This window comes from Pseudosporangium ferrugineum (assembly GCF_003002065.1).
GTDB lineage: Bacteria > Actinomycetota > Actinomycetes > Mycobacteriales > Micromonosporaceae > Actinoplanes > Actinoplanes ferrugineus_A.
In genome coordinates this window covers 1-57,671 of record NZ_PVZG01000028.1, presented here as the reverse complement: position 1 = coordinate 57,671, position 57,671 = coordinate 1, and the positions used below count along the sequence as shown (strand labels likewise).

General features: G+C 73.1%; 47 protein-coding genes and 1 tRNA gene (1 of these 48 running past the window's edge). 26 read left to right on the top strand and 22 right to left on the bottom strand.

The window, feature by feature from the left end; all coding sequences use genetic code 11:
• Positions 1-518, top strand: partial view of an SDR family oxidoreductase gene (locus CLV70_RS34955; protein WP_106130900.1) — the 3' portion only. 193 nt of this gene lie to the left of the window's left edge; 518 of the gene's 711 nt are visible here — the last part of the coding sequence; its start codon lies off the left edge, out of view; its stop codon occupies positions 516-518.
• A 76-nt stretch (positions 519-594) separates the two neighbouring features.
• On the opposite strand, the gene CLV70_RS34950 is transcribed toward CLV70_RS34955, so the two are convergent.
• Positions 595-2,154: a GGDEF domain-containing protein gene (locus CLV70_RS34950; protein ID WP_106130907.1), complete on the bottom strand. Its 1,560-nt coding sequence runs from the start codon at positions 2,152-2,154 to the stop codon at positions 595-597.
• 372 nt (positions 2,155-2,526) lie between these two features.
• On the opposite strand from CLV70_RS34950, the gene CLV70_RS34945 reads away from it, so the two are divergent.
• On the top strand, positions 2,527-3,564 hold the full coding sequence (locus CLV70_RS34945) for a polysaccharide deacetylase family protein (protein ID WP_106130899.1): 1,038 nt from the start codon (positions 2,527-2,529) through the stop codon (positions 3,562-3,564).
• Between the two features lie 106 nt (positions 3,565-3,670).
• Here the strand turns inward: CLV70_RS34945 and CLV70_RS34940 are convergent, their stop codons facing one another.
• Positions 3,671-4,144, bottom strand: coding sequence for an Hsp20/alpha crystallin family protein (locus tag CLV70_RS34940; protein WP_106130906.1), 474 nt, complete (start codon positions 4,142-4,144; stop codon positions 3,671-3,673).
• 183 nt (positions 4,145-4,327) lie between these two features.
• Positions 4,328-5,758: an alpha/beta hydrolase gene (locus CLV70_RS34935; RefSeq protein WP_158277904.1), complete on the bottom strand. Its 1,431-nt coding sequence runs from the start codon at positions 5,756-5,758 to the stop codon at positions 4,328-4,330.
• Between the two features lie 125 nt (positions 5,759-5,883).
• On the opposite strand from CLV70_RS34935, the gene ctaD reads away from it, so the two are divergent.
• Positions 5,884-7,632 carry an aa3-type cytochrome oxidase subunit I gene (gene ctaD / locus CLV70_RS34930; RefSeq protein ID WP_106130897.1) on the top strand — a complete coding sequence of 583 codons (1,749 nt, stop codon included), beginning with the start codon at positions 5,884-5,886 and terminating at the stop codon, positions 7,630-7,632.
• A 19-nt stretch (positions 7,633-7,651) separates the two neighbouring features.
• Here the strand turns inward: ctaD and CLV70_RS34925 are convergent, their stop codons facing one another.
• Entirely contained in the window at positions 7,652-8,206 is a 555-nt protein-coding gene (locus tag CLV70_RS34925; RefSeq protein ID WP_106130896.1) for a hemerythrin domain-containing protein, read from the bottom strand.
• A 70-nt stretch (positions 8,207-8,276) separates the two neighbouring features.
• On the opposite strand from CLV70_RS34925, the gene CLV70_RS34920 reads away from it, so the two are divergent.
• Positions 8,277-9,389 carry a M24 family metallopeptidase gene (locus CLV70_RS34920; protein WP_106130895.1) on the top strand — a complete coding sequence of 371 codons (1,113 nt, stop codon included), beginning with the start codon at positions 8,277-8,279 and terminating at the stop codon, positions 9,387-9,389.
• 15 nt (positions 9,390-9,404) lie between these two features.
• On the opposite strand, the gene CLV70_RS34915 is transcribed toward CLV70_RS34920, so the two are convergent.
• Positions 9,405-9,911, bottom strand: coding sequence for a MarR family winged helix-turn-helix transcriptional regulator (locus tag CLV70_RS34915; protein WP_106130894.1), 507 nt, complete (start codon positions 9,909-9,911; stop codon positions 9,405-9,407).
• Between the two features lie 95 nt (positions 9,912-10,006).
• Between CLV70_RS34915 and CLV70_RS34910 the strand changes: the two genes are divergently transcribed.
• The gene (locus CLV70_RS34910; protein ID WP_106130893.1) at positions 10,007-10,357 is read left to right on the top strand and encodes a DoxX family protein; all 351 of its coding nucleotides are present in this window, start codon (positions 10,007-10,009) and stop codon (positions 10,355-10,357) included.
• Positions 10,358-10,701: 344 nt separating this feature from the next.
• On the opposite strand, the gene CLV70_RS34905 is transcribed toward CLV70_RS34910, so the two are convergent.
• Positions 10,702-11,583, bottom strand: coding sequence for a universal stress protein (locus CLV70_RS34905; RefSeq protein ID WP_106130892.1), 882 nt, complete (start codon positions 11,581-11,583; stop codon positions 10,702-10,704).
• 279 nt (positions 11,584-11,862) lie between these two features.
• Here CLV70_RS34905 and CLV70_RS34900 point away from each other — a divergent pair, with 279 nt between their 5' ends.
• The 3 genes from CLV70_RS34900 (at position 11,863) to CLV70_RS34890 (ending at position 12,999) form a co-directional block, all read left to right on the top strand.
• Positions 11,863-12,132, top strand: a complete 270-nt coding sequence (locus CLV70_RS34900; protein WP_106130891.1) for a DUF1876 domain-containing protein — start codon at positions 11,863-11,865, stop codon at positions 12,130-12,132.
• A 190-nt stretch (positions 12,133-12,322) separates the two neighbouring features.
• Complete coding sequence (locus CLV70_RS34895; protein ID WP_106130890.1) at positions 12,323-12,847, top strand: phosphoribosyltransferase family protein; 525 nt, start codon at positions 12,323-12,325, stop codon at positions 12,845-12,847.
• Positions 12,841-12,999 (top strand): hypothetical protein, encoded by a 159-nt coding sequence (locus CLV70_RS34890; protein WP_158277903.1) that lies wholly within the window; start codon positions 12,841-12,843, stop codon positions 12,997-12,999. The genes CLV70_RS34895 and CLV70_RS34890 overlap by 7 nt, the downstream gene beginning before the upstream one ends.
• Before the next feature lie 44 nt (positions 13,000-13,043).
• On the opposite strand, the gene CLV70_RS34885 is transcribed toward CLV70_RS34890, so the two are convergent.
• From CLV70_RS34885 to glgX, 4 genes are read right to left on the bottom strand one after another with little or no spacing between them, the layout of a single operon-like run.
• Entirely contained in the window at positions 13,044-13,646 is a 603-nt protein-coding gene (locus CLV70_RS34885) for a DJ-1/PfpI family protein (protein ID WP_106130888.1), read from the bottom strand.
• Between the two features lie 10 nt (positions 13,647-13,656).
• Positions 13,657-15,159 carry a GMC family oxidoreductase gene (locus CLV70_RS34880; protein ID WP_106130887.1) on the bottom strand — a complete coding sequence of 501 codons (1,503 nt, stop codon included), beginning with the start codon at positions 15,157-15,159 and terminating at the stop codon, positions 13,657-13,659.
• Entirely contained in the window at positions 15,156-17,327 is a 2,172-nt protein-coding gene (locus tag CLV70_RS34875; protein WP_211304009.1) for an AGE family epimerase/isomerase, read from the bottom strand. Before CLV70_RS34875 ends, CLV70_RS34880 begins: the two co-directional genes overlap by 4 nt.
• A gap of 24 nt (positions 17,328-17,351) precedes the next feature.
• A complete protein-coding gene (gene glgX / locus CLV70_RS34870; RefSeq protein ID WP_106130886.1) occupies positions 17,352-19,424 on the bottom strand; it encodes a glycogen debranching protein GlgX in 2,073 nt (690 codons plus the stop codon).
• Positions 19,425-19,530: 106 nt separating this feature from the next.
• On the opposite strand from glgX, the gene CLV70_RS34865 reads away from it, so the two are divergent.
• Positions 19,531-20,319, top strand: coding sequence for a bestrophin-like domain (locus CLV70_RS34865; RefSeq protein ID WP_106130885.1), 789 nt, complete (start codon positions 19,531-19,533; stop codon positions 20,317-20,319).
• Between the two features lie 24 nt (positions 20,320-20,343).
• On the opposite strand, the gene CLV70_RS34860 is transcribed toward CLV70_RS34865, so the two are convergent.
• Entirely contained in the window at positions 20,344-20,907 is a 564-nt protein-coding gene (locus tag CLV70_RS34860; protein ID WP_106130884.1) for a TetR/AcrR family transcriptional regulator, read from the bottom strand.
• 108 nt (positions 20,908-21,015) lie between these two features.
• On the opposite strand from CLV70_RS34860, the gene CLV70_RS34855 reads away from it, so the two are divergent.
• The 8 genes from CLV70_RS34855 to CLV70_RS41515 all read left to right on the top strand — a co-directional run bounded on the left by CLV70_RS34855 (position 21,016) and on the right by CLV70_RS41515 (position 28,687).
• The gene (locus tag CLV70_RS34855; RefSeq protein ID WP_106130883.1) at positions 21,016-21,975 is read left to right on the top strand and encodes an alpha/beta hydrolase; all 960 of its coding nucleotides are present in this window, start codon (positions 21,016-21,018) and stop codon (positions 21,973-21,975) included.
• Complete coding sequence (locus CLV70_RS34850) at positions 21,972-22,757, top strand: LLM class F420-dependent oxidoreductase (protein ID WP_106130882.1); 786 nt, start codon at positions 21,972-21,974, stop codon at positions 22,755-22,757. Before CLV70_RS34855 ends, CLV70_RS34850 begins: the two co-directional genes overlap by 4 nt.
• A 40-nt stretch (positions 22,758-22,797) precedes the next feature.
• Positions 22,798-23,331: a 2Fe-2S iron-sulfur cluster-binding protein gene (locus tag CLV70_RS34845; protein WP_106130881.1), complete on the top strand. Its 534-nt coding sequence runs from the start codon at positions 22,798-22,800 to the stop codon at positions 23,329-23,331.
• A gap of 112 nt (positions 23,332-23,443) precedes the next feature.
• Positions 23,444-23,941, top strand: a complete 498-nt coding sequence (locus CLV70_RS34840; protein WP_106130880.1) for an FAD binding domain-containing protein — start codon at positions 23,444-23,446, stop codon at positions 23,939-23,941.
• Entirely contained in the window at positions 23,938-26,172 is a 2,235-nt protein-coding gene (locus CLV70_RS34835) for a xanthine dehydrogenase family protein molybdopterin-binding subunit (protein ID WP_106130879.1), read from the top strand. Before CLV70_RS34840 ends, CLV70_RS34835 begins: the two co-directional genes overlap by 4 nt.
• Positions 26,169-26,600 carry an XdhC family protein gene (locus tag CLV70_RS34830; protein WP_106130878.1) on the top strand — a complete coding sequence of 144 codons (432 nt, stop codon included), beginning with the start codon at positions 26,169-26,171 and terminating at the stop codon, positions 26,598-26,600. Before CLV70_RS34835 ends, CLV70_RS34830 begins: the two co-directional genes overlap by 4 nt.
• 17 nt (positions 26,601-26,617) lie before the next feature.
• Positions 26,618-26,770 (top strand): XdhC family protein, encoded by a 153-nt coding sequence (locus tag CLV70_RS39980; protein ID WP_158277902.1) that lies wholly within the window; start codon positions 26,618-26,620, stop codon positions 26,768-26,770.
• A gap of 93 nt (positions 26,771-26,863) precedes the next feature.
• On the top strand, positions 26,864-28,687 hold the full coding sequence (locus CLV70_RS41515; protein ID WP_106130877.1) for a glycoside hydrolase family 5 protein: 1,824 nt from the start codon (positions 26,864-26,866) through the stop codon (positions 28,685-28,687).
• A 117-nt stretch (positions 28,688-28,804) separates the two neighbouring features.
• Here the strand turns inward: CLV70_RS41515 and CLV70_RS34815 are convergent, their stop codons facing one another.
• Positions 28,805-29,404, bottom strand: coding sequence for an XRE family transcriptional regulator (locus CLV70_RS34815; protein WP_211304008.1), 600 nt, complete (start codon positions 29,402-29,404; stop codon positions 28,805-28,807).
• 47 nt (positions 29,405-29,451) lie between these two features.
• Here CLV70_RS34815 and CLV70_RS34810 point away from each other — a divergent pair, with 47 nt between their 5' ends.
• The 4 genes from CLV70_RS34810 to CLV70_RS34795 all read left to right on the top strand — a co-directional run bounded on the left by CLV70_RS34810 (position 29,452) and on the right by CLV70_RS34795 (position 33,350).
• Positions 29,452-30,453 carry an NAD(P)/FAD-dependent oxidoreductase gene (locus CLV70_RS34810; RefSeq protein WP_106130876.1) on the top strand — a complete coding sequence of 334 codons (1,002 nt, stop codon included), beginning with the start codon at positions 29,452-29,454 and terminating at the stop codon, positions 30,451-30,453.
• Between the two features lie 86 nt (positions 30,454-30,539).
• Positions 30,540-32,117, top strand: a complete 1,578-nt coding sequence (locus CLV70_RS34805; protein WP_106130875.1) for an MFS transporter — start codon at positions 30,540-30,542, stop codon at positions 32,115-32,117.
• 31 nt (positions 32,118-32,148) lie between these two features.
• The gene (locus tag CLV70_RS34800; protein WP_106130874.1) at positions 32,149-32,982 is read left to right on the top strand and encodes a DUF1684 domain-containing protein; all 834 of its coding nucleotides are present in this window, start codon (positions 32,149-32,151) and stop codon (positions 32,980-32,982) included.
• On the top strand, positions 32,979-33,350 hold the full coding sequence (locus CLV70_RS34795) for a nuclear transport factor 2 family protein (RefSeq protein WP_106130873.1): 372 nt from the start codon (positions 32,979-32,981) through the stop codon (positions 33,348-33,350). Before CLV70_RS34800 ends, CLV70_RS34795 begins: the two co-directional genes overlap by 4 nt.
• A gap of 41 nt (positions 33,351-33,391) precedes the next feature.
• Here CLV70_RS34795 and CLV70_RS34790 read toward each other — a convergent pair whose 3' ends face one another.
• From CLV70_RS34790 to CLV70_RS34770, 5 genes are all read right to left on the bottom strand, one after another.
• Entirely contained in the window at positions 33,392-37,660 is a 4,269-nt protein-coding gene (locus tag CLV70_RS34790) for a multicopper oxidase domain-containing protein (RefSeq protein WP_106130872.1), read from the bottom strand.
• Positions 37,661-38,040: 380 nt separating this feature from the next.
• A complete protein-coding gene (locus tag CLV70_RS34785) occupies positions 38,041-39,057 on the bottom strand; it encodes an amidohydrolase family protein (RefSeq protein WP_106130871.1) in 1,017 nt (338 codons plus the stop codon).
• A complete protein-coding gene (locus CLV70_RS34780; RefSeq protein ID WP_106130870.1) occupies positions 39,054-39,839 on the bottom strand; it encodes an NAD(P)-dependent oxidoreductase in 786 nt (261 codons plus the stop codon). Before CLV70_RS34780 ends, CLV70_RS34785 begins: the two co-directional genes overlap by 4 nt.
• Positions 39,836-40,549, bottom strand: a complete 714-nt coding sequence (locus CLV70_RS34775; RefSeq protein ID WP_106130869.1) for a 4-carboxy-4-hydroxy-2-oxoadipate aldolase/oxaloacetate decarboxylase — start codon at positions 40,547-40,549, stop codon at positions 39,836-39,838. Before CLV70_RS34775 ends, CLV70_RS34780 begins: the two co-directional genes overlap by 4 nt.
• A gap of 97 nt (positions 40,550-40,646) precedes the next feature.
• Positions 40,647-41,444, bottom strand: coding sequence for a class I SAM-dependent methyltransferase (locus CLV70_RS34770; protein ID WP_106130868.1), 798 nt, complete (start codon positions 41,442-41,444; stop codon positions 40,647-40,649).
• Positions 41,445-41,477: 33 nt separating this feature from the next.
• On the opposite strand from CLV70_RS34770, the gene CLV70_RS34765 reads away from it, so the two are divergent.
• Positions 41,478-42,056, top strand: coding sequence for a TetR/AcrR family transcriptional regulator (locus CLV70_RS34765; RefSeq protein WP_106130902.1), 579 nt, complete (start codon positions 41,478-41,480; stop codon positions 42,054-42,056).
• Between the two features lie 7 nt (positions 42,057-42,063).
• Here the strand turns inward: CLV70_RS34765 and CLV70_RS34760 are convergent, their stop codons facing one another.
• From CLV70_RS34760 to CLV70_RS34750, 3 genes are read right to left on the bottom strand one after another with little or no spacing between them, the layout of a single operon-like run.
• Positions 42,064-43,623 carry a class I SAM-dependent methyltransferase gene (locus CLV70_RS34760; protein ID WP_245908685.1) on the bottom strand — a complete coding sequence of 520 codons (1,560 nt, stop codon included), beginning with the start codon at positions 43,621-43,623 and terminating at the stop codon, positions 42,064-42,066.
• A gap of 46 nt (positions 43,624-43,669) precedes the next feature.
• The gene (locus tag CLV70_RS34755; RefSeq protein WP_106130867.1) at positions 43,670-46,444 is read right to left on the bottom strand and encodes an ATP-binding protein; all 2,775 of its coding nucleotides are present in this window, start codon (positions 46,442-46,444) and stop codon (positions 43,670-43,672) included.
• 31 nt (positions 46,445-46,475) lie between these two features.
• On the bottom strand, positions 46,476-47,810 hold the full coding sequence (locus CLV70_RS34750; protein WP_245908683.1) for an alpha/beta hydrolase family protein: 1,335 nt from the start codon (positions 47,808-47,810) through the stop codon (positions 46,476-46,478).
• A gap of 296 nt (positions 47,811-48,106) precedes the next feature.
• Between CLV70_RS34750 and CLV70_RS34745 the strand changes: the two genes are divergently transcribed.
• Complete coding sequence (locus CLV70_RS34745; protein ID WP_158277901.1) at positions 48,107-51,028, top strand: AfsR/SARP family transcriptional regulator; 2,922 nt, start codon at positions 48,107-48,109, stop codon at positions 51,026-51,028.
• 4 nt (positions 51,029-51,032) lie between these two features.
• Here CLV70_RS34745 and CLV70_RS34740 read toward each other — a convergent pair whose 3' ends face one another.
• A complete protein-coding gene (locus CLV70_RS34740) occupies positions 51,033-51,695 on the bottom strand; it encodes a GntR family transcriptional regulator (RefSeq protein WP_106130864.1) in 663 nt (220 codons plus the stop codon).
• Positions 51,696-51,711: 16 nt separating this feature from the next.
• On the opposite strand from CLV70_RS34740, the gene CLV70_RS34735 reads away from it, so the two are divergent.
• The 3 genes from CLV70_RS34735 (at position 51,712) to CLV70_RS34725 (ending at position 57,454) form a co-directional block, all read left to right on the top strand.
• On the top strand, positions 51,712-54,495 hold the full coding sequence (locus tag CLV70_RS34735; RefSeq protein ID WP_245908681.1) for an FAD-binding and (Fe-S)-binding domain-containing protein: 2,784 nt from the start codon (positions 51,712-51,714) through the stop codon (positions 54,493-54,495).
• A gap of 74 nt (positions 54,496-54,569) precedes the next feature.
• On the top strand, positions 54,570-55,622 hold the full coding sequence (locus CLV70_RS34730; protein WP_106130862.1) for a hypothetical protein: 1,053 nt from the start codon (positions 54,570-54,572) through the stop codon (positions 55,620-55,622).
• An 83-nt stretch (positions 55,623-55,705) separates the two neighbouring features.
• Positions 55,706-57,454: a helix-turn-helix domain-containing protein gene (locus tag CLV70_RS34725; RefSeq protein ID WP_158277900.1), complete on the top strand. Its 1,749-nt coding sequence runs from the start codon at positions 55,706-55,708 to the stop codon at positions 57,452-57,454.
• A 26-nt stretch (positions 57,455-57,480) separates the two neighbouring features.
• On the opposite strand, the gene CLV70_RS34720 is transcribed toward CLV70_RS34725, so the two are convergent.
• A tRNA-Gly gene (locus tag CLV70_RS34720) sits at positions 57,481-57,556 on the bottom strand.
• Positions 57,557-57,671: the final 115 nt, after the last annotated feature.

Genomic DNA, 57,671 nt, shown 5'->3' with positions numbered 1-57,671 from the left:
CAGAGGCCACCGGCGACGTCAACCTGCTCGTGAACAATGCCGGGGTGGCCACGGGCTCCGGCCTCGTCACCGGTGACCTCGACGGTCTCCACCGGGAGATGGACATCAATTTCTGGGGCACCCTCTCCGTCATCCGGGCGTTCGCGCCGCAACTGGCCGGCGGCGGCATTCTCAACGTGCTCTCGACACTGTCCTGGATCGGATTCGACGGTTCCGGCGGGTACGCGGCCTCGAAATCAGCCCAGTGGAGCCTCACCAACGGCGTGCGTCTCGAACTGGCCGGGCAGGGGACACACGTCACCGGTCTGCACCTCGGTGCTGCCGACACCGATATGACAGCCGGCTACGACGTCCCGAAGGCGCACGCCTCCGTGATCGTGAAGGCGGGGCTCGACGGCCTCGAAGCCGGCGCCTGGGAGGTGCTCGCCGACGAGTGGACCCGCGTCGCGAAGGCCTCTCTCGCCGGAGACCCCAAGGCCTACTACAGCAACCCGTACGACATCTTCGCGCAGAAGTGAGGTGAGGCGGCGGACGGGAGCGAGCACCACCCGTCCGCCGTACTCGATCGAGTGCAAGGCCCGGCGGGCGGGGTTGCTACGCGGCGGCGAGTCTGTTGCGGCCGGCGCGCTTGGCCGCGTACAGGCGGGAATCCGCCCGGTCGTAGAGGTCCCGGCCCGTTTCGCCCGGCCGGCAGGCCGCCAGGCCCATGCTGAGGGTGACCCGCAGGCCGGGGGCGATCGCGTTCCAGTCGCGGGCCAGGACGACCTGGCGGATGCGTTCCGCGACCTGGCGGGCCTCGTGCTCGCTGGTCTCCAGGAAGACCGCGAACTCGTCGCCGCCGAAGCGGACCGCGGCCTCGCCGTGCCGGGTGTGGGCGTGCAGAACCGCGGCGATCTCCACCAGGACGCGGTCGCCGACGCCGTGGGAGAAGGCGTCGTTGATGTCCTTGAAGCGGTCGACGTCGATGAGCAGCAGGGTGCTGCCCGCATCGCCGGCCGAGACCATGCGGCGGTCGAAGAGGCGGCGGTTGCCGAGGCCGGTGAGCGCGTCGGAGGTGGCCGCGAGGTCGGCCGTGGTGCGGGCCGCCTCGAGCTCGACCCGGCGGTACGCCTGCTGCAGCATCGTGCGCCGGTCCAGCCGCAGCTGCCAGAGCATCCGGATGTGGCTGTGCAGCGCGGCGAGCACCGTACGGGTGGCCTCTCCGGGTTGGTCCCGGGTCGCGGTCACGGCCAGCTCGTACTGGAAGATCAGCCGCTGGGACGGCCGGACGCACAGTTCGTCGGCGGCGAGGAACTCGCGCCGGGCGGCCCGCAGCTCCCCCGCCGCGCGAAGGTTGAGGCCGTGCGCCAGGTGCAGCAGGCGGGCCTCGTGGTCCTGGCCCTCCCCGCGCATGCGCAGCAGCAGCTCGTCCACGATCGTCTGGGACTCGGCGTGCAGGCCGGTCTTGGCGTAGCAGACGGCGAGCAGGGCCATGCCCAGCGGCGAGTCGACGGCGCGTTCCATCCAGTACCGCAGCATGGCCATGCTCTTGTCGACCAGGACGGCGGCTTCCTCGTCGCGCTGCACCTGCTCGAGGCGCAGGGCCCATTCGATCAGGAGTTCGGCGTACTGCAGCTCGGCCGAGGAGCGGTAGAGGTCGTCGGGGGTGTCGAAGGCGTCGAGCGCGTTGAGCATGGCGACCTCGGCCAGCTCGAACAGCTCCGCCGACTTGGCCGACTCGCACAGCGACGCCATCGCCGAGAAGTAGCGCAGGCTCTTGCGGGGGGCGACGTCGAGCATGGCCATCGCGTACGCCAGCCGGTGCAGGCCGTCGTCCATCCGCCCGGCCTGGATGAGCATGCGGGCGGTGTCGGCGAGGATCTTGGCGTCGGTGCTGCGCGGGCCGGTGAGCGCGGCCCCGTCGGCGGCGAGTTCCTCACCGACGCGCAGGGCCTCGTCGACGCGGCCGAGGGCGCTGAGCGCGTACATCCGGCCGAGGCGGCTGACCCGGCGGGTGCGGTCGTCGCCGAGGATGCGCAGGATCGCCTCGGCACGTTCGGCGGCGACGAGCGTCTCGGAGTGATGCCCGCGGATGGTCAGGTCGTGCACGTGCAGAGCCATGCCCGCATACGGACCGTACGGCGACACCACGGCGGGCAGGCGCTCGGACGCCACGGTGTCACCTCCGTTCGTGCCTGCGGTGCTCTGTCGGACCATAACGTCGGTCGTCGTCGCGCGTACGTGAGGGTTCCCGTGCGCAGGGCCATCATGCCCGACCGCGCCTACCGGTAGATAACCGAGATTTTCGGTCTTGAGCCGCCTCACACGAACGTGCATATCAGGAATACACACCGAGTGGGAGGCCGTAACAGCTCTGAAAACTTCCGGAAATCAGGTGTTGACGATGCCGATTCCGTGCTCCAACAATGGGGCAGCGACGAACGTCGATCAGCCCCCATCGTCCCCGCCCCGTCCGCCGTCCGGCCGGGCCGCCGATGGCGCGCGCCCGCCCCCGATCGGCGATCCCCCACGAGAAGGTGAGCACCCATGACCAGACATGCTCGTGACGAAGCCGGCCGGCCCCGGACCAGGCACCGCTGGGCCGCGATCATCGCCGCGGCGGTCGGCGTCCTCGTCGCCGGCGCCGGCGCCGCCGACGCCGCCGGGCAGCAGGACTCCGCGGCGGCCGCGGACTGCAGCAACGGCTACGTGGCGCTGACCTTCGACGACGGGCCCAACCCCAACAACACCAACAACCTGCTCAACGCGCTGCGTCAGGCGGGCGTGCGGGCCACGCTGTTCAACGTCGGCCAGAACGCCGCCGCGAACCCCTCGCTGGTCGCCGCCCAGCGCTCCGCCGGCATGTGGGTCGCCAACCACAGCTACACCCACCCGCACATGCTCAACCTGAGCTCCGCCCAGATGTCCTCGGAGCTGTCGCGCACCCAGTCGGCCATCCAGAACGCCGGCGGCGGCACGCCGGTGCTGTTCCGCCCGCCGTACGGCGAGACGAACTCCACGCTGCAATCGGCCGCGTCCGCGCTGGGCCTGCGCACCGTGACCTGGGACGTCGACTCGCAGGACTGGAACGGCGCCAGCACCGCGCAGATCGTGCAGGCGGCGAGCCGGCTCACCAACGGCCAGAGCATCCTCATGCACGACCAGTACGCCACCACCATCGCCGCGATCCCGCAGATCGTCTCCGGCCTCACCAGCCGCGGCCTGTGCGCCGGCATGATCTCCGCGAGCACCGGGCGGGCCGTGGCCCCCGACGGCGGCTCCGGCGGCGGCCCGACCACTCCGGCACCCGGCGGCGGCTCCTGCACGGCCACCTTCAGCGAGGGGCAGAAGTGGAACGACCGCTTCAACGGCCAGGTCGCGGTGTCCGGCACCAACAACTGGACCGTGACCGTCACCGTACGGTCGCCCCAGAAGATCATCGCCACCTGGAACGCGTCGGTGTCCTGGGATTCCAGCGGCCTCGTGATGACGGCGCGGCCGAACGGCAGCGGCAACACGTTCGGCTTCACGATCCAGCACGGCGGCGACTGGACCTGGCCGGCGCTGGCCTGCCGGGCGGGCTGAGACCTTCCGCGAGAGGGAGAAGGGGCCGGGCGGGAGCATCTCCCGCCCGGCCCTTGCGGTGCACGGGGCTCAGAATCCGTTGCGCGGGCTCAGGATCGGCGCGCGGTCAGGATCGGGACGCCGCGGCCGGCTCGGAGGCCGACGACTCGATGACCGGGCGCCCGCCGCCCGCGGTGGCGATCTCGATGCGGCGCGGCTTCGCCGCCTCGGCCACCGGGATGGTCAGCGTCAGCACGCCGTCCTGCCAGGTGGCGGCGATCTTGTCGAGGTCGAGCCCGTCGCCGAGGGTCAGGCGTCGTTCGAAGGTGCCGGTCACCCGCTCCCGGCGCAGCCACTGCACGGCCTCATCCGTACGCGGGGAACGCTCGGCCCGGATCGTCAGCACCCGCCCGTCGACGTCCACCTGCACGGAGCCGGGGTCGATCCCGGCGAGGTCGCAGTGCAGCACGAAGTGGTCACCGGACCGGTACAGGTCCATCGGCATCGCCAGGGTGGCGGCGCCGCCGACAGCGGAACCGGTGCCGAACATCTGCCCGGCCAGGCGGTCGAGCTCGCGGAAAGGATCGAAAGTCAGCACCACGGACACCTCCTCGAGACCGTCCGCCGGCCTCTCCGGCGGACTCGTGGCGCTCGGCTAAAGATCAGTTCTGCCGAGGGCGCTGGCTGCCTCCGTGGTGGTCCATCACCGCGGTGGAGCAGCAGCGACATCTCATTATTTAGCACTCCCCCGCCGGGAGTGCCAAGGGTTTCGGGCAAAAAAAATTCAGGCGATCGGCAGGGCGGTCGCCACCGGCCAGGCGACCGTCAGCGCGCCCGCCGCGACCGTGCGCCACCAGGGGATTCCGCCCAGCCACGCGCAGCCCGCCACCAGCAGGTGCAGTGCCAGCAGGCCGGCTATCAGCGGGGTCACCAGGGCGAGGAAGCCCGGCGCCGCCCCGATCACCGCCGCGAGCGGCAGCGGGGTGCACACCAGGGCGAGCACGACCGCGCTCCACGGTGGGCCGGCCAGGGCGTGGGCCGCGGCGAGCAGGAGGGCGGTCGCGGCGGCCAGGAGGATCAGCAGGGTCCGGTGGGCGCCGTACGGCACGGCCGAGGTGAGGCCGAGGTGGATGGGGATCACCACCGCCGCGGGGCCGGCGAGGGTGAGGGCCGCCGCGGAGGCCGCCGACCGCCACGACGGGAGGCGCAGTCGCGGGCCGGTGCCCCGGCGGATCACCATGGCCGCGACCGACAGGGCCGTGCCGGCGCCGGCGAAGTAGCCGATCACGTAACCGCAGACCGTTGCCTGCATCGTCGCCCACAGCACCGTTCCGCCGGCGAGTCCGGCCGGTGCGGCGGCTGCCGTTCCCAGGGCGATCGCCGGCCAGGTCCCGCGGGCGGGCAGGGCGGGGCGTAGCCGGCGGGCGCGGCGGCCGGTGGCGGCGAGGACGAGCAGGAGCATGCCCGTCAGCAGCAGGGCGCCCGCGGCGAGGCGCCGCTTCGCCGCGATCACCGGTCGCTCCGGGCGGTTCCCGACGGCCTGGTCGAGCCACCGGGCCGTCTCGTGATGGGTACGGTCGGCGTACAGCACCCCGATGTGTTCGACGAGCGGGACGCGTACCAGGCGGTCGCCGTCCGCCGCTTCCGAGGTGGCCCCGATGCCGGCCGGTTCGAGGGCGCCCAGGAGCAGCAGGAGCCGCCGCGGGCCCGGTCGTGCCGCCGCGGCGGCGTCGTCGCCGAGGGAGATCGCCACCGTCGCGGCGATGCGCCGGTCGCGGGTGCCGGCGCGGACGACGGCGGCGGCGCCCATCGAGTGGCCGACGAGGACCACGCGCGCCGGGTCGACGCCGGGCAGGGCCCGCACGGAGCGGATGGCGGCGTCCAGGTCGCGGTCGACGTCGCCCTCTCCGGTGAGCGGGCGCGGGCTCGCGGCGTGCCCCGCGAGGTCGGGCAGGGCGACCACGTAGCCGCGGCGGGCCAGGGTGTCGGCGAACGGCCGCATCAGCCGCCCGGACCCGGCGAAGCCGTGCGCGACGACCACGGCGGGCCGGTCCGGGCCGTCGGTGTCCGGCCGGACGATCTCCATCGGTACGCCCTCGGCCCGCACGGAGCCGGTGCGCAGCCCGTCGCCGGCCCGCCCGAGGACGAGCAGCCCCGCCACGACCAGGAGCACCCCGGCGACCGGCACGGACCACCGCAGCACCCGGATCGACATGCGCCGCACCGTACCGGTCGCGGGCAACGGCAACGGCGGTCGTCGATTCAGGGCCTGGCACTTTCCCGGCATACCGGCGTAACGTCAGGCCGGTCGGAAGCCGCCGTCTCCCCACGGAGGGCGCCATGACCGCGCTCGTACCGAAACCGATCGTCAGCCGCCCCTGGCCGGTGCGCCGCCAGGTACGCGGCTCGGCGCTGGCCCGGACCCTGCGCACCACGGACGCGAAACAGATCGGGATCATGTACCTGGTCACGTCGTTCGTGTTCTTCATGATCGGCGGGTTCATGGCGCTGCTCATGCGCGCCGAGCTGGCCCGTCCGGGCATGCAGCTGCTGTCGCCGGAGCAGTACAACCAGCTGTTCACGATGCACGGCACGATCATGCTGCTGCTGTTCGCGACGCCGATCGTCTTCGCGTTCGCCAACTTCGTGGTCCCGATCCAGATCGGCGCGCCCGACGTGTCGTTCCCGCGGCTCAACGCGTTCGCCTACTGGCTGTACCTGTTCGGCGGGACCATCGCGCTCGGCGGGTTCCTGGTGCCCGGCGGGGCGGCGGACTTCGGCTGGACCGCGTACGCGCCGCTGAGCGACGCCACCAACTCCCCCGGCGTCGGCGGCAACATGTGGGTCGTCGGGCTGGCCCTGTCCGGCCTCGGCACCATCCTCGGCGGCGTCAACATGATCACCACGATCCTGACGTTGCGCGCGCCGGGCATGACCATGTTCCGGATGCCGATCTTCACCTGGAACATCCTGCTGACCAGCGTCCTGGTCATCGCCATCTTCCCGTTCCTCGCCGCCGCCCTGTTCGCGCTGGCCGCCGACCGCATCCTCGGCGCGCACGTCTTCGACGTCGACACCGCCGGGCCCATGCTGTGGCAGCACCTGTTCTGGTTCTTCGGCCACCCCGAGGTGTACGTCGTCGCGCTGCCGTTCTTCGGCATCATCACCGAGGTGGTGCCGGTCTTCAGCCGCAAACCGCTGTTCGGCTACAAGGGACTGGTCGGCGCGACCCTGCTGATCGCGGGACTGTCGATGAGCGTGTGGGCCCATCACATGTTCGCCACCGGCCAGGTGCTGCTGCCGTTCTTCAGCCTGCTCAGCTTCCTCATCGCCGTACCGACGGGCATGAAGTTCTTCGTGTGGATCGGCACGATGTGGCGCGGCCAGATCAGCTTCGAGACCCCGATGATGTTCGCGCTCGGGTTCATGGTCACGTTCCTGTTCGGCGGGCTCACCGGCGTCCTGCTCGCCTCACCGCCGGTGGACTTCCACGTGCACGACAGCTACTTTGTGGTCGCGCACTTCCACTACGTACTGTTCGGCACGATCGTGTTCGCGGTCTTCTCCGGCGTCTATTTCTGGTTCCCGAAGATGTTCGGGCGGATGCTCGACGACCGCCTCGGCAAGGTCCACTTCTGGCTGACCTTCCTCGGCTTCCACACCACGTTCCTGGTCCAGCACTGGCTCGGCGCCGAGGGCATGCCCCGCCGCTACGCCGACTACCTGGACACGGACGGCTTCACCACGCTAAACATGATCTCCACCGTCGGCTCGTTCATCCTCGGCGCCTCGACCCTGCCGTTCCTCTACAACGTGTGGAAGTCCTACCGGGCCGGCGAACTGGTCACCGTGGACGACCCGTGGGGGCACGGCAACTCGCTGGAGTGGGCCACCTCGTCGCCGCCGCCGCTGCGCAACTTCGACCGGATGCCGAGGATCCGCTCGGAGCGGCCCGCCTTCGACGCGAAGTTCCCCGAGCTGGCGGCCGGCGTACAGTCCGCCGCCGGGCCGCCGGAGGGCGGCGCACGCCCCCTGAGCAGCGAGTCGGATGCGGGCGCCAGGTATCGCGAGGACCGCTCCGACGGCTGAGGGCGTACGCCGCCCGGGCTCAGCCGGTGGCGCGCCCGGTCAGCTTGTCGCGCAGCCGGTCGACCAGGCCGACGCCCGGACCCACCAGCTTGTGGAACAGCTCGCTGTTGGGCGCACCCGGGTGCGGGCGGGTCGGCGCCAGCTTCTTCGCCGTCTCGACCTTGCCCGCCAGCTCGACCAGCTCGTCCTCCGGGATCAGCCGGCGCAGCTGCGGGAACTGCTCGGACTCCTCGTCCCGCACGTGGTCGGCGAGGATCGCCTCCAGCGAGCGGAGCGCGTCGTCGAACTCGGTGCTCTCGACGTCCAGCGCCTCGAGCTTCTTCATCGCCGCCTCGAGCTCCTTGTGCTCCTCGACGTCGTGCTCGACCGCCTTGTCGCCGTCGGGCAGGTGCTTACGCATCGCCGGGTAGACGTACATCTCCTCGGCGACGGCGTGCCGCACCAGCTCGCTGATCGCCGTGTCGGTCAGGTCCCGCCGGATCATCGCGTCCCTGATCGTCCAGATCTCGCCGATCAGGGCGGTGACGTCGCGGTGGTCGGCGGTCAGAACGTCGATCACGTCTTTGCTGGTCATCGAAACTCCTCCAGGGCGTGGTGCGAACAGCTGCCGACTACCCCGTACGGGATGCGGATAACGTGACGGCATGAGCGGGATCGCCGAAGAACTCCAGCACCGGCAGGACCGGGCGCGCCGGGCCGCCGCCGCGCGGGGCTGGGCGGGGCTGCTCGTCACGCCCGGCTCCGACCTGCGCCACCTCGCCGGCTACGACGCCATGCCGCTCGAACGGCTGACCTGCCTCGTGCTGCCCGCCGACGGCCCGGCCACGCTGATCGTCCCGCGGCTCGAACGCGCCGCGGCCGAGGCGGCACCGGCCGGCGCCCTGGACGTACGGCTGGCCGACTATCCCGACGGGGCCGACGCGCACGACCTGCTGGCCGGCCTGCTCCCGGGGACGGGCCGCATCGGCGTGGTCGACGCGATGCCCGCCGCCCACCTGCTCCGCCTCCAGGACCGCCTGCCCGCGATCCGCTGGGAGCGGGCCGCGCCGGTGCTCGGCGCCCTGCGCGCGGTCAAGTCACCGGCCGAGATCGCCGCGCTGGCCGAGGCGGGCGCCGCCATCGACGAGGTGCACCGCCGGATGCACCGCTGGCTGCGCCCCGGGCGCACGGAGACCGAGGTGGCCGAGGACATCGCCGCGGCCATCCGCGACACCGGACACGCCCGCACCGACTTCGTCATCGTCGCCGGCGGCCCGAACGCCGCCAGCCCTCACCACAGCAGCGGCGCCCGGGTCCTGGCGCCCGGCGACGCCGTGGTGGTCGACATCGGCGGCACGATGCCGAGCGGATACCGCTCCGACTGCACCCGTACGTACGTCCTCGGCCCCACGCCCCCGCCCGGCTTCGCCGACTCCTACGCCGTCCTGCAGGCCGCCCAGCGCGCGTCGGTCGCGGCGGTGGCGCCCGGCGTGCCGGCCGAGGCGGTGGACGCCGCCGCCCGCGAGCCCATCACGGCCGCCGGGTACGGGGACGCGTTCCTGCACCGTACGGGCCACGGCATCGGGCTGGACACGCACGAGGACCCGTACATCGTGGCCGGCAACAGCGAACCGCTGCGCGAGGGCATGGCGTTCTCGGTCGAACCGGGCATCTACCTGGCGGGCCGGCACGGCGCGCGCATCGAGGACATCGTGGTCTGCACCGCCGACGGCGTACGCCGCCTGAACACGACCTCCACCGACCTCGTCCACCTGTGACCCCTGTGGGCGCCTTCAGGGGCCGGCGTCCGGCGCGACGGCGCAGGGGTCGGCCTGGGCGGTGCGAACCCGGGCCAGCAGGGAGCCCAGAGTCTCGCGTTCCTGGGCGGTGAGGTCGGCGAAGAGTTCGTCCTCGACGCGGCCGAAGGCGGCATCGAGCCTGGCGGCGGCCCGGGCGCCGGCATCGGTGATCTCGACGATGTGGCGGCGCCGATCGGCCGGATCCCGGCGTCGCCGGATCAGTTCGCGGTCCTCCAGGGAGTTGAGCAGGGTGACCAGGACGCTGGGGTCGACACCGAGCCGGACGCCGAGATCCCGCTGGCTGACCTGACCGCCGCCGAGGCGCATCAGCACGATCGCATGGCGCGGGGTGACCCCGGAGGTCGTGAGGGCCTCACGGATGCGCGCGTCGGTGCTGCTTCCGCGCCGCGCCAGGAGCACGGAGAGGCGCGACTCCGGGTCGACGTAGGCGGGGTCCGCGGTGTCGATGGGGGCTGCACTTGCACCCGAGCGTGAGGCCATGCCCCGACCATATCAAGCGGGATATCGTTGCTTGCTCTAAATCATTGAGTTGGTTACATTATCGGCAATGACCAACCTTCTTCCCTGGAGCTCCCGTGTTCATCGCCTATGTCGTCGTCGCCGTCCTGCTGTCGCTGGTGCTGCTCATGTCGGCCCGCGCCGACATCACCCGCGATCCGAAGATCATCGAGACCCTCAAGGCGCTCGGCGTGCGGGACAGCTGGTTCCTTCCCCTCGGCCTCGTCAAGATCGCGGGGGCGCTCGGGCTGCTCGCCGGCATCGCCTACCGCCCGCTCGGCATCGCGGCGGCGGTCGGCGTCGTGCTCTATTTCGTGGGCGCCGTGGTCACGCATCTGCGCGCGGGCGACCGGAAGGGCGTCGGCACACCGGCCGCGATCATGGTCGTCGCGGTGGCTCCGGTGGTGCTGGGCCTCGCAACCGTCTAGCGAAGCTCCCGGCATCGAGCCCGGCGGCGGGCGGCACTCCCCCGCGCTGAAGCGCGGACGACGAAGGCCGTCGGGCCCCACGGCGTCGCGACAGTTGTCATAGGACTGTCACCGTGCCGGCGAGAGACCGTCGTATCCGTGCGGGAGAGTGACGTGCGGTGCTTTCACCGCGCCGTCGGGGTGTGGGCGTACCGGTGCGGGCGCCCGCACACGACGGCTTCCTGCTCGCCGACGGCCTCACGGATCAGGACGGCGAAGTCCGGGGCATCGGCGCCGCGCCGAGGGATTTTCGGAACGGCGCGCCCGGGAGCCCTGACCGCGGCGAACCGGCACACGAATCAGCCTCACCCGGCCGTCCGCGCCACCACGACGGGGCACGCCGCATGGGAGATGAGGTGCTGCCCGACCGAGCCGAGCAGCAAACCGGGGAATCCACCGTGGCCCCGGCTGCCGACGACGACCATGCGGGCCCGGCGTGACCAGCCCAGCAGCGCACGCGAGGCCGAGCCGCGGTGCAGATCCGGCTGCACCACCAGGTCGGGGTGGTCCTGTGCCGTTCCCGCGAGCGCCTCGGCCAGCACGCGTTCCTCCTCGGCCTCGGCCGCCGCCAGCTCGATGCCCAGCGGCACCAGCTCGCCGGAGGCGATGGTCGGGGGCAGGCCCCAGGCGTGTACGGCGACCAGGGAACAGCCCAGGTAGGAGGCCTCTCGCGCGGCGAACTCGACCGCATGCTGCGACGTCGCGGAGCCATCGACGCCGACCACGACCGGCCCTGCCGCCTCGGCACGGCCACGAGCCACGAGCACCGGGCAGGAGGCGTGCGTGGCGGTCTGCCCCGCCACGGAGCCCAGGCCGAGCCCCCTGAAGCCGCCTTCGCCACGGTTGCCCACCACGAGCAGGTCGGCGTGCCGGCTCTCCGCGAGCAACGCGGGCACGGGAAGATCCGTGACGATCTCCGAGGTGATCGCCGTGCCCGGCGCGATCTTGCCGGCCAGGCGCTCCGCCTCCACGAGCAGGCTGCGCGCCTCGTCCCGGAAGGCGTCGAGAGCCGGGTACGGCGAGGACGGTGGCACGCCGAGCCGTACGAGCGGCCACAGGAACGCATGCACGATCCGCAGCGGCCGACGGCGCAGGGCCGCCTCGGCCGCCGCCAGTTCCACGGCGTCGTGGCTGCGGGTGGAGGTGTCCACGCCGACGACCACAGGAGCGCCTGCGACGCTCTCCATAGCCCTCATCCTCTCGGGTGTCCGATGCGGGACCGGCACCGTCCGGACCACGGTCTCCGCAGCGGGTCATGCCGGGGCCGGAGTCCGGCGGCGCCGGGAACAACGATGCTCCGCCCGGGGTGCCGGCGGCAGGGCCGATGGTCACCACAACCGGTCGGCAGACCGTGCCGGGACTCACTCCTGGTCAGGCACCACGGCAGAGGGCTTCCGGCCCTGGAGAAGAGCTGCTCTCAGGCGTGGGATGGAGGAGTCCGGAATCCAGCTCGACGGAGGTGCGCCATGGCACACGTACGGACCTGGACGATCGAGGTCAACATCAGTGAGCACGAGGAGGACCGCCTGACCCGCGCCGCTGCGGTTCTGCGGGGCACCCACACGATCCGCGGCGAGGGGCAGGCCCGCCGCCGGCCGTCCGATCGGGAGGTGCCGGAGATCGGTGACGAACTCGCCACCGCCCGAGCCCTCGCGGACCTGGCGTACAAGCTTCTCGACGTGGCGGCGGGCGACATCGAGCAGTTCACCCACCGGCCCGTGCACCTGACGTCCTGACGGCAGGCCCGGGCTTCCTGGTCGGCTGACCGGCAGCCGGCGGACACCAGGACCGGCGATCCACCGATGCCGGTGGCTTCGGGGCCGGGGGCCCGATCGGCGGGGCTGGGCGGCCCTTCCGCACCGAGACGCCGGGCGCGTCTGCTGGAGGGAGGAAGCCCGCTGCCGCGGCGCCCGTCGGAGGTGTGCCATGACTCTGTCATCCTCAGGTCCGCTCTTCTCCAGCCGTCCGGAGGCGGGCCGCCGCCTGGCCACCGCCCTCTCGTACCTTCGCGGCCCGGACATCGTGGTGCTCGGCCTGCCGAGAGGCGGTGTGCCGGTGGCGGCGGAGGTCGCCCGCGAGCTCGGCGCGCCACTGGATGTCGTGGTGGTCCGCCGTGTGATCGTGCCCGGTTGCCCCGATCTGGTCGCGGGGGCGGTCAGCGAGGACGACCTGACCGTGGTGGACATCGACAGGATCAAGGCCCGGATGGTGAGCTGGCAGGGCCTGCACCGCGCGCAGCGGATCGCGCGGACCGCCGTCGAGCGCAGCGCCGCGGTGCTGCGCAGCGACCGGTGGCCGGAGCCGCTGGTGGGACGCACCGCGTTGATCGTGGACGACGGCATGGCAACCGGTGCCACAGCGCGGGTAGCGTGCATGTCGGCCCGTGCCGCGGAGCGGACGAGGTCGTCGTGGCTGTCCCGGTGGCGCGTCCCGACGCCGCGACGATGGTGAACGGCGAAGCGGACGGGGTGGTGTGCCTGCACCGCCTGCACGGGCTGGTGACCGTCGGTCAGGCGTATCGGGACCTGCCGCCCCTGGGCGATGAGGAACTCGCCCTCGTTCTGGACCGGGCGGCGCGGCGGGCCGGCCCGGTGCGGGCGTGACGGCGCCGTCCGCCGCCCCGGCGCCGGACAGGGATCGAAGCCCCTCAGGAGGCGACGGCCGCCCCGGCGTTGATCTCCGACAGGAAGGTGGCCATGAAGCGGTCGGTGACGTCCGGGTGGCGTGCCGAGATGAGGTTGCCGTCGATGACCAGGTCCGCCGTCGAACGGCCGTCGAACTCGACGACGCCGCCGGCGTTCTCGACGTCGCAGACGATGTTGTGGGCGCAGGTCACCCGGCGGCCGTGGAGCAGGTCCGGGTCGGCGCAGAACAGCCACAGCGAGTGGCAGATCGTGCCGATTCGCAGGTTCGGGGTGGCCAGGGCGCGGCGGAGGAACTCGACCGCCGGCGCCTTGTTGCGGGCGCCGGGGCCGGCGATCTCCGGCTGGTAGCGCAGACGGTCCATCGCGTACGCACCGATCAGGATGATTCCGGCGTAGTCGCCGGGCACGGCCGTGGCCACCTCGGCCGTCACCGTGACGTGCTCCTCGACGGTGCCGTTGTCCGGGTTGCTGCCGAACGTCAGCTGCTGCTGTCCCCACAGGTGCGACAGGTACTCGACCTCGAAGCCCTGCTCGGGGAAGTACCGGTTGAACGCACGGTACTCGGTCTGGTCGAAGTGGTCTTCGATCAGGACGCCGATCTTCATGGTTGTCCCTTCAGTTCCGGAGCCATCCGGCGGCCCGCTCGCCGATGACGAAGCAGGTGAGGTTCGGGTTGGCGCTGACGTGCGCGGGCATCACCGAGGCGTCGGCGACGCTCAGGCCGTCCAGGCCGTGGACCGCGAGGTGCTGGTCCACCACGGCGCCGGGGTCGCCGGAGCCGCCCATCCGGCAGGTGCCGACCGGGTGCCACAGCGTCGCGGAGTGCTGCTTGACGTAGCTGAGCAGCGCCTCGTCGTCGTCGAGCTCGCGCTCCGTGAGGGTGTCGGCCATGCCCGCGGAGAGTTCGGAGATCGGCTTCGACGTGGCGATCTCCCAGCAGAGCCGGACACCGTCGAGGGCGACCTTGCGGTCGGAGGCCTCGCCGTACGAGTTGAGGAAGATGTCCGGCTGGATGTGCGGGTCGGTCGTGGTCAGCGAGACCCGTCCGCGGCAGTCCGGCTTCTGCAGCACGCTCATCACGCTGATCGGCCGGTGGGTGATGGGTACGTAGCGGCTGACGAAATAGAGCTGCATGTTGTTGAACCGGTCGGTGCCCGGCGCGGTGTACCGGGCGATCACCTGCACGTCCGGGTCGGTGGGCTGGGCCACCCCGTCGCTGGGGATGATCCCGACGGTGATCTGCTGGTGTTCGATGAGGTTCGCGCCGACGCCCGGCCGGTCCAGCACGACCGGGATGCCCAGCTCCCGCAGGTGGGCCGAGGGGCCGACCCCGGAGCGCAGCAGGATCGCCGGCGTGTTGACGGCACCGGCCGACAGCGTGACGTGGCCGGCGTGGACCCGCTGCAGCACGCCGTCGACCTCCGCCTCCACGCCGACGGCCCGGGTTCCCTCGAACAGCACCCGGTGCACCAGCGTGTTCGGCCGGATCGTCAGGTTCAGCCGGTTGCGGGCCTGACTCAGGTACGAGATCGCCGTCGAGACGCGCAGCCCGCCGCGCCGGTTCATCGGGATCGGGCCGACGCCGGTGCTGGCCGGATCGTTGTGGTCGGCCACGTAGCCGAAGCCGTGGTCGAGGCAGGCGTCCAGGAACGACTTCTGCAACGGTACGAGTTCGTCGTGCTTGAAGCGTACGACCGGGGTCGGTCCGTCCTTGCCGTGCAGCGGCCCCTCGACGTCCTGGTCGTTCTCGATCCTGAGGTAGTACGGCAGGACCCGGTCCCAGGACCAGTCGTCGTTGCCGAGCTCGGACCACTCGGTGAAGTCGGCGGGCAGGCCCCGCAGCGCGATGGCCCCGTTGACCGCGGAGCAGCCACCGGTGACCTTGCCGCGGGCGTACTCGATGGTCCGGCCGGGAACCGCCTCGGCGCGGTAGCCCCAGTCGTGGTCGACGACCGACACCGTCGCCGCCGAGGCGAGGTCCGGCGGGAGCAGGCCGGGGTCCGGGAAGTCGGGGCCCGCCTCCAGCAGCAGCACCGACCGGCCCGGGTCCTCCGACAGCCGGGTGGCCAGGACGGTGCCGGCCGACCCGGACCCGACGACGATGTGGTCGTAGTTCACGAGGTGCTCCGGGCGAGTTCCTGGTCGAGTTCGCTGGCCCGCAGCTCCTCGGCCACCTGGCCCCGGGCGCCGGTGACCGTCAACTGGAAGTCGCGGTGCTGCTTGGCCGTCGCGAGGTAGCGGACCGCCTCGGGGTCGAGATAGACCAGGTCCCCCGCTTCCAGGACGACGGTACGGGCGCCGCCGTCGAGTGCCTCGTCCACCTGGTCGCGCAGCACGCCGACCTGGTTCGCACCGAGCGATCCGGCGAGCGAGATCCGGGCGACGCCGGCGGAGATGCCGAGGGTGTCCGCGCTGAAGGTGCAGCCGGCGGGGGTGAGGCGCACCCGGACCTGCTGGGGCTCGGTGCTGTGCGGAAGCGTCACCGTGAGCGCCTCGGCGTCGAAGTCGGCGTGCTCGTGGCCGTTGACCCAGACCTGCATGATCTTGTGGGTCTTCGGCGGCAGCAGGTCCGGGGCGACGCGCAGGACCCCGCCGAAGGCTCCGGGACCGGGCGAGAAGAAGAGATCCATCGGCTGCTGCCGGTTCTCCAGATTGGAGTACACCGCGGCGAGATAGCACAGCTCGGCGCTGTGGTACATGGCCATCGAATGGGAGCCCTTGCTGCGCTCACCGCCGAGCATGAACGGGTTGCCGTTCGCCAGGACGTTGAAGAAGACGCCGCCGGCCTGGGTGTCGAGCATCCAGGCGTTGTAGAACGCGGAGCTCTCCCGTGCGTACTTCGCGTAGAGCGGGTCGCCGTAGACGGCGTTGAGGATCTGGTACGCCAGGATGCCCTGTTCCTGCTGCCACCACGCCTTGCGGTCGTGCCACACCAGGCGGTGGAAACGCTGTCCCGGCGCGGTGTGCCGTTCCATCATGTCGTACCAGCCGCCGCGCTGCGGATCCATGCCGACCCCCGGCATCAGCCCCGCGATCTTCTTCGCGAACGCCACGTACTCCGCCTTCGGCCGCAGGTTGTTCACCCGGGTCAGATTCCACGCGATCTTGAGGTTGTGCCCGATGATGGCCCGGTCCTGCTGCTGGCCGTAATGGTGGTCCGGGCTCCAGTCGCCGAAGAACTTCTCCTGGACGAACGGGCTGCTGTCGTAGTCCGGGAAATGCTCGGTGATCTGATCGCACAACGATTCCAGCTCGTCGGCGTACTTCTGCTCGCCGGTGGCCAGGAAGAGGTTGATCAGGTACGCCGGGATGTGGTCGCCGACCGAGTTCCAGTTCTTGCGGTCGCGGTTGGACCGGATCCCGTCGTCCAGTGCCGGGCTCAGCGGGTCGAACGTGACCGGGTCGATGTGCGAGTAGTAGCCCCGGCGCGGCGTACCGTCGGGGTAGCTGGTCTTGTCCTCGAAGTAGCGATGGAACATCGCGATCGTCATGTCGATGATCTCGCGCAGCTTCGGGTCGCCGGTGATCCGGTACACCTGGGTGAGCCCGGCGAGCGCGTAGATCTGCTCGTAGCACGGGATCGCGTCGAAGTCGTCGCCGAACTCCGAGGCGAAGATCTTCACCTCGGTGCCGTCCGGGCGCAGCATCAACGCGTGATACCAGTACGCGATCCGCTCGGTGCGGTCGACGAAACAGAGGTGGTCGATCAGGTATCGGGCACCGGCCGCCGCGGCGTCGCGGTACCGGTCGTCGCCGTGCATGAGGTACGCGGTCGCCAGCCCGTACACCAGTCTCGAGATGGTGTCGGTCTCCTGGCGCGTGGTCGCGGTCTTGGCGCCCTCCATCGTCAGGTCGGTCGTGTAGCCGCGGTAGTCGAAGGTCGTCGCCCCGATGCCGAACTCGCTGTCGAGGTAGAAGTCGGCGAGCTTGCGGATCTGCTGGCTCCACCAGCTCGGCGACTCGAACTTGAGCTCGTCGGCCGCCTTGCCGAAGAGCAGGATGTGCTTGGCCTCGAAGGCCGTGCCCGCGTCGGAGTCCGACGGATAGAACACGCCGTACGCATGCAGGAGCCGGCCGTGCTCCAGCATCCCGGTCAGCTGGGCGGTGGCGTCGACGTACGCGTCGCCCAGGTTGCGCAGCATTTCCGCGGTGGTGGTCGGGGTGAGCTGCACGACGAACGGCCGCCCGTCGGAGGTGTTCATCTCGAAGCGCCCGTTCTCCGGGTCGGCGCTGATGACGTATCCGGCGACAAGGTCGGAGAACGTGAAATCCAGGGTGTTCGGCACAGGGTCCTCTTTCGGCGGGTCCGCTCAGTCGGACGGACGGGAGATCAGGACGATGACGCTGCGGCCGCCGGCGGTGCAGGTCGCGGCGTCCACGACCGGCTCGGCGCCGGGCTCGGCGACGTCGGCGCCGGTGGCCAGCGACGTGTCGACCGCCCGGGCCCAGTCGAGTCCCGGCAGAGCGGGAAGCTCGAAGTCCAGCGGCGCCCAGTACATGTTCGCGATGATGTGCAGACTTGCGTCGCCGTCGATGCCGCTCAGCGTGCAGGCGAGTGCCCGGGCGTCGGGATCGTCCCACCGCGGCTGGTCGAGCCGGGTGCCGTGCCAGGAGACCGACGGCCGGTCGTAGACCGGCTGCTGCAGGCTCGGATGGGCCCGCCGGAAGGCGATCATGCGCTGCCAGAACGACAGCAGTTCCGCGTTCGTACCGGCCAGCGACCAGTCCAGCCAGCTGATCTCGTTGTCCTGGCAGTACGCGTTGTTGTTGCCCTGCTGGGTGCGGCCGACCTCGTCGCCGGCCAGCAGCATCGGTACCCCGCGGGACAGCAGGAGCAGGGCAGCGAAGTTCTTCATCTGCCGGATCCGCAGGGCCCGGATCTCCGGATCGTCGGTCGGCCCCTCGGCGCCGCAGTTCCAGCTGGCGTTGTCGTCGTTGCCGTCCCGGTTACCTTCGCCGTTGGCCTCGTTGTGCTTGACGTCGTACGACACCAGGTCGGCGAGCGTGAAGCCGTCGTGACAGGTGATGAAGTTGACGCTGTTGATCGGGCGGTGCCCGCGCGGCTGGTAGAGGTCGGCGCTGCCGGTCAGCCGGGTGGCCACGTCACCGACGATTCCCGGGTCCCCCTTGACGAAGCGGCGCATCGTGTCCCGGTAGCGGCCGTTCCACTCGGCCCAGCGGTATCCCGGATACCGGCCCACCTCGTACGCGCCGGCCGCGTCCCACGCCTCCGCGATGATCTTCGTGTCGGCGAGCGTCTCGGACAACTCGATCTGCCACACGACGGGCGGTTCGTCGAGCAGCTCCCCACGGGCGCCGCGGGTGAGCACGGCGGCCTCGTCGAACCGGAAGCCGTCGACGTGCATCTCCCGTACCCAGTACTCCAGGCAGTCCACGATCATCTTCGTGACGATCGGGTGGTTCGCCATCAGCGTGTTGCCGCAACCGGAGTAGTCGTAGTAGTACCTGGGGTCGCCGGGGTCGAGGTAGTAGTAGTTCGGGTTATCCAGACCGGCGAAGGAGAACAGCGGCCCGAGCTGGTTGCCCTCGTCGGTGTGGTTGAACACGACGTCCAGGATCACCTCGATGCCCGCCGCGTGCAGGGCCTTGACCATGTCCCGGAATTCCCGCACGTGCGTTCCGGCCTCGGGAGCCACGCAGAAGCCGGCGTGCGGGGCGAAGTACCCGGCGGTGCTGTAGCCCCAGTAGTTCGTGTGCCCGGTGCTGTCGTCGAAGTCGAAGACCGGCAGCAGCTCGATCGCGGTCACCCCGAGCTCCCGCAGGTACGGGATCTTCTCCGCCACCGCGGCGAACGTGCCGGGCCGCCGGACCCCGGAGGACGGCGACCGGGTGAAACCACCGACGTGGGTCTCGTAGATGACGAGGTCCTCCATCGGCCGTCCCAGCGGCGCATCGCCCTCCCAGTCGTAGCCGCCGGTGTCGACGACCACCGAGCGCAGCGACAGCGCGGCGTTGTCACCGGACCGGCAGGCCGCACCTCGATCCCACAGCGTGCGGCTGATCCCCCGGGCGTACGGATCGATCAGCACCTTGTCCGGGTCGAACCGCAGGCCCGGGACGTTCTCCGGGCCGAAGACCCGCAGCCCGTAGAACGCGGGAGCCGGCAACCCCTCGACGCGCACGTGCCAGACGGCGAACGTGCGGTTCGCCTCGGGATCGAGCGTGATGATCTGGTACGGCTCCGTCGAGTCGTGCCGCTCGAAGAGCATCAACTGCATCGCGGTGGCGTGCTCGGAGAAGACGGCGAAATTCACCCCGCCGTCGTCCGGGCAGGCGCCCAGCGGATGATGCCTTCCTCGAGAGGTGCGGTACGGCCCGGAATCGACCGGGACCGGATCCAGTCCCGCGGCTTGCACGCTCATCGTGACCTCCTCGGGCGAGCACGACCGACCGTAGCAACGCGCTCACGTTCTGATCGGCGTTTCGGGTATTCGGCCGTGGACCGGCTCGCGTGCATACCGTGGAGAAATGGAACTGTGGCTCGTACAGGACGTGCCGGCGTGGCTGGTGGGAACCGTGCTGATCCTCGCGCTCCCCGCCGCCACCCTGGGGCTGGACCGGCTGGTCCGCCGCACCCTGCCGCACTCCCGGCTCGGGCCGCACAACGAGGTCACCGGCGTCATCGTCTCGGTCGTGGGCGTGGCGTACGCGATCGTCATCGGTTTGTGCGTGGTCTCCCTCTGGGAGGGCTACACCGACGCGAAGGACAACTCCCGCGACGAGGCCGCGAACCTGGCCGCCCTCGTCCCGGCCGGCGCGGTCTTCGGCCCCGCGACCCAGCAGCGGATCACCGACGAGGTCGTCCGCTACGAGACCGACATCGTCACCGACTGGCACACCCGCCGCGAGCAGGGACCGGAGCGGCGGCGCACCGCCGATCTGGGGGAGCTGACCGCCACCGTCGGCGCGCTACAGGCCACCACCGAGGCCCAGCGCGCCTTCGTCCTCGACGCCGTCACGCGGATCGGCCAGGCCGAGGCCTACCACCACGACTCCGACGCCGAGGCGCACGACCAGCGAATGTCCAATGTGATGTGGCTCGGCGTGCTGCTGTCCACCGCCGTCATCATCGCGATGAGCCTGTTCTTCGGGCTCGACGACAACGTGCTGCGCCGTATCCTGCTGGTCCTGTGCAGCGCCGTCATCGCCACCAATCTGTTTCTCATCATCGAGATGAACTACCCGTACTACGGATCGTTCGCCGTGACACCCGACGCCTACGAACAGGTCATCGCCGACCTGCGGGCGAGGCGGTAGGGCCTCGCGCGGCGACCGGCGGCACTATCCCGCCACGACCGTCCGCTGCTCCTCGACGGCCTCCTGGATCAGGGCGGCGAAGTCCGGCCGTTCCGGCATCTCCAGCCAGCGGGTGAACGCCGCCTTGAAGACCGCGATCGCCGTGTCGGCGGTCAACTGGGCCGTACGGGCCGGAACTCCGCGCCGCTGCAGGGCACCGGACAGCGCCTCGGACAGGGTCGCGAGCTTGATGAGCTCCCGTTCCTGCAGGCCGGGGTGGGCCGCGATGACGCGCTGACGCTGGCGGGACGACTCGCGGTCGGCGGGGAAGACCTCGCCCGCGCCGCCGAGGGCCGTGGTGACCGCCTCCCACGGCGCGGCGGAGGCCGGGGCGTCGGCGACGCGCTGGACGAGGTGGTCCTGCAGGAGCTGAGCTCCTCCGAAGAGGACCTCGCGTTTGTCGGTGAAGTGCCGGAAGAACGTGCGCTCGGTCAGCCCGGCCCGCTCGGCGATCTGGGTGACCGTGGCCTGGTCGTAGCCGTGCTGCTCGTAGAGCTCGAGCGCCGCCGCTTCCAGCCGCCCCCGGGCGTTCGGTGTCCATCTACCCACGGCCCGAGTGTAAGTGATCCCACCGCCTCATGACAGCGGCTGACATCGCGTGCTAGCGTCTGATGTCAGTCGCTGACATGCGGCGGCATCCGATCGAGGAGTAGTGCCGTGGGATCGACTATCAGCAGCAAGGACCAGGTCGAACCGGAGTTGCTGGCCGCGCTGGAGGGGGTTCCGCCGTTCGGGGTGTCGGCGGCCACGCTGGCCGGCTTCCGCCCGGCGGTCGACGCCCTGACGCTGGCGGCGCCGGACGCGCCGGGCGTCACGACCGTCGAGCGCCAGGTGCCGCGCGCCGACGGGACGACGATTCCGGTACGGGTGCACACACCCGCCGGCGGGACCGCACGCGGGGCGCTGATCTTCCTGCACGGCGGTGGGCAGATCATGGGCAGTTCGGTGGGCTACGACGCCCAGAGCCGGCACTTCGCGCACACCGCGGGATGCGTGGTGGTGGCCGTGGACTACCGGCTCGCGCCCGAGCACCCGTACCCGGCCGGCCTGGAGGACTGCCACACGGTCCTCACCTGGCTGCACGCCTCCGCCGCCGAGCTGGGATTCCCGGCCGGGCGGATCGCCGTCGCCGGGGAGAGCGGGGGCGGCGGGCTCGCGGCGGGCCTGGCGCTGCTGGCCCGCGACCGCGGGGAGGTGGCCCTGTCGGCGCAGTTCCTGCAGTACCCGATGCTCGACGACCGGACCGCGACCGACGCCGAGCCGGATCCGCTGCCGTACGCGGGCGAGTTCGTCTGGACGGCGCAGAGCCACCGCTTCGCCTGGCAGTCGGTCCTCGGCGAGGCCGTCGCGGGTCCGGACGTGCCGGTGTACGCGGCACCCGCCCGGGCGACCGACGTGGCCGGGGTGGCTCCGGCGTACCTCGTGGTGGGGCAGCTCGACCTGCTCGCCGGCGAGGCGCTGCGGTACGTCCGGACCCTGATCCGCAGCGGGGTGCCGACCGAGCTGGACCTCGTACCCGGCGCCTATCACGCCTTCATGTCCTTCGCCCCCGAGGCGGAGACGTCCCGGCGCGCCTCCGCCCGGTTCCTCGACGCCATCGTCCGCCACTTCCGATGAAGGCCGACGTCCCGGCGCGCGTCGCGGTGCAGATCACCAACGAGTACGGCGACTACGCCGAGGTCCGCGACACCGTCCGGGCGCTGGAGGATCTCGGCGTCGACATCGTCTTCAACTGGGACCACTTCTTCCCGATCTTCGGCCACGCGGACGGCCCGCACCTGGAGGCGTGGACCATGCTCGGGGCGCTCGCCGAGCAGACCTCGCGGGTGTCCCTCGGGCCGCTGGTCAACTGCACCGCGTACCGCAACCCCGACCTGCAGGCCGACATGGCCCGCACGGTCGACCACATCTCCGGTGGCCGGTTCATCTTCGGGACGGGCTCGGGCTGGGCCGCCCGGGACTTCGAGGAGTACGGCTACCCGTACGGCACCCCGGGCTCCCGCCTGGACGCGCTGGCGGCCGACCTGCCGCGGATCAAGGCGCGGTGGAAACGGCTGAATCCCGCTCCGCCGCGCGACATCCCGGTGCTGGTCGGCGGCGGCGGCGAGCGCAAGACCCTGCGGATCGTCGCCGAGCACGCCGACATCTGGCACAGCATGTCCGACGCCGCCACGCTGCGCCGCAAGCTGGGCGTCCTCGAGGACTGGTGCCGTCGGGTGGGCCGCAACGCCGACGAGATCGAGGTCGGTGTCACGGTTTCCGGCCCGTGGGGGGTGACCGGCCACGCCGCGCTGGACGAGTTCCACGCGATGGGGGTGCGGATCTTCCAGGGCGGCGCCCGGGGCCGGCGGGACCTCGACGGCGTCCGGCGCCTGCTCCGCTGGCGGGACAGCCTGTGACCGCGCCCGCACCACCATTCGTACAAGGAGGCACCTCACGATGACCACCGACCGATCCGTCACCGTCAACGGCGATCCGGTCCCGCTGCCGGACGACCCGCGGGTGTCACTGCTGGATCTGCTGCGCGAGTACGCCGGCCTGCCGGGCACCAAGAAGGGCTGCGACCAGGGCGCCTGCGGGGCGTGCACCGTGCTGGTCGACGGCCGTACCGGCGGCGACCGGGAGCGGATCCTCTCCTGCCTGACGCTGGCCGTCCAGTACGAGGGCCGCTCGGTCACCACGGTGGAGGGGCTCGCGGACGGTGACCTGCACCCGTTGCAGGAGGCGTTCATCGACCACGACGGGTTCCAGTGCGGCTACTGCACTCCCGGGCAGCTGTGCTCGGCCGTCGGCATGGCCGCCGAGGCGCGCCGCGGCGTCCCCAGCCACGTCACCGCCGACGTCACGCGGTCCGAGGTGGAGCTGACCACCGCGGAGATCCGCGAGCGGATGAGCGGCAACCTGTGCCGCTGCGGCGCGCACCACGGCATCGTCGCCGCGATCGCCACGACGTACGCGGGGGCCGGCCGATGATCTCCTTCACCTACGACCGCGCCGCCGACCGCGCCGAGGCGCTCCGGCTGGGTGCGGCCACCGGCGCCACCTACCTGGGCGCGGGCACCAACCTCGTGGACCTGATGCGCACATGGGCGTGGCCCTGGCCGCGCTGGACGCCACCGTGCACCTGTCCGGGCCCGGCGGGGACCGGGTGGTCGCGGTGACCGACCTGCACCGGCTGCCCGGTGACCGGCCCGACGTCGACACCGTGCTGCGCCCCGCCGAGCTGATCACCGCGGTGGAGCTGCCCGCGCTGCCGATCGCCGCGACCTCGGCCTACCGCAAGGTGCGCGACCGGGCCAGCTACGCGTTCGCCCTGGTCTCCGTGGCGGCGGCGCTGAGGGTCCAGGACGGGCGGGTGGCCGGCGTACGGCTGGCGCTCGGCGGAGTGGCGCACAAGCCGTGGCGGGCCCGGCGGGCCGAGGAGTTGCTGCGCGGCGGGCCGGCGACCACCGCGGCCTTCTCCGACGCCCTGCGGACCGAGCTGGCGCCGGCGGTGCCGCTGCGGGACAACGCCTTCAAGATCGAACTCGCCCGCCGTACCGCAACGGCGGTGCTGGCCCAGCTGAGCGGAGCAGCGGCATGAGCACACCCACCACCGGCCCGGACGTCCTGGGCGCCCCGGTGCCGCGGCGGGACGGCCGGGTCAAGGTCACCGGCACCGCCCGGTTCGCCGCCGAGGTGCCGATGCCGGGCCTGCTGTACGCGGCCTTCGTCCACAGCACCGTCGCCAAGGGGCGCATCACCGGGCTGGACGTCGCCGCCGCGGAGAACAGCCCCGGCGTGGCGCTGGTGATGACCCACCGCAACGCCCCGCCGATGGCCGCCCCGCCGGCCTTCGCGCTGCACCCGATGGGAGCCTCGGGCGACAACCTGCCGGTCATGCGGGACGACCGGGTGCGCTGGAACGGCCAGGCGGTGGCGGTCGTGCTGGCCGACACCCAGGAGCGGGCGGACCGGGCCGCCGAACTGGTCACGCCGAGCTACGCCGCCGAGCCCGCCGTGACGACCTGGTCCGCCGCCAAGGCCCGGGGCACGGCCCGCGCCTCGAACTACGGGATGCCGCTGACCACCGTGTCCGGCGACGCCGACGCCGCCCTGTCGGCTGCGGCGGTCAGCGTGGACCACACGTACACCACCCCGCGGGAGAGCCAGAACGCGATGGAACCGCACGCGGCGACCGTGGTGTGGGACGGTGACACCCTGGTGGTGCACGACTGCACCCAACTGGTGAGCCAGGTCGCCGTCTCCCTCGCGGAGGTGTTCGGCCTGCGGCCGGACCAGGTACGCGTGTCCGCCCCGTTCGTGGGCGGCGGGTTCGGCGGCAAGGGGCTGTGGTCGTACCTGATCCTGGCCGCCGCCGCGGCGCGGATGACCCGGCGCCCGGTACGCGCGGCCCTGAGCCGCGAGGGCGTCTACCGGCTCGTCGGCGGCCGGACCCTGACCGAGCAGCGGGTGGCGATCGGCGCGCGGGCCGACGGGCGCTTCGATGCGATCATCCACACCGGACTGATGGCGATGACCGAGCACAACGCGGTGCCGGAGGCGGTGACCTCGGCGACCGGTGCGCTGTACGCGGCCGGCAGCTTCCGGCTGGAGGTGGACCGCGCCCTGATGGACACCGTCGCCAACTTCTACATGCGCGCGCCCGGGGAGGCGCCGGGCAGCTTCGCGCTGGAGTCGGCGATCGACGAACTCGCCCACGAGCTGGGCATCGACCCGGTGGAGCTGCGCCTCCGCAACGAACCCGAAACCGAGCCGGTGACCGGGCGGCCCTTCTCCTCCCGGCACGCGGTCGAGGCGTACCGGGCCGGTGCCGAACGGTTCGGCTGGTCCGCCCGCAGCGCCGTCCCCCGGGCCCGCCGCGAGGGAGAGTGGTGGGTCGGCGCCGGTACGGCCGCCGCGACCTACCCGTACGTGCGCTTCCCCGGCGGCGCCGCCCGCCTCGTGCTGCAGCCGGGAGGCCGCGTCGGCGTGGAGGCCGCGGCGCACGAGATGGGCATGGGCACGGCCACGGTCCTGGCCCAGATCACCGCGGAACGGTTCGCGGTGCCGCTGACCGCGGTGTCCGTCTCGTACGGCGACTCCACGCTGCCCGGCGTCATCATGGCCGCCGGCTCCCAGCAGACCGCCTCCCTCGCCGCCGCGGTGGCCGCCGCCCATCGCGAGCTGGTGGGCGGGCTGCTGGCCGCGGGGGCCGCCGCCGGCACCGGCTCCCCGCTCGCCGGGTGCACGGCGGACACCGTCGCCACCCGGGACGGCGGGCTGTGCCGCCTGGACGACCCGGACGCCTGGGAACCGTACGACGCCCTGCTGGCGCGCGCCGGGCTGACCGAGCTGCGGGCGGAGCAGGCAGCTCCCCCGCCGGCGGAGATGGGCGCCTGGTCGATCCACTCCTACGGGGCCGTCTTCGCCGAGGTACGCGTCAACGACGTGACCGGCGAGGTCCGGGTGCCCCGGATCGTGGGCTCCTTCGACTGCGGGCGGATCCTCAACGCCCGCACCGCCGCCGGGCAGTTCCGCGGCGGCATCATCATGGGCCTGGGCATGGCGCTCATGGAGGAGACCCAGGTCGACGGCCGCACCGGGCGGATCATGAACCCGAGCCTGTCCGAGTACCACCTCCCGGTGCACGCCGACGTGGGGGACATCGACGTCATCTGGACCGGCATCCCCGATCCCCGCACGCCGCTGGGCGCCCACGGCATCGGGGAGATCGGCATCGTCGGGGTGGCCGCGGCGGTCGCCAACGGGGTCTACAACGCAGTCGGGGTGCGCGTACGGGACCTGCCGATCACCCTGGACAAGCTGCTGTGACCGCCCCGCCGGCGATCGGGGAGGACGAGGCGATCCTGGCCGCGGCGGCGGCCGAGAGCGGCGGGGCGCTGGCGACGGTGCTCGCCGTGACCGGCAGCGCCTACCGCCGGGCGGGCTCGCGGATGCTCGTGCTGCCCGACGGCTCCACGGTCGGCGGGGTCAGCGGCGGTTGCCTGGAGGCCGACGTCGTCGACGAGGCCCTGGCCGTGTCCCGCAGCGGCGAGCCGCGGATCCTGCGCTTCGACACCACCGATCCCGGCGACGTCGTGATGGGCTACGGCAGCGGCTGCGCGGGGATCATCGACGTCCTGGTGGAGCCGCGCGGCCCGCTGGCCGCCGACCTGAGCCTGGCCGCGCTGGCCGCCGCCCGTACCACCCGCCGGCCCGGCCTGCGGACCGGCCCGCGACGCCGTTCTATGTCGGCCTGATCGGCTCGCATGCCCGGGTGAACAGCCTGCTGGCCGAGGCCCTCGGCGACCGGCCGCGGCCCGGCACCGTCCACGCCCCGGCCGGGCTGGACCTCGGCGCCCGGACGCCGGCCGAGATCGCCACGGCCGTCATCGGCCAGATCCTCTCGGTCCGGCCGCGACGCGGATGAAATCCGCCTTAAGCGTTGATCCGGGGATGGGAGCGCTCCCGTACGGGACGGCAGAGCGAAATCGGTGTGCCGACTCGGAAGGCGCGGGTTCCCATGGACAGATCGCGATTCAGAACATCCCGCCTCAGGGCGCCGCGCTGGAAGATCGGCGTGGTCGCGGGCACGGCGGTGGCCGTCGTCGGGGTCGGCCTCGGCGTCGCGTCGGCGTCCGAGGACGCCCTGCCGACCGTCAACTGCCCCAACGTGGCGATCCCGGTCGCGGTGCCCGCCCAGCAGGCCGCCGACGTGCGGCGCAACCTGGAGCTGCTGAACACGCAGATCGCCGAGGCCAACCAGCGGATCCGGGACACCGTGGGCCAGGGCGGCGCCAACTTCATCCAGAACGCCATCCTCGGCCCGCTCGCCAGCAAGCGGTTCGCCACCATCAACCGCATCGAGACCGCGATCGGCCGCAACGCCGCCAAGCCCGACCTCAACGCCGAGAAACTACAGACGTGCGGCTTGAACAAGGGCGGTGGCTCGTCACCGCAGCAGGACACGGAGCTGCCCGAGGGCGACGCGGGTGACGCGGGCGGCAACGGCGACGCCGGCGGCCTGCCGACCGTCAGCTGTCCCGACGTGACCATCCCGGTGCCCGTGCCGGCACAGCAGAAGGCCGACGTCGACCGCAACCTGGAACTTCTCGACACCCAGATCGCCGAGGCCGACCAGCGCATCCGCGACACCGTCGGCCAGGGCGGCCCCAACTTCATCCAGAACGCCATCCTCGGCCCCCTGGCCAGCAAGCGGTTCGCCACCATCAACCGCATCGAGACCGCGATCGGCCGCAACGCCGCCAAGCCCGACCTCAACGCCGAGGAACTCCAGACCTGCACGCTGAATCAGGGTGGCGGTGCGGCACCCGAACCGGAGGCGACCACGGCCGCCCCGGAGCCATCGCAGGCGCCGGAGGCCCCGGACGCCCCGGACGCCGGTGACGCGCCCGCCGGATCGCCGGTGGCGGTCAACGGCAAGCTCAGCGTCTGCGGCGTCAAGCTGTGCAACGAGGCCGGCACGGCGATCCAGCTGCGCGGCATGAGCAGCCACGGCTTGCAGTTCTTCCCGGACTGCGTCAACGCCGGCTCGCTGGACGCGCTGCGCAACGACTGGAAGGCCGACTTCATCCGGCTGTCCATGTACGTACAGGAAGGGGGTCTGGAGACCGACCCGGCCGGCTTCACCGCCAAGGTGAACGGGCTCGTCGACGACGCCACCGAGCTGGGGCTCTACGTGATCGTCGACTTCCACATCCTCACGCCCGGCGACCCGCTGTTCAACCTGGACCGGGCGAAGACCTTCTTCGAGGACGTGACCGCGGAACACGCGGACCAGGACAACGTGATCTACGAGATCGCCAACGAGCCCAACGGCACCAGCTGGGACAACATCAAGACGTACGCCGACGAGGTCATCCCGGTGATCCGCGGCAACGCACCGGACAGCGTGGTGCTGGTCGGCACCCGCGGCTTCTCGTCGCTGGGGCTGACCGACGGCGCCGACGAGACCGAGATCCTCGAGGACCCGGTCGACTTCGAGAACGTCATGTACACGTTCCACTTCTACGCCGCCTCGCACGGCGCGGACCGGCGTGCGGTGGTGGCCCGGGCGGCCCGGAGCCTGCCGCTGTTCGTCTCGGAGTTCGGCACCCAGACGTTCACCGGCGACGGCGCCAACGATCTGGCCAGCGCCACCGAGTGGCTCGACCTGCTCAAGGCCAACAAGATCGGGTACGCGATGTGGAGCTTCTCCGACGGCCGCGAGACGAACTCGGCGTTCCGGCAGGGCACCTGCCGCGGCACCGACTTCGCCGGGGACGGGGTGCTGACCGAGTCCGGCGCCTTCATCCGGGACCGGATCCGCTCCGGCTCCAGCAGCTGACGACGCGCGGCCGGGCACCGGTGGGTGCCCGGCCGCCGTGGGTGCCCGGCCGCCGTGGGTGCCCGGCCGCCGTGGGTGCCCGGCCGCCGCCCGACGGCACGGGCTCCGGGCTCCGGGCTAATCGCAGGCGATGCTCGGGCCGTCGCACTTCTTGTCGTCGGACCGCTGGTGGCCGCGGCGGGCGTCGCGGTCGAAGATGCCCATGATCTCGCAGGGGCCGCCCGCGGTGCCGATGGCGTGCGGGATCATGGTGGGGAATTCCGCGGCCTGGTTCGTCTCGATTCTGAGGCGACGGTGGCCCAGCAGGAGGATCGCGGCGCCGGACAGCACGACGAGCCATTCCCGGCCCGGGTGGGCGCGCAGCCGGGCCGGGTTGTCCGGTGGTGGCTCGGTCATCCGCTGGCGGATCACGCTCATGCCGGGATCCGACTTCAGGGCCCAGCGCATCAGGCCGTGGGCGCCGTCGATGGCGGGACTGGTGATCACGTCGTCGGAGGCGGTCTCCACGAGCTGATCCAGGGTGGTGTCCAGGGCCTTGGCGAGAACGACGAGCTGATCGAGGGCGAGGCGGCGCTGCCCGTTCTCGATGCGGCTCAGCGACGACTGGCTGAAGCGGGTCCGGGCGGCGAGATCTTCCAGCGAGAGGCCCTGGGCGACCCTCAGCGCACGGATACGTTTGCGTACGAGGCTGTCCAGGCCGCCTTCTGCTTGCGTCATGAGCAAGATTGTATGTCCCGAGCGCATAATGCTGCTTCACTCGGCACATGTCCGAGATTGCCGCTTACCGCCGTGACGCCGTACCGGGCGCGACCGTCGATGTCGTGGTGATCGGCGGCGGTGCCGCCGGGCTCAACGGTGCGCTGATGCTCGCCCGGTCCCGGCGGACGGTCGTCGTCCTCGACGGCGGCGACCCGCGCAACGCCCCCGCGGAGGCCATGCACGGCTTCATCGGGCTCGACGGGACTCCCCCGCTCGAGCTGCTCGAGACGGCGCGGCGCCAAGTCCGCTCCTACGGCGGCCTCGTCGTGCGCGGCCGGGTCGTCGCCGCCCACCCCGCAGCGCCGTCCCCCGGCGGGGACCTGCGCTTCGTGGTGACGCTCGCCGACGCCCGCACGGTCACCGCGCGCCGGGTGCTGGTCGCCACCGGCCTGCGCGACGTCCTTCCCGGCGTTCCCGGACTGAGCGACCACTGGGGCGGCAGTGTCGTCCACTGCCCCTACTGCCACGGCTGGGAGGTGCGCGATCAGCCCATCGGCGTCCTCGCGACCGGCCCGTCCTCGGTGCATCACGCCCTGCTGTTCCGCCAGCTGACCGGAGACCTCGTCTACTTCACCCGCGGCACCGACCTGGACGACGACACCCGCCTGCGGTTCACCGCGCGCGCCATCCGCGTCATCGACACCCCGGTGGAACGGGTCGTCGATGATGCGGACGGTGCCCTCGCCGGCGTACGCCTGACCGACGGCACCGTGATCGCACGCCGGATCCTCGCCGTCGCGACCGCGATGCAGGCCCGCACCGAGGGCCTCGACGGTCTCGGCCTGCCGATGGAGGACCTGCCCGGCGCCCGCCGGTTCGCCTCGGGCATCGCCGGAGCCACCGAGGTGCCCGGTGTCTGGGTGGCGGGCAACGCCACCGATCTCACCGCCCAGGTCGGCGCCGCGGCAGCCGCCGGCGCCCTCTCCGGCGCCCACATCAACGCCGCGCTGGCGACCGCCGACACCGACGCGGCCGTCGCGACGATCCGGCACGCCACGCCGGCCTAGCCACCCTTCCCCACCTTCCCCATCCACCGGCTCGCGCCGCCCGAGAGGCGGCGCCGGTCAGCCACGCCCGTACGAGAGAGGCACCCATGACTTCCTACCCGGTCCCGGCGGCGAGTCCGGACGTACGCCCGCCCGACGCCCGGCACCTGCGCGCGATCCTGATCGCCGTCTGCGTCGCGCTGATGGCCGTGATCGCCTCGGTGTCGGGGCTGAACGTCGCCCAGACCCACCTCGCGGTCGAGTTCGGCGCCTCGCAGACCACGGTCCTGTGGATGATCAACATCTACACCCTCACCCTGGCCGCGCTGCTGCTGCCGCTCGGCGCGCTCGGCGACCGCCTGGGCCGCAAGCCCATGCTGATCGCGGGACTCGTCGTCTTCGGCATCGCCAGCGTCGCGGCGGCCCTGGCCCCGAACTCCGGGACCATGGTGGCCGCGCGGGCGCTCAGCGGCGTCGGTGCCGCGATGATCATGCCGATCACGCTGGCCGTGATCACCTCCACCTTCCCGAAGGACGAGCGCGGCAAGGCCATCGGCATCTGGACCGGCGTCGCCGGAGGCGGCGGGATCCTCGGCATGTTCCTGTCCGCCCTGCTGGTCGACGTGGCCACCTGGCGCTGGCTGTTCGTCCTGCCCGTCGTCCTCATCGCGGCGGCCCTGGCCATGACCGTGCGATCGGTGCCGAACTCCCGCGAGCACTCCGGCCACCGGTTCGACACCTTCGGCGCCCTGAGCTCCTCCGTGGCCGTGGTCAGCCTGATCTACGTGCTGCACGAGGGTCCGACGCTCGGCTGGAGCGCCCCGGCCACCGTGATCAGCCTGGTGACCGGCCTCGCCGCCCTGGCCGTCTTCGTCGCGTGGGAGCTGCGCCGCCGGGAGGCCTCGCTCCTCGACGTGCGGCTCTTCCGGGACCGCGGCCTGGCCGGCGGATCGATCACGCTGCTGGTCGTCTTCGGCGTCCAGGCCGGTATCGCCGTGGTCCTCTACCCGTTCTTCCAGGCCGTACTCGGCTGGTCCGGCCTGCTGTCCACCCTGGCGCTGATGCCCATGGCCCTCGCGATGATGGTGACCTCCGGACTCGCGCCCAAACTGGCCGCCCGCACCGGAGCCCGCGCCGCCATGGCGACCGGTATCGCGCTGGGCGGGCTGGGCCTCGTCCTGATGGCCTCGATGCTCTCCGTCGACGGCGGCTACCTGTCCATCCTCCCGGGCATGATCGCCATGGGCATCGGCATGGGCTTCGCCATGACGCCCTCGACCGAGGCCATCACCAGCTCCCTGCCGCGCGAGAAGCAGGGCGTCGCCTCGGCGCTCAACGACGTCACCCGCGAGCTCGGCACCGCGCTCGGCGTCGCCATGCTCGGCGCGCTGCTGTCCGCCGGCTACCGCAACGCCATCGGCGACGGCCTGTCCGGCGTACCCGCGGACACCGCGGACACCGCCCGCGAAGGGGTCGCGAACGCCCTGGACGTGGCCGGCAACGCCGGCATCCACCGCCGGCAGGTCGTCGACGCCGCCCACCAGGCCTTCATCGACGGCTGGCAACAGGCCATGTGGGCGGGCACCGCCGTCATGGCGGCCGTCCTGCTGTTCGTCCTGTTCCGGGGCCCCACGGAGCGGCCCGCCGAGACGACCGCCGACGCCGAGCCCGCCCCGGTCGCGTAGCGAGAGATCCCCCATCACGGAAGGGAATGCCATGGAAACCACGACGGCGAACGACGTGCCCGCCGAGTACGAGACGTGGCGCGCGGCACGGTGGGCCGAGCTCACCGGCCCGAACGGCAGGGCGAAGGTGGTGGCCAAGGCCGTGATCAGCGGTCCCGGTCCCACCGCGATCCCCGGCGTACCCGGGCAGTGGGGCACCACCGCTTCGGGAGCCCTGACGGTGACCGCCACGGCCGCCGACGGGGTGCGGGTCGGCGATCGGGCGGTGGACGGCACCGTCGAGGTGCCGTCCGGCGGCCCGATCGGGTTCGCCGGCCCGCGGACCGGCTTCGCCGGCGGCGGCAGTGGGGCGTACAGCCTGGTCGTGTTCGACGATCGGGCGCCGGCCCGCTCGGGGCTCAGCGGCATCGACGCCTACCCGTACGACCCGGCCTGGGTCCACGAGGGCGAATACCGGGCAGCCCCCGCCGGCCGCAGCGTCGAGGTGGAGCGGCTGACCTCGCCGCGGAGCACCGGCAGCATCGCGGCGCCCGTGGACCTGGCGGTCATCATCGACGGCATCGAGTACCTGTTCACCGTGCTGGAGGAGCAGCCCGGTCAACGGCTGGTCGTCTTCACCGACGACACCAGCGGCGACGGCACGCCGGCCATCGGCCGCTGGCTGCGGCTGCCTCCGCGGGAGCCGGGAAGCAGGCTCATCGTCGACTTCAACCGGGCCACCCTGTCCCACCACCACCTGGCGCCGGCCGTCTTCACGTGCCCGCTGGCGCCGCCCGGCAACCACCTGCCCCTGCGCGTCGAAGCCGGCGAACGCGCGCTGACCTACGACCACCCCCTCGACGACACCGGAAGCAGGACATCGTGACTCAGGATCCGAAGGCACAAGCGGTCGCCTATCTGCGCAGCCTCGAGCGGGCGGACTGGGACACCGCACGCGCGATGTGCGCGGACACGGCAACCGTCTGGCACAACGACGGCAAGGGCGACTCGACGATCGACGAGAACGTCAAGGGCATGGCGGACAAGATCCACACCATCGAATCCCTGCGGTACGAGATCATCCGCCAGTTCGCCCAGCGGGACGAGGTCCTCCAGCAGCACGTGGTGCACGTCGCCACGACCGGCGGTATGCGCGGCGAGGTCCACGCGGCGGTCTACTTCCGCTTCGAGAACGGCCTCATCACCCGCATCGAGGAGTACTCCCACTTCGTGCCGGCTCCGCAGGCCGGCTGAGCGGACGGGCGCCGGACCCGCGTGGGTCCGGCGCCCGCCGGCTACGGCGTGGTCACCGTGGCCGGGCCCGCCCAGGCGGACCGGCCGGCCAGGTTGGTGGCCGCGACGCGGTAGTAATACGTCTGGTTGCGCCCGGTCGCCTGCGTCCACGTGGTGACGCCGGCGCCCACCGTGGCCGTGGTGACCGTGGCGAAGCCCGGACTCGTGCTGCGCTCGATGACGAAGCCGGTCTCGTCGGTGGCGTTGTCGGTCCAGGCCAGGGTGACCCGGTCGGTCGCGCCGGCGCCGCGCACCGCGGAAGCCGCCAGCCCGGTGGGTGCCGCGGCCAGCGCCGGCAGGGTCACCGCGACCACCGCGGAGTACGCGGACGAACCACCGCCGTTGACCGCCTTCACCCTGTACTGGTACGCCGTGGCCGGCTGCACCGCCGGGTCGGCGACGGTGACGTTGCCCGTGTTGTTCCGGGCGTCCGGCGTGGCGATCGGCACGAACGGGCCGGTGCCGGTGGCCCGCTCCACCACGAAGCCGGTCTCCGTGGTGGCGTTGTCCCGCCAGGTCAGGCTCACCTGCGGGCCGGCCTGCAGCGTCGCGGACGGCGTACCCGGCGCGGCGGGTGCGGTCCCACCGGCCGGACCCACGAGCACGGCCGTGGACCGCGCGTCGCCGGCCGCGTTCCACGCCGTGACGCGGTAGCGGTAGCGCTGCGTGGACCCGGCGGCGGTGTCGTCGTAGCCGGTCGCGTTCGCCAGCGCCGTACCGATCTGCGCGTACGCGCCGACGCTGCCGTTGGCCGCCACCGGGGCCCGTTCGATCCGGTACCCCACCTCGGCGGCCGGGTTGCCCCAGGTCGGGCCGAGGTCCGCGGTCACCGGGGTGCCGTCGGCCCACGTGAGATGCACGCCGCCGTTGCGCGTCCAGGTCACCACCGGTGCGGGTGGCAGCCGGCGGGAGACGCCGACAGAGATCGGCCGCATCATGTCCATCTCCTCGTGGCTGAGGATGTGGCAGTGCCAGACGTACTCCCAGCCCATGTTGACCACCTGGTTGGTGATCGGCGGGGTGATCGGGTTCGCGTTGGCGTCGGTGCTGTTGAACCCGGCGGTCGAACCGATCGGGGCGGACGGGTCCAGCGGCCGCTTGCTGTCCTCGACGCCGAACGGCGAGGCGGGCACGACCGGCCGCATGGCGACGACGGTGTCCTCCAGCGGACTGACCCGCAGGGTGTCCTTCCAGCCCAGTTCGCTCGGCTCAGGCTTGCGGATGATGCCGTCCCAGCCGACCCGGTTGATCAGCTGGACGTGGAAGAGGTGGAAGTGGATCGGGTGCGTGTCCACCCCGTTGTGGGTGATCTTCCAGATCTGGGTGCCGTCGTCGGCGGAGGCGATCGGTGTCACCCGCGCGCCGGCCGGCAGCTCGACCCCCTCGAGAACCTCACTGGCGGGGTTGATGAACGGGTACAGGATCAGATTCTGCTGTTGTCCCCCTTGCGCGTTGGGTGTCTCCAGGCCCAGGTTGCCGCTCATCCGTCCGTAGTCCTTGTCGAACGCCTCGCCCTGCTCGTCCTGGATCGCCTTCGGTTGCAGCGGCATGGTCATGGTCTGGGTGGCGCCCTGACCCTGCAACGTGTTGAAGGCGAGGCTGGTGTCGGTGATCCGGACGAAGCCGTCGCGCGGCGCGGAGTTGCGGAACGTGCTGCCGTAGGCCGTGTTGTAGGCGCCCTGCCCGACGATGATCGGGTCCTGCGAGGACTCGAAGACGCCCGAGCCGTCCGCCTGGTGCGCGAACGCGGCCTGCAGCCGGGCCAGGTCGTACGCCGGGGCCGGCGCCTTGTCCGCCACCTTGATCTGCATGACGGTACGGGTGTTCGGCCCGTACCCGGGCCGCGTGGACGGCGCGCCGCCGGTGTCCCGCAGGTCCGGTCCGCCGGTGTAGTAGTCGTAGCGCGCGTCCCGGGCCGGGAACGCGGCCGGCGCGTCGTTGTAGAGGATCAGCGTCTTGCCCGCGAACCGCGAGAAGTCGACGACCGTGTCGGCGCGCTCGGCCGGGCCGAGCAGCAGGGCGTGCTTGTCGACGTTGCCGGCGTTGAACACCGTCGGGTCGGTCACCCAGGTGATCGGCTGGTTCGGTACGACCACCGGCGACGGCAGGAAGCCGCCCTCGGTGCCCACCTGGACGAACGTCGGCCCCTGCGGGCTCTTCGCCAGGTCGGGCGTGGGGAACACGATCGGGTCGGTCTGCGCCGCGGCCACCTCGGCGGCGTTGAGCGCCACCTCCGTGCCGCTCTGGTCGGCCTGGTAGAACTGCAGGTTCCAGAACCGGTCGTTGGCGGCGTTGAGGATCCGGAACCGGTAGGACTTCGGGTCCACCGTGACCGTCGGGTACGCGGTGCCGTTCACCAGCGGCGTGTCGTTGAACGCCTCCATGCTCATGGACACGTTCGGCGTGCCGGGGATCAGCGGCGGCTCGCACCATCCGGCCGTGTCGGCGTCGCAGGCGGGGTCGTAGTACGGATTGGCGATCGGCCCGTTCGTCACCCCGGACGTCGGCGGCCAGAACCACGGCCCGTACGCCCAGCGGCCGAACGCGTTCACCCCGGAGGTGTCACCCGGGTTCTGCGCCGGCATGTAGACGTGCGGCGCCCACAACTGCCCCTTGCCGCCCCAGCGAGCGGCGTCCCACGTCGGGTCCTCGGTGGCCAGTTGCGCGGTCTCGGGGACGAAGGTCTTGTCCTGGATCACCAGCGGCAGGGTGGCGTCGGCGCCGGGCAGCACGCCCGCGTCCACCAGCGCCTGCTCGGCCCGGTCGGAGATCACGTACCCGGCGGCCTCACCGGCGTACACGTTGAGCCGCGTGATGCCCCACGAGTGGTCGTGGTAGAACATCATCCGCGCCGACTGCTGGTTGGTGTAGAAGAACGTCTGCGAGCCGTCGCCGGGGTCCGGCATGTCCGGCACGTTCTTCACGCTGACCCCCTTGGGGTACGGCGTGTTCTCGCCGGCCGGGGTGATCCACTGGTGCGGCGTGCCGTCGCTGATCCACGGTGTGACGCCGCCGTGCAGATGCAGCGTGGCCCGGTTCCCGGTGTAGCAGCCGGCCGGCTTCGGCGTCTCGCCGCACATCGGGTTCTGCGGGTCCGGCTCGGCCATGCCGCCCATCTGCGGGCCCATCCCGGAGCCCATCACCGTCGTGTCCACCGGCAGGAACAGGTCGCCGGCCGCGCCGGTGGGCAGCAGGTTGCGGAACTTGATCCGGACCGGGCGATCCTTCTGGGCGACGATGAACGGGCCGAGGTAGTGCGCCTTGTCGACGCCGTACACCGGGCCCGCCGCATCGGTGACCGGAGTCGTCGTGCCGTCCGCGTTCGCCGTCTCGAGCGCGACGTGCGCACCGGGCACGACGCCGGTGGACAGCTGGACGTAGCCGCGCAGCAGCGTCGCCGGAAGGTCGCTGTGCAGCTTCTCGCGGTACTGGACGACGGCGATCTCGTAGTAGTCCGAGCCCGGGTAGGTGGTGGTGTCCGGCACCGCGACCGGGATGTACTGGCCGAGGTTGTTGGCGCCGGCCGCGTTCAGCCCGGGCAGGCCGTCGACGAACTTGCGGAGGCCGCCGCTGACGACGTCGTTGTTGCCGGACAGGTCCAGCACGCTCGTCGCGAACGAGTACGTCCTGGCCTGCGGATACTCCGGGTACCCCGCGGCGCCGACGGTGATCGTGGCGTCCTGCGCCGGCGCGGTGGGCGACGGGTAGTACAGCTTGTCGCCGCCGGTGCCGGTGTCGACCGGTACGCCCTGGCCGTAGAAGGCGGCCACGTCACCGGCCTGCACCGCGACCGGGGGTACGGCGAACGTCTCCACCCGCCCGGCCGGATCGCTCGTGGCCGGGACGGTGAGCAGGCCGCTGTCGAACACCACCCGGTACTGCCCGGCCGTGCCGGTCGGGCGCAGGACGTACGCGTGCAGCACGTTGCCGGCGGACGGGTTCGGCGAGCCACCGGGCGTCGCCTGGTTGAAGACCTTGAAGCCCTGCACGAGTCCCTGCGGCAGGGCCTGCGGCACGACGACCAGCACGGGGGCCAGCTCGCCCGGGGGCTTGGCGTAGTCGGTGGCGAACTGCCGGGCGGTCAGCGGGTTGCCCACGTCGACGACCGACCCGGTCACCGTCGGCAGGGGACTGTTGGCGTAGTTCGGGTACGGCCCGAAGTAGTGCGGGGTGGCGGTGGCCGCGGCCATCTTCGCCCTGCCCTGCACCGGCAGCCGCAGGCCCTCCCTGGCGGCCCGCGCCGCGGCGGCCTCGCGTTGCTTCTGGGTCACCCGCTTCTTGCGTTTCGGATCCGGTCTCGGTGCCTGCCGCTGCCCGCCCGCGACGGCGGCCGCGGCGGCAACCGTGCGTTCACCGGCGACCGCCGCATTCTGATCAATAGCCTGAACGCCCGTAAGGGCACGAGCGTGAGAACCGCTATCAGGACACCTGTTCTCCGTCTCACTCCGATCCCCTCCCCCTCGTCGCACCGAGCGACGACTTATTCCAGTGGGGGGTGGGGCGGGAGCGCGGGAACAGGGAAGGCCGGCCGTACGCACCGGGTCCGAGGGCCCGAGACCGGACAATTTCCCGATCGACCGGAGCCATTGCGGCGACATTTCCCGGGATGCCCATTCCCGCGCATCAGGCAATTCCGGGAATTGATCGACGGTCAGCCGGCCGCGGGGCCCGTCGCGGCGAGGCGGGGGAACACCCGGCGGGCATTGGCCTCGTAGACCTTGTGCAGATCCTCCGGAGGCAGGCCCAGGGCGTCCACGTAGCGGCGGGTGTCGTCGAAGTGGTGGCCGGTCCGCGGGTCGATGCCGCGTACGGCGCCGACCATCTCGGAGCCGAAGAGGAGGCTGTCCGTGCCGATCACGTCGAACAGGAGCCTGATGCCCGGCTGGTGGTAGACGCACGTGTCGAAGAAGACGTTGTCCATCAGCGACGTCTCCGGCGACGGGCGGTGCAGCATGTCGGCCAGGCCGCGGAAGCGTCCCCAGTGGTACGGCACCGCCCCGCCGCCGTGCGGGATGATCAGGCGCAGGGTGGGGAACGTGCTGAACAGGTCGGACTGCAGCAGCTGCATGAACGCGGTGGTGTCGGCGTTCAGGTAGTGCGACCCCGTGGCGTGGAAGTTCGGGTTGGTCACCGCGGACACGTGCACCATCGCCGGTACGCCCAGCTCGGTCATCGCCTCGTACAGGGGGAACCAGACCGGATCGGTGAGCGGCGCCGACGTCCAGTGACCACCGCTGGGGTCGGGGTTGAGGTTGCAGCCGACGAAGCCGAGCTCCTCGACGCAGCGCCGCAGCTCCGCCACCGACCGGCTGATCGGGACGCCGGGCGACTGGGGCAGCTGGCAGACGCCGGCGAAGCGGCCCGGGAAGAGCCGGGTGACCCGGTGCACGAGGTCGTTGCAGGCGCGGGTCCAGGCGGCGCTGACCGCCTCGTCGCCGACGTGGTGACCCATCGCCGAGGCGCGCGGGGAGAACAGGGTGAGGTCGATGCCGCGCTCGTCCATCAGGCGCAGCTGGCTGCCCTCGACCGTCTCCCGGAGCTCGTCGTCGCCGATGTCCGGGTACGCCGGCGGCTCCTCCCCCGCCCGGTACGCCGCCACCTGCGCCTCCCGCCACCCGGTGTGCGCCGCCGGCGCGGTGGTGTAGTGCCCGTGACAGTCGATGATCATGAAGTGGTCTCCCGGAGGGCGATGAGCAGGTCCCGTGCCGCACCGGCGATGCGCGGCTGCACGCCCAGCCCGAGCAGTTGCTCGCTCGCCGCGGTCATCTCGTCGGCGCGGCGGCGGGCGTGGGTGTGCGTACCGTCGATCAGCCGGTCGATGGTCCGCTCGTCGAAGCCGGCCAGTTCGGCGCTGATGTCGGCGCGCAGCCAGTCGGCGCAGCCCGCGGCCTCGGCGGCCGTCATCGCCTCCACGACCGCGGCGGCGAGGCCCTTGTAGAACACGCTGCGCAGCAGCTTGCGGGAGATCGCCGTGCCCGCCGGTCCGGGCTGCACGGTCACGTCGGCGCCGTACGCGGCGAGCAGGCCGGCGTAGCGCTCGGCGGCCTCTCCCGACACCAGCATCGGCGTGCGCAGTCCCTTGCCCGGCACGGGCGCCATCAGCGCGACGTCCACGACGTCGACGCCGGTGCCGGCGCTGCGGCGTACCAGAGCCTCCTTGACGGCCGGGGCGCTCGTGTTCAGGTCGGCCCAGACGGTGCCCGGCGCGAGCGCCGGCGCCGCGTTCTCCAGGGCCGGCAGCGCGTCGTGGCCGCTGTTGACGCTCAGGACGAGACCGGCGTCGCGGACGGCGTCGGCCTCGTCGGACCTGGCGTCCACCCCGGGCGGCGGCAGCACGGCGGGGTCGTAGCCCCGCACGTCGGCACCGGCGGCGACCAGGTCACGGGCGATCGTCCCGCCGGCCTCGCCGAGGCCGAGCAGGGCGATCCGTACGCGCTCCGGGCGGCTCACGCCGCGTCTCCGCCGGGGAGCCGGTCGACGTACCGCACGCCGAGGCGGTCCAGCAGCGGCCGCAGCCCGTAGAGGTCGAGCCCGAGCGTGCCGGCGGCGAACTGCTCGCGCTTGGCGGCCTCGCCGGCCAGCCGGTCGGCCGCGGCGCCGGCCACCGCCGGCCCGGACGACGCCGGCAGCACCAGCACCCCGTCGTCGTCGGCCACCACGATGTCGCCGGGCCGCACGAGCCGGCCGGCGGCCACCACGGGAACGTTGACCGAGCCCGGGGTCGCCTTCACCGTGCCCTGGGCGTGCACGGCACGCGACCAGACCGGGAAGCCCATCTCGCGCAGCGTGGCGATGTCGCGCACCCCGGCGTCGCACACCAGGCCGGCGACGCCGCGGGCCCGCAGCGAGGTGGCCAGCAGGTCGCCGACCATGCCGTCGGTGGACGGCGAGGTCGTGGTCACCACCAGGACGTCGCCGGGCCGGCACACCTCCACCGCCGCGTGGATCATGAGGTTGTCGCCGGGGTGGCAGGACACGGTGATCGCGGAGCCGGCGATCACGGCGCCCTCCTGCCGCGGCCGGACCTCCGGACCGAGCAGCCCGGCCCTTCCCGCCGCCTCGTGCACGGTGGCGACGCCGGCCTCGCGCAGGGCCGCGACGGTCTCCGGATCGGCGCGATCGACGTGGCGCACCACGTAGTGCGCGGCCATACCTGTCATCGATGCACCTCGGTTCGCCTCAGGGCCCGGAAACGGTGCTCCAAGGTGTACGGTGCGCGGCGATCGGCGTCAAGATTGTTCTCAGCTTTGTTGACAATCACCACACCGCGGCGGTGGCCACGACGGTCGCGTAGCGCACCGTGAAACGCCCGGGCAGCGCCGCCCCGGCCTTCGCGAGCACGGCCGGGACCCGGTCGGCCGGCAGCCGGGTGAGGGCACCGGACGTCCGCAGGTGATCGAGCCACTGCGCGGCCGTGTAGTCCTGCTCCCAGTCGAAGCGCCACTGCTCCGGCTCGGCGAACAGGCCGGTCCCGCGCAGCGTGGCGGCCGTCCGCCCGGCGCCCGCCGCGTACGCCGCCGCGCCGGTCGCGCCCGCCGCCGCGGGTGGCAGCTCCGGCATCAGCTCGCGATACACGTCGGCGAGACCGGCGGCCACCTCTGGCGGGGGGTCCGCGGCGTTCCAGAAGACGGCGAGCCGGCCGCCGGGCCGCAACACGGCGGCGGCCTTCTCCGCCCCCGCCACCGGGTCCACCCAGTGCCACGTCTGGCCGGCGACCACGGCGTCGAAGCGCCGCCCGGCCGGCTCCCACCGCTCGAAGGCGGCCACCTCCACCTCGAGACCGTCGCGGCGGGCCCGCTCGGCCATCCGGGCGTCGGCGTCGACGCCCAGCACCCGGCAGCCGGCCTCCCGGAACTGCCGGGCCACGATGCCGGTGCCGATGCCGACGTCGAGCACGTCGGGTCCGGGGCTGGCGGCGACGACCCGGCGGACGAGCTCGGCGGGATAGCGCGGACGGGCCCGGTCGTACAGCTCGGCGTCGACGCCGAACGATTCCGCCATCTCCCGGTGCCGGTGCGGCTCGGCGCTCTCCCCCGGAGAATTCAGAGTGGGCATGCGCCCACTCTAGCGGGACCTAGAGTGGTGCGCATGCCCACGGGGATCGCCCTGCGCGACGTGCGCGAGCAACTGTTCGCCGCCGCCGAACGCGTCCTCGTGCGATCCGGCGCCGCCGCGCTGACCAGCCGGGCGGTGACGGCCGAGGCGGGCGTGGCGAAGGGGGTGCTGCACCGCCACTTCGCCGACTTCGACGCGTTCCTCGCCGACCTCGTGCGCGACCGGGTCACCCGCCTCGGCGCCCAGGCCGCGGCGCTGCGCGCCACCGTCGGCACGGGCACGGTGGCCGGCAACGTGACGACCGCCCTGCTGGACCTGTTCACCTCCGTCGCCGTGGCCCTCGTCGGGCTGCTCATCTTCCGCGACGACCTGCGCGCCCGGCTCCGCGAGAGCTACCCGGCGGGCGTGCCGCTGCTCACCGACGCCGCCGCGATGATCGCCGGCTACCTCGCCGCGGAGCGCGAACGCGGGCGGCTCCCCGCGGGCGCCGATGTGGACACCCTCGCCCTGACCCTCATCGGCTCCGGCCACCTGCTCGCCGCCGGCCGGTCCGACGGCCCGCCGGCCCACGCCGAGGTGCTCAGGATCGTCGTGACGGTGCTGCCCCGCTGAGCCACCCTCAGGGCCGGGCCTCGAACACCAGGTTGAACGGGGTCTCGGCGACCCGGCGGAAACGGGTGAAGCCGGCGTCCGTGGCCACCCGGCGGATCGCCGCCTCGCCGGCCTGCGCGCCCAGGGCGTACCCGCCCGGCTGGGACAGGGCGTTCGGCACGCACAGGAAGGTCGAGAACGAGTAGTAGACCCGCCCGACCGGGTTCAGGTTGTCCGGCACCGCGTCGCCCGCGTACGGCTCGACGATCATCCACGTGCCGTTCGGGGTCAGCGACTCGCGGACGTGCCGGGCGGCGCCGAGCGGGTCGCCCATGTCGTGCAGCGCGTCGAACGTCGTGACCAGGTCGTACGGGCCACCGGCGAAGGTCTGCGCGGAGGCCACGTCGAAGCTCACGCGGGCGTCGACGCCGGCCTCCTTGGCGCGTACGCGCGCAGCCGCCACCGACTCCTCGTGATAGTCCGAGCCCCGCACCGTCGCCGCCGGGTACGCCTCGGCCAGCAGCACCGACGACGCCCCGTGCCCGCAGCCGATGTCGGCGACGTGCGCCCCGGCGCGCAGCCGGTCCTCGACCCCGTCCAGGGCGGGCAGCCAGGACGCCGTCAGGTTCGCCAGGTAGCCGGGGCGGAAGAACCGCTCGCAGCCGTCGAACACGTCGCCGTCGTGCTCGTGCCAGCCCACGCCGGCGCCCGTACGGACCGCCTCGGTGATCCGGGGCAGCGCCTTCAGCGACCCGAGCGCCAGCTGGAACGCGCCGGGCACGAACACCGGGCCGTCCGGGTCGGTGAGGGCGAACGCCTGCTCCTCGCTCATCGAGTACGTGCCGTCGGCGTACCGCACGTAGCCACCGGCGGCCTGCCCGCGCAGCCACTCCTCGACGTAGCGCGGATCGGTGCCGGTGGCCGCGGCCAGCTCCTGCGGCGTCCGCGGCCGCTCGGCGAGGGCGCGGTAGAGGCCGAGCCGCTCGCCGAGGACCACCCCGCCGGCCGCCATGGTGGCGCCCAGCAAGCAGCGGGAGGACGCGGTCGGCTGGGCGCTGCAGACCACGCCGGAGGTGCTGATCGCGTCGAAGGCGGGCCGCCGCTGCACCACCGGCCGGGCCGGCACCGAGGCGGTCCTGCGGGCCGTCGGCTGCCCGGTGCTGGTCATCCGCGGCACCCGGGACGGCTGCCGGCCGCAGGCGGAGATGGCCGGCGTCGCCGCGCTGACCGGGGCGCGGGACGTGGTGCTGGACGGCTCCGGGCACCTGCCGCACACCCGGCGGCCGGTGGAGGTCAACCGGCTGCTGCGCGACTTCACCGGCCCGGGAACGCCGCTGCCCGCCCCGCGCCGGCGGGCCGGCGGGTCCTGTTCCTCTCGTCGCCGATCGGTCTCGGTCACGTCGGCCGCGACGTCGCGATCGCCGAGGCGCTGCGCCGGCACCGCCCGGGCGTCGAGGTGGACTGGCTCGCCCAGCACCCGATCACCGAGGTGCTGCGCCGCCGCGGCGAACGCGTGCACCCCGCCTCGGCGTTCCTGGCCTCCGAGGCCGCGCACGTCGACGCCGAGGCGGGCGTCCACGACCTGCACGCCTTCCACGCCGTCCGGCGGATGGACGCGATCCTGGTCGCCAACTTCATGCCGCGGCGCGGCCGGCCTCGAGCAGCGTGGTGGCGTACATGGCCTGCACGGCCGCCGCGAACCAGGCGTGCGACTCCATCCGTGCGGCGTCGCGGCCGTGCGCGAGCGCGTCCCGGTGCCGTCCGGCCAGCCGGGCGATCCAGCCCAGGTGGGCGACGTACCAGGCGGTGTAGCCGGTGTAGCCGGAGCGCCGGTTGATCGTGATCGCCCGGCGCACCAGGGCCTCGGCGTCGTCCCAGCGGCCGGCCGCGAGGTGCGGGAACGCCGACTCGAACACGCACCACTGCAACAGGCGCAGGTCGCCGGCGCGGCGCACCCGCGGCTCCATCTCCGCCAGCACCGCGCTCAGCTCGGTGACCTGCCCCAGGTAGGCGTGGGTGGTCTTGCGGGCGTCCCAGGCGGCGAGCAGCGCCTGCTCGTCGCCCGAGGCCAGCGCCGCCTCCCGCGCGCGGCGGCCGTGCCGGAACGCGTCGCCGAAGTCCAGCCGGTTGCAGTCGAGCACGGTGAGCCAGCCCAGCAGCCGGGCCTCGGCACCGCGGTCGCCGAGCTGCTCGGCCAGGCGCAGCCCGTCGCGGACGTGCGCGGCGCCCTCCTCGACCGGCCGGCCGATCCCCGCCCAGGACGGCCCGCCGAGCTCGTACAGGGCGTCCATCTGGAGCCGGCGGTCCCCGGTCTCCCGGCCGATCCGGACCGCGGCGGTGTGATCGGCGAGCGCCTCGCCGAACCCGAACGACGTCTCCCGGACCCGGCCACGGGCCAGGTGCCCCCGGCCCAGCAGCTCGGCGTCGCCGATCCGGGCGGCGGCCTCGATCGCGCGGTCGTAGAGCGCCTCGGCGTCGGCCATCGCGTACCGCTGGGCGGCGCAGGTGCCCGCGGCGAGCCACGCCCGCGCGGACCGCCGGTCGTCCCCCGCGGCGGCGGCGTGCCGGGCCACCGCTTCCGGATGCTCCGAGAGCAGGTCGGCGGCCCGCCGGTGGTACGCGATCCGGGTCGGCTCCGGCAGCGAGCCGTACAGCACCTCCTGGACCAGGTCGTTGGCGAACTCGTACGCCCGCCCGGCGACCACGGTCAGCCGGGTCCGCAGCAGCCGCTCGCACCGCCGCGCGGCCTCCGCCTCGGCCACCCCCAGCAGCCCGGCCGCCGTGCCGGGCGCGAACGAGGGACCCAGCACCGCGGCGGCCCGCAGCAGCTCCTCGGCCTGCACCCCGGCGCGCCGGACCCGGGCGAGCACCCCGGCGCGCAACGACTCCGGCACGCCCGGATCGCCGGCCGCCAGCGCACGAAGGCTCTCCACCACGAACAGCGTGTGCCCCCGGGTGCGCCGCTCGATGGCCTCGGCGTGCCCGGCCTGGCCCGCGGCCTCGGCCAGCCGGCGGATCGCGGCGGTGTCCAGCGGTTCCAGCGCCACGCCGCGGGCCACCGGCGCCAGCGTGGCCAGGGCCCGGTCGCCCTCGCCGTCGCGCACGGTGGCCACCACCAGCACCCGGGCGTCGCGGACGCGCCGGGCCAGGTAGTGCAGCAGCTCCACGGTCGCGATCCCGGCGTTCTGCAGGTCGTCGACGGTGACCAGCAGCGCCTCGTCCCGGGCCAGGCGGGTCAGGAACGTGACGACCGCGTCGTACGCCCGCCGCCGCTGCACGTCCGGGCTGCCGCGCTCGGCCGCCGCCGCGCCGAGCAGGTCCGCCGCCTCCGGCACCAGCGCCGCCAGCGCCGGGGCCCGATCGCCGGCGGCGTCGCGTACCCGGTCGGCGGGCAGCCCGGGCAGCAACCGGGTGAGCGCCTCCACGACCGGTTGCAGGAACAGCGACCGTTCCGCCTCGTAGCAGCGGGTGGCCAGGACCCGCCCGGTCACCGCCGCCCGCCGGGCCAGCTCGTCGGCGAGCCGGGTCTTGCCGATGCCCGCCTCCCCGCTGATCAGCAGCACCGCCCCGCGCCCCGCCGCGGTGTCCTCCCAGGCCTGCGCGAGCAGGGTCAGCTCCCGGTCGCGCCCGGCCAGCCCGGCCGGCGGCGGCGGTGCGGCCACCGCCGGGGTGCCGCGCAGGATCGCCACGTGCAGGGCCCGGGTCGCGGCCGCCGGATCCACGCCCAGGTCGCCGGCGAGCACGGCCCGGAGGCTCTCGTACGCGGCCAGCGCGCGCACCGGCTCCCCCAGCGAGTCGTACGCGCGCATCAACGCCCGGCACGCCTCCTCGTCGTACGGGTCGGCGGCCAGCGCGTCCGCCGCGACGTCCCGGGCGACCGCCGGCGCCCCGGTGGCCAGCGCCGCCCCGGCCAGCACGCGGCGGGCCCGGCGTACGGTCTCGGCCTGCTCGGCCCGGGCCGCGACCACCCACCCGGCCTCGGGCTCGCCGGCCAGCAGCGGCCCGGCGAGGAGCAGCTCCAGGGCCTGCCCGGCGGCGACCCGGGCCGCGGCGGGCGAGGAACCGAGCCGGCTCTCCGCCTGCCCCAGCAGCAGCGCGGCCTCGTGCAGATCGGTGCTGACCTCGTCGCCGAGGCGATACCCGGCGCGCCCGCCCAGCACCACGCCGGGCCCGGAACCGGCGCGGATCCGGCTGACCAGCGTGGCGACGTTCTCCGCGGGCCGGGCCGGCGGGTCGCCGGGCCAGAGCGCGGCCACGATGCGGTCGACGGTCAGCAGCCGGCCGCGGGCGCACCCGAGCAGGGCCAGCAGCGTCCGCGCCTTGCGGCTGCCGATCGCGGACGCGGACCGGTCACGGCCGCCGCGCTCCAGCACGAGCGGCCCCACCAGCCGCAGGCGCAGGGGCTCCACCCCGTCTTGCTACGCCGCGAATCTCCCCAGGTCAATCGGCTAACCGACGCGCCGGGCAGGGCGGGGCGGCGAACGCCGGGTGGGCGCCGGCGGTCCAGCGGCAGCCGAACGCCGGGTCCGCCACCGTGCGCCGGTCGAGGATCGCGTCGCCCGGCGGGCGGTGGCCGGTGCGTACCCAGGCGACGAGGTCGTCGAAGCCCTGTTGCAGCTCGGCCGGGGTGAAGTCGCAGTGGCCCACGCCGCGGATCGCGCGCGACACGAACAGCCGCGACCGGCCGTGTGCCGCCGCGCGGCGGGCGTACGCCTGCTCCATGGAGAGCGGTACGAACAGGTCGCCGAGGTCGTGCAGCGACAGCACCGGCACCGGGGGCCGGCCGTCGACGCGGGGGATGCCGGCCAGGCCCGGGTCGGCCCGCGCGGTCCGGCGTACCCGCAGCACCCCGGCGTTGAGCCGCCACTCGGCGGCGGTGGGCCACCGGCGGTCGGTGCTGCGGTAGACGGTGAACCGGTTGTCGGTGACGTTGCCGGCAGCGATCCCGCCGGTGCCGCCGGTGATCCCCGGGTAGAGCCCGAACAGGAACGGCAGGTCGGCGAGCGGGGCGAGGGAGCGGGCGGAGTTCCAGTACGCGAACGCGCCGTCGAAGCCGGGCCGCTCCCCGCCGCTGCGCCGCTCCACCACGTCGGACCAGGTACGCCCGGCCGCGGTGAGCACGGGCGGGGCGCCGGCGGTCACCCCGAGCGCGGGCAGCATCGCGCTCACCCGGGTGCGCCACCGCTCGGCCTCGTCGGCCGGGGGCGACAGCGGGAAGTCGATGGGGACCCCCGCCAGCGCCGCGGCGGTCACGTTGGCGTCGAGGAAGTAGTCGTACAGCTCGGTGTCGCCCAGCACGCCGCAGTACGGCATCGCCCCGGCGAACGCGCGCGGATGCTCCTCGATCCCCACCGCGGTGACGTGCCCGCCCATCGACGCGCCGCTGAGGTAGACCGCCCGGGCCCGGACGCCGGTCACCCGGCGGAAGACGTCGAGGAGGGCGTACGAGTCGCGGACGCCCTGACCGACGTCGTAGCCGTTGGTGCTGTAGCTGGAGGCGGCCCAGGCGAAGCCGCGGGCGATGTAGTGGGTCCGCAGCGCCGGGTCGTCGACGTAGACGGTGGTGCCGGTGCCGCGGTAGCCGTGGGCGTACACGACCAGCTCGCCGTTCCACCGCACCGGCACCTCGATCCGGTACGCGGCCCCGTCCCGGATGCCCGTGCGCACCCGCGAGACCGGTACGCCCGCACCGTCGGTCAGCGCGGCGAACGGGGTCCCGTCGGGGTTGCAGGCGGGGTCCGCGACCAGGTATCCGGGCCGGGTGGTGCTGGGCACGGGAGCCGCACATCCGGCGGGCGCCGCGGCGGCGGGCGGGGCGGTGAAAGAGAGGCCGGCGGTCAGCACCGCGGCGGCCAAGATCGCAACGTGTTTCCGGCGCACCACCATGAGTTACCTCCATGGTGAATCCAATGACCGGCGTCGAAGCCTGTCAAGGCCCGGCACCGGGATCCGTACGCCGCCGGGGCGCGCCCATGTCGTATGGTTGGCGGAATTCCGCACATCTGTGCAGCCGACGGGGGTCGGTCCGGGAAGGCACCGAAACATTGGGCAAAGAGGGTCTGCGGTTCTCCGTGCTGGGGCCTTTGCGCTGCTGGCGCGGCGACACGGAGCTGCTGCTGGGCTCGCCGCGGCAACGGGCCGTGCTGGCGGTGCTGCTGCTGCGCCGGCGCCGTCCGGTGACCGCCGGTGAGCTCATCGACGCCGTGTGGGGCGACGAACCGCCCGCCACCGCCGGCGCGGTCCTGCACACCTACATCTCCCAGCTGCGCCGCTCCCTGGAGACCAGGCAGGGCGACTCCCCCGACGGCCGCGTCATCGTCAGCAGCCCGCACGGGTACGCCCTGCAGGGCCTGCACGCCGGCAGCCTCGACCTGGACGACTTCGAGCAGCGCGTCGTCGAGGCCGACGACCTCGCCGCCCGCGGCGAACCGGCCCGCGCCCGCGACGTGCTGCGCACCGCCCTGGCCATGGGCGAAGGCACCCCGCTGGCCGGCATCCGCGGCCCGTTCGCCGAGGCCGAACGGGCCCGCCTCGGCGAGCTGCGGATGAGCGTCACGGAGAAGTGCCTGGAACTCGAGCTCGAGTGCGGCCGGCACCGCGAGATCGTGCCCGAACTCGCCGCCCTGACCGCGGCGCACCCGCTCCGGGAACGGCTGCGCGGGCTGCTCATGGTGGCGCTGTACCGCTGCGACCGGCAGGCGGAGTCGCTCGCCGTGTACGCCGACATCCGGCAGGTCCTCGACGAGCAACTCGGCGTCGAACCCGGCCCGTCGCTGCAGGAGCTGCACCGGCACGTGCTGCGCAACGACCCCCTCCTGGCGCAGCCGGCGGTGGAGACCGGCGTACCCGCGCAGCCCGTCGTCCCGGCCCAGCTCCCCGCCGACCTGGCCGACTTCACCGGCCGCACCGCCGAGGTCACCCGGCTGGAGGCCACCCTGCGCGCCGCCGGGCGCGGCACCGCCGTGCCCGTCACCGTCGTGACCGGCATGGGCGGCGCGGGCAAGACGACCCTCGCGGTGCACGCCGCCCACCGGGTCCGCGACGCGTTCCCCGACGGCCAGCTGTACGTCGACCTGCGCGGCGTCGAGAACGACCCGGTCAACCCCGCCGACGTGCTGGCCGGCTTCCTGCGCGGGCTCGGCAGCGCCGACGCGCACGTGCCCCCGGGCCTGCCCGAACGGGCCGCGCACTACCGGTCGGTGCTGTCCGGCCGGCGCGTGCTGGTGGTTCTCGACAACGCCCACGACGCCGAGCAGGTCATCCCGCTGCTGCCCGGCTCGGCCGGCTGCGCGGTGCTGGTGACCAGCCGCTCCCGGCTCGGCACCCTGCACGCCTCGGACCGGGTGCCGGTGCAGAGCCTCGACGCCGAGACCGCGGCCGGCCTGGTGTCCCGGGTCGTCGGGCGGGACCGGGTCGAGGCCGAGCAGCAGGCGGTGCGGCGGCTGGTCGCGCTCTGCGGCGGGCTGCCCCTGGCCGTACGGATCGTGGCGGCGCGGCTGGCCGTCCGTCCCGAGTGGAGCATCGCCGAGACCGCCGGGCACCTGGAGGACGAGCAGCACCGCCTCGCTGAGCTGCGCATCGAGGGGCTCGGCGTCGAGGCGACGTTCTGGCTCGGATACCGCCAGCTCGCCGAGGAGCAGGCCCGGGCGTTCCGGCTGCTCGCCCTGCCCGCACCCGCCACGCTCGGGCTCGCCGAGGCGGCGGCGGTGCTGGACCGCCCCGCGGACGAGGTCGAACGGGTCGTCGAGTCGCTCGTCGACGCCGGCATGCTCGAGTCGCCGGCCCGGGGGTCCTACCGGTATCACGACCTCGTGCGGCTGTTCGCGCGGGCTCGCGCGGAGGATCAGGAGAGCACCGCCGAACGCGACGGCGCCCTCACCCGCCTGCTGGACCTGCTGCTCGCCACGACCCGCAACGCCTACCGGCTGATCCGCCCCGGGCAGACCGTGCCCGACCACGTGCGCCCGACCGCCGCCCCCGGCCCGGCCTTCACCACCGAGCAGCAGGCGTACGGGTGGGGCGCCCAGCACCTCACCGCCGCGCTGCAGGTCGTGGAGCAGACCGCGGCCATCGACCCCGGCACCGCCGCCGACCTGGTGCTCGTGCTCGACCCGGTGCTGCACGCCGAGTTCCGCTGGAATGACCTGGTGCCGGTGGCGCGTACGGTCCTCGAGCACGCCCGCCGCACCGGCGACCGGCAGGCCGAACGCCGGCTGGGCTACATGCTGGGCGGCGCGCTGATGCAGATCGAGCAGCTCGGCGCCGCCCGCGAGCTCATCGACCGGGCCCTGCTGCTCTGCGCGGACGGCACCGACGAGGTCACGTACGCGATGACCCTCAACGTCCTCGCCATCCTGGAGAGCCGCGCCGGCCACGGCGACCGGGCCCTGGAGGTCTACAACCTGGCCATGACGGCCGCGCGCACGGCCGGCGACGAGGCGGTGGAGGCGCTCGCCCTCGGCAACGTGGTGCAGATCCGCCTCGACCGCGGCGACGCCGACCCGGCGCTGCTGCACCAGGCGGAGCGGCAGCTCGCCATCTACGAACGGCTGCGCGACGAGCACGGCACGGTGATGGCGCACTACCGGCTCGGCCAGGTCTACCGGCGGCTGGGCCGCCCGGCCGACGCCCTCGCCGTGCACCAGCAGTCCCTCACCGCGCTCGGCCCGTCGGGCTCGCCGCTGATGCAGGCGGGCAGCCTCGTGCGCAGCGCGGAGGCCCTGCTCGACATGGGCGCGGCCAGCCTCGCCGCCCAGTACGTCCGCCGCGGCCTCGCCCTGACCCGCCGGCTGCGCTGGTCACGCCTGGAGGCCCTGGCGATCCGCGTCCACGGCGACGCCCTCGCCCAGCTGGGCGACTCCGCGGCCGCCGCCGCGGAATGGCACCGCTCGATCGGCCTCTTCGAGAAGCTGGGCGCCGCCTCCGCCGCGGAGCAGGGCCGCCGGCGCCTGGAGGCGATGGCCGAGCAACCACCCCGCCGCCAGGCCTCCTAGCCTCCTAGCCTCGCAGGTTCGCCACCAGCAGGCGGCCGGTCGCCTCGAGGTGGGCGCGCATCGCGGCCTCGGCGGCGGCGCCGTCGCGGGCGAGGACGGCGGCGACCACCGGCTCGTGCTCGGCGTGGATGCCGGCCAGGGTCCGGCCGCTGACCGTCGTCGGCGGCCCGAGCAGGGCCGTCGCCGAGCGCAGCTGGGCGACCACCGCGGCCGCGCGGGCGTTGCCCGAGGCGCGCAGCAGCAGGTCGTGCAGGCTGCGGTCGGCCGGCCAGAAGGACGCGTCGTCGTCGCGGGCGGCCGCGACGGCCATGGTGGCCAGCGCCGCGCGGACGGCGGCGTGCTGCTCGTCCGTGCCGTGCGCGGCGGCCTTGCGGGCGGCGGGCGGTTCGAGGGCGAGCCGGATCTCGATGATCTCCTCGACGTCGTGCGCGCGCGGCGGCAGCACCCGGAAGCCGCGGTTGCGCCGGATCTCGACCAGGCCCGCCTCCGCCAGGCGCAGCATGCCCTCGCGGACCGGGCTGCGCGAGACCCCGAGCAGGTCGGCCAGCTGATACACGGAGTAGGTCGTGTCCGGCACGAGCTCGCCGGCGGCGACGCCGTCGCGCACGGCCTGGGCGACGGCGTCGGCGAGCGACGGGGCCTCGGGCGGGAGCTGAAGCGCGGGCATGAGTAACATGTTACTCATGGATCATGTGGTGGCCGCCCTGGAGCGGGCCGGGCTCGAGGTGCGCGCCGACGCCGGCACCCGGGGCATGTACGCCTCCGACGCCTCGCTCTACCGGATCCCGCCGCTGGCCGTGGTCCGGCCCCGGCACACCGACGAGGTGGCCGCCGGGCTCGCCGTCGCCCGCGAGACCGGGGTGCCGCTGACGTCGCGCGGCGCCGGCACGTCGGTCGCCGGCAACGCGGTCGGGCGCGGCATCGTGCTCGACTTCTCCCGCCACCTGAACCGCGTCCTCGAGATCGACCCGGAGGCCCGGACCGCCGTCGTCGAGCCCGGGACCGTGCACGCCGTGCTCCAGAAGGCCGCAGTGCCGCACGGCGTCCGCTTCGGGCCGGACCCGTCGACCCACCCGCGCTGCACCGTCGGCGGCATGATCGGCAACAACGCCTGCGGGTCGCGGTCCCTGGCGTACGGCCGGACCTCGGACAACGTCACGGGCCTCGAGCTGCTGACCGCCGCCGGCGACACGATCGTCACCGGGCCGGAGGGCGTGGACGGCGGCGGACCGCTGCTCGACGACGTCCGCGCCGTGATCGGCAAGCACCTCGCCACCGCCCGCACCGAGTTCGACCGCTTCGGGCGTCAGGTCTCCGGGTACGCCGTCCAGCACCTGCTGCCGGAACGCTTCGACCTGACCCGGGCCCTCGTCGGCTCGGAGGGCACCCTCGCGGTCATCACCCGGGCCACCGTCAGGCTCGTCGTCGACGCGCCCGTCCGGGTCGTCGTGGTCCTCGGCTTCCCCGACATCGTCGCCGCCGGCGAGGCGGCCCCCGCCGTCGTCGCGCACGGCCCGACCTCCTGCGAGGGACTCGACTCGCGCCTGCTCGACGTGCTGCGTGCCCGCCGCGGCGCCGACGCCGTCCCGCCGCTGCCGCGCGGCGGCGCCTGGCTCTTCGTCGAGCTGGCCGGGGACGACGCCGGCGAGGTCGAGTCCCGCGCCCGGCGCCTCGCCGCCGACGGCATCACCGCCGACTCGCTCGTCGTCACCGACCCCGGCACCCAGGCCCGGCTGTGGCGCATCCGCGAGGACGGCGCCGGGCTCGCCGGCCGCGCCCCCTCCGACCGTCCCGCCTGGCCCGGCTGGGAGGACGCCGCCGTCCCGCCCCAGCGGCTCGGTGCCTACCTGGCCAGATTCGACGAGCTGGTCTCCGCGTACGGGATGAGCTCCGCGCCGTTCGGGCACTTCGGCGACGGGTGCCTGCACGTCCGCCTCGACCTCCCGCTCGACCAGCCGGGCGGCACCAAGGTCATGCGCGACTTCCTCACCGACGCGGCCCGGCTCGTCGGCGAGTTCGGCGGCTCCCTGTCCGGCGAGCACGGCGACGGCCGCGCCCGCTCCGAGCTGCTGCCGCACATGTACTCCCCCGACGCGATCGCGCTGTTCGCCGGGATCAAGCACGCCTTCGACCCGGGCAACCTGCTCAACCCCGGCGTGCTCGTCGACCCCGACCCGGTCGACGCCGACGTCCGCCCGGCCGGCCGCTTCCCGCTCGCGGGGCTCGCCCTGGCGCACCCGCACGACGACGGCGACCTCGGCCAGGCCGTGCACCGCTGCACCGGCGTCGGCAAGTGCCGCGCCGACAACACCGCCGCCGGTGGCGTCATGTGCCCCTCCTACCTGGCCACGCGCGAGGAGAAGGACTCCACCCGCGGGCGCGCCCGGGTGCTCCAGGAGGTGGTCCGCGGCGAACTCGCCTGGTCGGACCCGTCGGTGCACGACGCGCTCGACCTCTGCCTGTCCTGCAAGGGCTGCGCCTCCGACTGCCCCACCGGCATCGACATGGCCACGTACAAGTCCGAGGTGCTGCACCAGACGTACCGCGGGCGGCGGCGGCCACGGTCGCACTACACGCTGGGCAGGCTGCCGTTCTGGGCCCGGCTGGCCGGCCGGACGCCGCGGCTGGCGAACCTGGGCGTCCGGCTGCCCGTGCTCGGCCCCCTCCTGCTGTGGCTGGCCGGCGTCGACAAGCGGCGCTCCGTGCCGGCGTTCGCGCGGCGCCCGTTCCGGCGTACGTTCGCCCCCGCCGAGGCCGGGACCCGCAAGCCGGTCATCCTCTTCGCCGACTCCTTCTCCGACGCGTTCTCCCCCGAGGTCGCCGACGCCACCGTGCGGGTGCTGCGCGCCGCCGGTTACGAGCCGCGGCTGCCGTCCGGTTCCGTCTGCTGCGGCCTGACCTGGATCACCACGGGCCAGCTCGACACCGCCAAGAAGATCCTTTCGCGTACGGTCGCAGCCCTCGCCCCGGACGCGCGCGCCGGCGTACCCATCGTCGGCATCGAGCCGTCCTGCACCGCGGTGCTGCGCGCCGACGTCCACGAGCTGCTGCCGGGCTCCGAGGACGCCGGCGTCGTGGCCGGCTCGGTGCGCACCCTGGCCGAACTGCTCTCGCAGACCCCCGGCTGGACGCCTCCCGACCTGTCCGGCGTCGACGTGGTCGCCCAGCCGCACTGTCACCAGCACGCCGTCCTGGGCTGGAAGACCGACGCCGACCTGCTCGCGGCCGGCGGCGCCCGGGTGCGCAGGCTCGCCGGCTGCTGCGGCCTGGCCGGCAACTTCGGCGTCGAGATCGGCCACTACGAGGTGTCCGTCGCCGTGGCGGAACAGAACCTGCTGCCCGCCCTCGACGCCGCGCCGGACGCCGTCGTCCTCGCCGACGGGTTCTCCTGCCGTACGCAGGTGGCCGACCTCCGCGACCGCCCGGCCCTGCACCTGGCGCAGCTGCTGGACCGGCCGCCGGCCTGACGGGGTCGAAATAGGTACGGCCGTGCGCTACCGTCCGTTCATCTCCAGCGTCCATCACCAGCGGAGGAGCGGACATGTCCACCTGGATCCGACGGTGCGCGGCAGTAGCCGGCGCCACGGTCGCCGGCATGCTGCTCGCGGTCCCCGCGTCGGCCGCCCCGCCCCCGGCCGAGGTCGACTCGCGCGTCTTCCTCTACAACGAGAAGGGGCTGGACCCGGTCGGCCCCGGCGGCACCGTCACGTACGTCATGACGGCGGCCGGCGTCCCGGAGAACGTGCCGCAGCACCGCACCGTCGTGCTGGACCTTCCGGAGGGCGTCACCTTCCGCTCCGCCGGCAACCCGCTCGCCGCCGGCCCCTGCGTGGCGGACGCCGGCGGCCACAAGGTCACCTGCACCACCCAGGACCCGGTCGACCAGCACCCCGCCAGCGACGCCGCCTGGTGGGTCACCACCGACTTCGCGGACGACCTGCCGATCGGCGAGTACGTGACCGCCAAGGCCACGCTGACCACCGAGATCCCGGACCCCGACCCGTCGAACAACGTCTACACCACCGACGTCTTCGTCTCCGCCCCCGGCGACATGTCGGTCACGATCAGCGCCCCGCCGGGCCCGTGGCCGGCCGGCTCCTCCTTCGACGCGAAGATCAGCGTGCACAACGCCGGCCCGTACCGCTCCCCCGCGGGCCTGCGCACGATCGTCGAACCCTTCAGCCTCCGCTACACCGGCTGGCCGGAAGGCTGCGGCGCCGACCCCGGCGTCATGTACTGCACGGTCCCCATGGTCGAGGCCGGAGCGACGTACAGCTTCACCGTCCACTTCACGGTCGCCGAGTACGACAAGGACCCGATCGTCCTGAGCCCGGAGATCGACCCGTTCGCCCCGGACACCGACCCGAGCAACAACAAGGCCACCTACCGGGCGGACATTACCAAGGCGTCGCCCTCCCCCTCCCCGTCGGCAACCCCCTCCCCAACCCCCACCGCAACCACCGGCGGCGGCACCGGCGGCGGCGACCCCACCCTCCCGATCACCGGCCCCCCGGCGGCGGCCCTCACCCTGACCGCCCTGGCCCTCCTCCTGACCGGCACCACCCTCCTCATCACCCTCCGCCGCCGCGCCTGACCACCGACCCGGCACGGTCGTCCGAAATGTTCGGTATCCCGGCCACCCACTGCGGCGGAGGCGGGTCATACCCGCGGAATCCGATGCGACTTCCGGCGGAGCGAGCGAAGACTTGCGGCCAGGCCTTCCTCCGTGAAGATCGCAGGGGCGCGGTCCTCGCATCCGTCGACGATCGGAACGGACGCGATCGGAGCCGGCGAGGTCTCGCCGGCCCGGTCGCGAGCCTGTTCGGTCTGGCGCTGGTGATCCTGGAGATTCATCGCCGAGTCCCTCTTCCGGTTGATCGTGTGGCGACACAGGACGCGACGATCGCGGCCCGGTACCTCCATCAACTCGCAGCCGGACGGTCGCCGGAAGCCTTTTGCCCACCGGCGAGAATCAATTCTCAGGTCTCGACGACACACGCCTGTCGCCGCACACTGTCCGTAACAGCGGCATGTGTCTGTGGGGCGATCATGGAGACCGACGAGGCGTTCTGGACGTCGGCGCGAATGCGGGCCGCCGTGGCCGCGGACGACGTCGGCGTGGTCATCCGGCTGGCCCGCCTGCGGGCACAGCTCAACCAGACCCAGCTCGGCCGGCGGTGTGGTTACTCGATCTCCACCATCTCGCGCATCGAACGCGGGCAGCCGCCGAGCCAGGACGTTCACGTTCGCCGCCGGATCGGGGAGACGCTGGGCATCCCTCTGGAGTTCCTCGGGCTCGCCCCGTCCGGCGAGTATGGATCGGCTCGGCCTTCCAGCGTGGACACGACGCCGATCGGTGACCTCAGGGTTAGGGTCGGTGCGACCGAGCCCGGGAGAGGTGATCCGATGCGACGACGTGACCTGCTGTCCGGCGTGGCCGCGAGCGCTGCGGCCACAGCCTTGCCGTCGCCGCCGCGGTTGCCCGGCGGCCGGCCGGGCCTGGCCGACCTGCTCCAGGCGGAGACCACCGCCGTTTCCCCACCGGAGCTGTCCGCTCTGGCGCGGCAGCTGCGTGCGGCCCGGCAGGCATTCGGCGCAAGCCGGTACGAGGAGCTCACGCGCCTGCTGTTCGCCCTGATCTCGGGTGCCGCCGCCGCCCGGCGCGACGGACGCGCGGCGGATCGCGGGTCGGCCACGGTGGTCCTGGCCGCCGGATATCGGCTGGCCTCCGAGCTGTCCGTCAAACGCAACGACGATGCGCTCGCCTGGGTCCTGGCGGACCGGGCGCTGTCGGCGGCGCGGATCACCGGCCGGAATGCCCCGGTCGCGCAGGCCGGCAGGTCGGTGGCGATCGCGATGCGCCGCGCCGGTCACCACGCCGACGCGATCGCTCTGCTGTCGAAGAACGCCGAGCAGCTGCAACCGGGTGCCGCACCGACGGACGCCGATGTGGCGACCTACGGTGCGCTGCTGTGCACGGCGGCGTACGCAAGTGCCCAGTGCGGCTCGCGACGCAACGCCGAAGCGTTCCTGTCCGAAGCGGCCGAGGCCGCCGGCAGGCTCAGCGCGCCGGTCAACGCCGGGGAGATCACCTTCAGTGCCACCAACGTGGCCGGCTACCGGATCAGTATCTTCACCGCCCTGGGTGACAGCGCCACCGCACTCGACCATGCTGCCCGCGTCGACGTACGCCGGCTGGAGACCTCGGAACGCTACGCCCGCTACTGCATCGACACCGCCCGGGCGTGGGAGCTGCACGGTCGCCCCGATCGCGCTACCCAGGCACTGGCCGCTGCCGAGGCCGTCGCGCCCGAGGAACTGCGCCGGCCGTCGTCGCACGAGCTGATCACCCGAATGCTGTACGCGCCGACGATCACGCCGAGTGGCCTGCGCGGCCTTGCCGCCCGGGTCGGTGCCGTCACCTGATAGCGACGAGGTCCTGAGACCTCGGGTGGAGCGGACGACGGGATTCGAACCCGCGACCCTCACCTTGGCAAGGTGATGCGCTACCAGCTGCGCTACGTCCGCGTGCGTTACGCCGCCTCATTCTAGTGTGCTGCGCCGGAAATTCGCCTACAAAATCGTGCGAGTGATTCGAGGATCTCCTCGGCGGTCTTGGTCCAGATGAACGGTCGTGGGTTGC

Excerpts from the sequence above, each read along its gene's own strand:
- CLV70_RS34945 (WP_106130899.1), top strand. The coding sequence starts at position 2,527 with ATGACCAGACATGCTCGTGACGAAGCCGGCCGGCCCCGGACCAGGCAC.
- CLV70_RS34935 (WP_158277904.1), bottom strand. The coding sequence starts at position 5,758 with ATGTCGATCCGGGTGCTGCGGTGGTCCGTGCCGGTCGCCGGGGTGCTC.
- ctaD (WP_106130897.1), top strand. The coding sequence starts at position 5,884 with ATGACCGCGCTCGTACCGAAACCGATCGTCAGCCGCCCCTGGCCGGTG.
- CLV70_RS34925 (WP_106130896.1), bottom strand. The coding sequence starts at position 8,206 with ATGACCAGCAAAGACGTGATCGACGTTCTGACCGCCGACCACCGCGAC.
- CLV70_RS34920 (WP_106130895.1), top strand. The coding sequence starts at position 8,277 with ATGAGCGGGATCGCCGAAGAACTCCAGCACCGGCAGGACCGGGCGCGC.
- CLV70_RS34915 (WP_106130894.1), bottom strand. The coding sequence starts at position 9,911 with ATGGCCTCACGCTCGGGTGCAAGTGCAGCCCCCATCGACACCGCGGAC.
- CLV70_RS34905 (WP_106130892.1), bottom strand. The coding sequence starts at position 11,583 with ATGGAGAGCGTCGCAGGCGCTCCTGTGGTCGTCGGCGTGGACACCTCC.
- CLV70_RS34900 (WP_106130891.1), top strand. The coding sequence starts at position 11,863 with ATGGCACACGTACGGACCTGGACGATCGAGGTCAACATCAGTGAGCAC.
- CLV70_RS34895 (WP_106130890.1), top strand. The coding sequence starts at position 12,323 with ATGACTCTGTCATCCTCAGGTCCGCTCTTCTCCAGCCGTCCGGAGGCG.
- CLV70_RS34890 (WP_158277903.1), top strand. The coding sequence starts at position 12,841 with ATGGTGAACGGCGAAGCGGACGGGGTGGTGTGCCTGCACCGCCTGCAC.
- CLV70_RS34885 (WP_106130888.1), bottom strand. The coding sequence starts at position 13,646 with ATGAAGATCGGCGTCCTGATCGAAGACCACTTCGACCAGACCGAGTAC.
- glgX (WP_106130886.1), bottom strand. The coding sequence starts at position 19,424 with ATGAGCGTGCAAGCCGCGGGACTGGATCCGGTCCCGGTCGATTCCGGG.
- CLV70_RS34865 (WP_106130885.1), top strand. The coding sequence starts at position 19,531 with ATGGAACTGTGGCTCGTACAGGACGTGCCGGCGTGGCTGGTGGGAACC.
- CLV70_RS34850 (WP_106130882.1), top strand. The coding sequence starts at position 21,972 with ATGAAGGCCGACGTCCCGGCGCGCGTCGCGGTGCAGATCACCAACGAG.
- CLV70_RS34845 (WP_106130881.1), top strand. The coding sequence starts at position 22,798 with ATGACCACCGACCGATCCGTCACCGTCAACGGCGATCCGGTCCCGCTG.
- CLV70_RS34840 (WP_106130880.1), top strand. The coding sequence starts at position 23,444 with ATGGGCGTGGCCCTGGCCGCGCTGGACGCCACCGTGCACCTGTCCGGG.
- CLV70_RS34835 (WP_106130879.1), top strand. The coding sequence starts at position 23,938 with ATGAGCACACCCACCACCGGCCCGGACGTCCTGGGCGCCCCGGTGCCG.
- CLV70_RS41515 (WP_106130877.1), top strand. The coding sequence starts at position 26,864 with ATGGACAGATCGCGATTCAGAACATCCCGCCTCAGGGCGCCGCGCTGG.
- CLV70_RS34815 (WP_211304008.1), bottom strand. The coding sequence starts at position 29,404 with ATGACGCAAGCAGAAGGCGGCCTGGACAGCCTCGTACGCAAACGTATC.
- CLV70_RS34810 (WP_106130876.1), top strand. The coding sequence starts at position 29,452 with ATGTCCGAGATTGCCGCTTACCGCCGTGACGCCGTACCGGGCGCGACC.
- CLV70_RS34805 (WP_106130875.1), top strand. The coding sequence starts at position 30,540 with ATGACTTCCTACCCGGTCCCGGCGGCGAGTCCGGACGTACGCCCGCCC.
- CLV70_RS34800 (WP_106130874.1), top strand. The coding sequence starts at position 32,149 with ATGGAAACCACGACGGCGAACGACGTGCCCGCCGAGTACGAGACGTGG.
- CLV70_RS34785 (WP_106130871.1), bottom strand. The coding sequence starts at position 39,057 with ATGATCATCGACTGTCACGGGCACTACACCACCGCGCCGGCGGCGCAC.
- CLV70_RS34775 (WP_106130869.1), bottom strand. The coding sequence starts at position 40,549 with ATGACAGGTATGGCCGCGCACTACGTGGTGCGCCACGTCGATCGCGCC.
- CLV70_RS34770 (WP_106130868.1), bottom strand. The coding sequence starts at position 41,444 with ATGCCCACTCTGAATTCTCCGGGGGAGAGCGCCGAGCCGCACCGGCAC.
- CLV70_RS34765 (WP_106130902.1), top strand. The coding sequence starts at position 41,478 with ATGCCCACGGGGATCGCCCTGCGCGACGTGCGCGAGCAACTGTTCGCC.
- CLV70_RS34740 (WP_106130864.1), bottom strand. The coding sequence starts at position 51,695 with ATGCCCGCGCTTCAGCTCCCGCCCGAGGCCCCGTCGCTCGCCGACGCC.
- CLV70_RS34735 (WP_245908681.1), top strand. The coding sequence starts at position 51,712 with ATGGATCATGTGGTGGCCGCCCTGGAGCGGGCCGGGCTCGAGGTGCGC.
- CLV70_RS34730 (WP_106130862.1), top strand. The coding sequence starts at position 54,570 with ATGTCCACCTGGATCCGACGGTGCGCGGCAGTAGCCGGCGCCACGGTC.
- CLV70_RS34725 (WP_158277900.1), top strand. The coding sequence starts at position 55,706 with ATGCGACTTCCGGCGGAGCGAGCGAAGACTTGCGGCCAGGCCTTCCTC.